The sequence below is a fragment of the Hamadaea tsunoensis DSM 44101 genome (assembly GCF_000428945.1).
In the GTDB taxonomy this organism is placed as follows: domain Bacteria; phylum Actinomycetota; class Actinomycetes; order Mycobacteriales; family Micromonosporaceae; genus Hamadaea; species Hamadaea tsunoensis.
Window position 1 is genome coordinate 173,014 of the sequence record NZ_AUAX01000017.1, and the last position, 57,671, is coordinate 230,684.

Annotated in this window: 42 protein-coding genes (2 of these 42 only partly in view); 27 read left to right on the forward strand and 15 right to left on the reverse strand. The window is 72.1% G+C overall.

Annotated elements, in window-relative coordinates:
• The 3 genes from G401_RS0123945 to G401_RS0123955 form a co-directional block, all read left to right on the forward strand.
• A protein-coding gene (locus G401_RS0123945; RefSeq protein ID WP_169734245.1) for an AfsR/SARP family transcriptional regulator crosses the window boundary here: on the forward strand, nucleotides 1–600 show its end. Its footprint begins 2,223 nt before the window's first position; only the last 600 of its 2,823 coding nucleotides appear in the window; its start codon lies beyond the left edge, outside the window; it ends in the stop codon at nucleotides 598–600.
• 139 nt (nucleotides 601–739) lie between these two features.
• Nucleotides 740–1,870 (forward strand): trypsin-like serine protease, encoded by a 1,131-nt coding sequence (locus G401_RS53245; RefSeq protein ID WP_157546247.1) that lies wholly within the window; start codon nucleotides 740–742, stop codon nucleotides 1,868–1,870.
• Between the two features lie 158 nt (nucleotides 1,871–2,028).
• The gene (locus tag G401_RS0123955) at nucleotides 2,029–2,766 is read left to right on the forward strand and encodes an SDR family NAD(P)-dependent oxidoreductase (RefSeq protein WP_027344484.1); all 738 of its coding nucleotides are present in this window, start codon (nucleotides 2,029–2,031) and stop codon (nucleotides 2,764–2,766) included.
• Nucleotides 2,767–2,842: 76 nt separating this feature from the next.
• Here the strand turns inward: G401_RS0123955 and G401_RS0123960 are convergent, their stop codons facing one another.
• The 5 genes from G401_RS0123960 to G401_RS0123980 form a co-directional block, all read right to left on the reverse strand.
• The gene (locus G401_RS0123960; protein ID WP_084557543.1) at nucleotides 2,843–4,027 is read right to left on the reverse strand and encodes a YncE family protein; all 1,185 of its coding nucleotides are present in this window, start codon (nucleotides 4,025–4,027) and stop codon (nucleotides 2,843–2,845) included.
• The gene (locus G401_RS0123965) at nucleotides 4,024–4,800 is read right to left on the reverse strand and encodes a polysaccharide deacetylase family protein (protein WP_027344486.1); all 777 of its coding nucleotides are present in this window, start codon (nucleotides 4,798–4,800) and stop codon (nucleotides 4,024–4,026) included. Before G401_RS0123965 ends, G401_RS0123960 begins: the two co-directional genes overlap by 4 nt.
• Before the next feature lie 190 nt (nucleotides 4,801–4,990).
• Nucleotides 4,991–5,746: an ABC transporter permease gene (locus G401_RS0123970; RefSeq protein WP_245601819.1), complete on the reverse strand. Its 756-nt coding sequence runs from the start codon at nucleotides 5,744–5,746 to the stop codon at nucleotides 4,991–4,993.
• Nucleotides 5,743–6,417, reverse strand: coding sequence for a DedA family protein (locus G401_RS0123975; protein WP_034592828.1), 675 nt, complete (start codon nucleotides 6,415–6,417; stop codon nucleotides 5,743–5,745). Before G401_RS0123975 ends, G401_RS0123970 begins: the two co-directional genes overlap by 4 nt.
• A 128-nt stretch (nucleotides 6,418–6,545) precedes the next feature.
• A complete protein-coding gene (locus G401_RS0123980; RefSeq protein ID WP_027344489.1) occupies nucleotides 6,546–7,124 on the reverse strand; it encodes a hypothetical protein in 579 nt (192 codons plus the stop codon).
• Nucleotides 7,125–7,230: 106 nt separating this feature from the next.
• On the opposite strand from G401_RS0123980, the gene G401_RS0123985 reads away from it, so the two are divergent.
• Both G401_RS0123985 and G401_RS0123990 read left to right on the forward strand, forming a co-directional pair.
• Entirely contained in the window at nucleotides 7,231–8,631 is a 1,401-nt protein-coding gene (locus G401_RS0123985; RefSeq protein WP_027344490.1) for a sensor histidine kinase, read from the forward strand.
• A 23-nt stretch (nucleotides 8,632–8,654) separates the two neighbouring features.
• Nucleotides 8,655–9,335, forward strand: a complete 681-nt coding sequence (locus G401_RS0123990) for a response regulator transcription factor (RefSeq protein WP_027344491.1) — start codon at nucleotides 8,655–8,657, stop codon at nucleotides 9,333–9,335.
• Between the two features lie 35 nt (nucleotides 9,336–9,370).
• On the opposite strand, the gene G401_RS0123995 is transcribed toward G401_RS0123990, so the two are convergent.
• A complete protein-coding gene (locus G401_RS0123995; protein WP_169734246.1) occupies nucleotides 9,371–10,465 on the reverse strand; it encodes an MGDG synthase family glycosyltransferase in 1,095 nt (364 codons plus the stop codon).
• A gap of 90 nt (nucleotides 10,466–10,555) precedes the next feature.
• Complete coding sequence (locus tag G401_RS53250; protein ID WP_157546250.1) at nucleotides 10,556–11,143, reverse strand: phosphatase PAP2 family protein; 588 nt, start codon at nucleotides 11,141–11,143, stop codon at nucleotides 10,556–10,558.
• 75 nt (nucleotides 11,144–11,218) lie between these two features.
• Between G401_RS53250 and G401_RS0124005 the strand changes: the two genes are divergently transcribed.
• Complete coding sequence (locus G401_RS0124005) at nucleotides 11,219–12,646, forward strand: sensor histidine kinase (protein WP_084557545.1); 1,428 nt, start codon at nucleotides 11,219–11,221, stop codon at nucleotides 12,644–12,646.
• On the forward strand, nucleotides 12,646–13,323 hold the full coding sequence (locus tag G401_RS0124010; protein ID WP_027344494.1) for a response regulator transcription factor: 678 nt from the start codon (nucleotides 12,646–12,648) through the stop codon (nucleotides 13,321–13,323). The genes G401_RS0124005 and G401_RS0124010 overlap by 1 nt, the downstream gene beginning before the upstream one ends.
• 47 nt (nucleotides 13,324–13,370) lie before the next feature.
• On the opposite strand, the gene G401_RS0124015 is transcribed toward G401_RS0124010, so the two are convergent.
• Nucleotides 13,371–13,748, reverse strand: coding sequence for a hypothetical protein (locus G401_RS0124015; protein ID WP_027344495.1), 378 nt, complete (start codon nucleotides 13,746–13,748; stop codon nucleotides 13,371–13,373).
• A gap of 187 nt (nucleotides 13,749–13,935) precedes the next feature.
• Between G401_RS0124015 and G401_RS0124020 the strand changes: the two genes are divergently transcribed.
• Nucleotides 13,936–16,848: an AfsR/SARP family transcriptional regulator gene (locus tag G401_RS0124020; RefSeq protein WP_027344496.1), complete on the forward strand. Its 2,913-nt coding sequence runs from the start codon at nucleotides 13,936–13,938 to the stop codon at nucleotides 16,846–16,848.
• Here G401_RS0124020 and G401_RS0124025 read toward each other — a convergent pair.
• Together G401_RS0124025 and G401_RS0124030 are read right to left on the reverse strand one after the other, a co-directional pair.
• Nucleotides 16,818–17,495, reverse strand: coding sequence for a response regulator (locus G401_RS0124025; RefSeq protein ID WP_034592829.1), 678 nt, complete (start codon nucleotides 17,493–17,495; stop codon nucleotides 16,818–16,820). The genes G401_RS0124020 and G401_RS0124025 overlap by 31 nt on opposite strands.
• Nucleotides 17,492–19,081, reverse strand: a complete 1,590-nt coding sequence (locus tag G401_RS0124030) for a sensor histidine kinase (protein WP_027344498.1) — start codon at nucleotides 19,079–19,081, stop codon at nucleotides 17,492–17,494. The genes G401_RS0124025 and G401_RS0124030 overlap by 4 nt, the downstream gene beginning before the upstream one ends.
• 121 nt (nucleotides 19,082–19,202) lie before the next feature.
• Here G401_RS0124030 and G401_RS0124035 point away from each other — a divergent pair, with 121 nt between their 5' ends.
• The 8 genes from G401_RS0124035 to G401_RS47970 all read left to right on the forward strand — a co-directional run bounded on the left by G401_RS0124035 (nucleotide 19,203) and on the right by G401_RS47970 (nucleotide 26,617).
• On the forward strand, nucleotides 19,203–20,012 hold the full coding sequence (locus G401_RS0124035; protein ID WP_034592830.1) for an ABC transporter ATP-binding protein: 810 nt from the start codon (nucleotides 19,203–19,205) through the stop codon (nucleotides 20,010–20,012).
• On the forward strand, nucleotides 20,005–20,838 hold the full coding sequence (locus G401_RS0124040) for an ABC transporter permease (protein WP_245601820.1): 834 nt from the start codon (nucleotides 20,005–20,007) through the stop codon (nucleotides 20,836–20,838). The genes G401_RS0124035 and G401_RS0124040 overlap by 8 nt, the downstream gene beginning before the upstream one ends.
• 52 nt (nucleotides 20,839–20,890) lie before the next feature.
• Nucleotides 20,891–21,925 carry an ABC transporter substrate-binding protein gene (locus tag G401_RS0124045; protein WP_027344501.1) on the forward strand — a complete coding sequence of 345 codons (1,035 nt, stop codon included), beginning with the start codon at nucleotides 20,891–20,893 and terminating at the stop codon, nucleotides 21,923–21,925.
• A gap of 187 nt (nucleotides 21,926–22,112) precedes the next feature.
• Entirely contained in the window at nucleotides 22,113–23,039 is a 927-nt protein-coding gene (locus G401_RS0124050; RefSeq protein ID WP_027344502.1) for an ABC transporter ATP-binding protein, read from the forward strand.
• Nucleotides 23,036–23,881, forward strand: coding sequence for an ABC-2 transporter permease (locus tag G401_RS0124055; protein WP_027344503.1), 846 nt, complete (start codon nucleotides 23,036–23,038; stop codon nucleotides 23,879–23,881). Before G401_RS0124050 ends, G401_RS0124055 begins: the two co-directional genes overlap by 4 nt.
• A gap of 66 nt (nucleotides 23,882–23,947) precedes the next feature.
• On the forward strand, nucleotides 23,948–25,222 hold the full coding sequence (locus G401_RS47965) for a sensor histidine kinase (RefSeq protein ID WP_051367069.1): 1,275 nt from the start codon (nucleotides 23,948–23,950) through the stop codon (nucleotides 25,220–25,222).
• The gene (locus G401_RS0124065) at nucleotides 25,219–25,875 is read left to right on the forward strand and encodes a response regulator (protein WP_027344504.1); all 657 of its coding nucleotides are present in this window, start codon (nucleotides 25,219–25,221) and stop codon (nucleotides 25,873–25,875) included. The genes G401_RS47965 and G401_RS0124065 overlap by 4 nt, the downstream gene beginning before the upstream one ends.
• Nucleotides 25,876–25,951: 76 nt before the next feature.
• The gene (locus tag G401_RS47970; protein WP_051367070.1) at nucleotides 25,952–26,617 is read left to right on the forward strand and encodes an ATP-binding cassette domain-containing protein; all 666 of its coding nucleotides are present in this window, start codon (nucleotides 25,952–25,954) and stop codon (nucleotides 26,615–26,617) included.
• On the opposite strand, the gene G401_RS47975 is transcribed toward G401_RS47970, so the two are convergent.
• Together G401_RS47975 and G401_RS58390 are read right to left on the reverse strand one after the other, a co-directional pair.
• Nucleotides 26,607–27,401 carry a polysaccharide deacetylase family protein gene (locus G401_RS47975; RefSeq protein WP_245601821.1) on the reverse strand — a complete coding sequence of 265 codons (795 nt, stop codon included), beginning with the start codon at nucleotides 27,399–27,401 and terminating at the stop codon, nucleotides 26,607–26,609. The genes G401_RS47970 and G401_RS47975 overlap by 11 nt on opposite strands.
• A 57-nt stretch (nucleotides 27,402–27,458) precedes the next feature.
• Nucleotides 27,459–27,581 carry a hypothetical protein gene (locus G401_RS58390; protein WP_281174208.1) on the reverse strand — a complete coding sequence of 41 codons (123 nt, stop codon included), beginning with the start codon at nucleotides 27,579–27,581 and terminating at the stop codon, nucleotides 27,459–27,461.
• Between the two features lie 554 nt (nucleotides 27,582–28,135).
• Here G401_RS58390 and G401_RS0124085 point away from each other — a divergent pair.
• The 9 genes from G401_RS0124085 to G401_RS0124125 all read left to right on the forward strand — a co-directional run bounded on the left by G401_RS0124085 (nucleotide 28,136) and on the right by G401_RS0124125 (nucleotide 53,260).
• A complete protein-coding gene (locus G401_RS0124085; protein WP_051367071.1) occupies nucleotides 28,136–29,389 on the forward strand; it encodes a COG4705 family protein in 1,254 nt (417 codons plus the stop codon).
• A 179-nt stretch (nucleotides 29,390–29,568) separates the two neighbouring features.
• Complete coding sequence (locus G401_RS47980) at nucleotides 29,569–30,381, forward strand: COG4705 family protein (RefSeq protein ID WP_051367072.1); 813 nt, start codon at nucleotides 29,569–29,571, stop codon at nucleotides 30,379–30,381.
• A gap of 90 nt (nucleotides 30,382–30,471) precedes the next feature.
• Nucleotides 30,472–31,305: a hypothetical protein gene (locus tag G401_RS0124095; RefSeq protein WP_051367073.1), complete on the forward strand. Its 834-nt coding sequence runs from the start codon at nucleotides 30,472–30,474 to the stop codon at nucleotides 31,303–31,305.
• Between the two features lie 212 nt (nucleotides 31,306–31,517).
• Nucleotides 31,518–34,838, forward strand: coding sequence for a family 78 glycoside hydrolase catalytic domain (locus tag G401_RS47985; protein WP_051367074.1), 3,321 nt, complete (start codon nucleotides 31,518–31,520; stop codon nucleotides 34,836–34,838).
• A gap of 117 nt (nucleotides 34,839–34,955) precedes the next feature.
• Complete coding sequence (locus G401_RS0124105) at nucleotides 34,956–38,666, forward strand: family 78 glycoside hydrolase catalytic domain (RefSeq protein ID WP_051367075.1); 3,711 nt, start codon at nucleotides 34,956–34,958, stop codon at nucleotides 38,664–38,666.
• 75 nt (nucleotides 38,667–38,741) lie between these two features.
• Nucleotides 38,742–39,641, forward strand: coding sequence for an alpha/beta hydrolase (locus G401_RS0124110; RefSeq protein ID WP_211240825.1), 900 nt, complete (start codon nucleotides 38,742–38,744; stop codon nucleotides 39,639–39,641).
• A gap of 197 nt (nucleotides 39,642–39,838) precedes the next feature.
• Nucleotides 39,839–41,248: a hypothetical protein gene (locus tag G401_RS0124115; protein WP_157546253.1), complete on the forward strand. Its 1,410-nt coding sequence runs from the start codon at nucleotides 39,839–39,841 to the stop codon at nucleotides 41,246–41,248.
• Nucleotides 41,249–41,408: 160 nt separating this feature from the next.
• The gene (locus tag G401_RS58395; RefSeq protein WP_157546256.1) at nucleotides 41,409–52,673 is read left to right on the forward strand and encodes a DUF7927 domain-containing protein; all 11,265 of its coding nucleotides are present in this window, start codon (nucleotides 41,409–41,411) and stop codon (nucleotides 52,671–52,673) included.
• Nucleotides 52,674–52,678: 5 nt separating this feature from the next.
• Nucleotides 52,679–53,260, forward strand: a complete 582-nt coding sequence (locus G401_RS0124125) for a DUF11 domain-containing protein (protein ID WP_027344510.1) — start codon at nucleotides 52,679–52,681, stop codon at nucleotides 53,258–53,260.
• A gap of 16 nt (nucleotides 53,261–53,276) precedes the next feature.
• Here G401_RS0124125 and G401_RS0124130 read toward each other — a convergent pair whose 3' ends face one another.
• Both G401_RS0124130 and G401_RS47995 read right to left on the reverse strand, forming a co-directional pair.
• Nucleotides 53,277–53,924 carry a response regulator gene (locus G401_RS0124130; RefSeq protein ID WP_027344511.1) on the reverse strand — a complete coding sequence of 216 codons (648 nt, stop codon included), beginning with the start codon at nucleotides 53,922–53,924 and terminating at the stop codon, nucleotides 53,277–53,279.
• Nucleotides 53,921–55,102, reverse strand: coding sequence for a sensor histidine kinase (locus tag G401_RS47995; protein WP_051367077.1), 1,182 nt, complete (start codon nucleotides 55,100–55,102; stop codon nucleotides 53,921–53,923). Before G401_RS47995 ends, G401_RS0124130 begins: the two co-directional genes overlap by 4 nt.
• Before the next feature lie 112 nt (nucleotides 55,103–55,214).
• Here G401_RS47995 and G401_RS48000 point away from each other — a divergent pair, with 112 nt between their 5' ends.
• Both G401_RS48000 and G401_RS0124145 read left to right on the forward strand, forming a co-directional pair.
• On the forward strand, nucleotides 55,215–55,916 hold the full coding sequence (locus tag G401_RS48000) for an ABC transporter ATP-binding protein (RefSeq protein ID WP_034592831.1): 702 nt from the start codon (nucleotides 55,215–55,217) through the stop codon (nucleotides 55,914–55,916).
• The gene (locus G401_RS0124145) at nucleotides 55,913–56,665 is read left to right on the forward strand and encodes an ABC transporter permease (protein WP_027344512.1); all 753 of its coding nucleotides are present in this window, start codon (nucleotides 55,913–55,915) and stop codon (nucleotides 56,663–56,665) included. Before G401_RS48000 ends, G401_RS0124145 begins: the two co-directional genes overlap by 4 nt.
• A gap of 107 nt (nucleotides 56,666–56,772) precedes the next feature.
• On the opposite strand, the gene G401_RS0124150 is transcribed toward G401_RS0124145, so the two are convergent.
• A protein-coding gene (locus tag G401_RS0124150) for a sigma-70 family RNA polymerase sigma factor (protein ID WP_084557549.1) crosses the window boundary here: on the reverse strand, nucleotides 56,773–57,671 show its 3' portion. The gene runs 130 nt beyond the window's last position; only the last 899 of its 1,029 coding nucleotides appear in the window; the start codon falls outside the window, past its right edge; its stop codon occupies nucleotides 56,773–56,775.

The following is a 57,671-nucleotide window of genomic DNA, read 5'->3' on the forward strand; positions in this document are numbered from 1 at the left end:
CCCGAACTCGGCAACCCGCTCGCGGCCGTCGCCTGCCTGCTGCGGGCGTACCAGATCCACCGCGACCACGGCCGGACGGCGTCGGCGGGCATCGCCCTGCACAACATGGCGCACGCGTACGAGCACCTCGACCGGCCCCGGCAGGCGCAGCGGTGGTACCGGCGCAGCCTCGCGTACCGGCTGGCGGCCGGCGACCGGCACGGCGAAGCGCGTACGCGGGTGGAGATCGCCCGGCTCGCGGCGACCGCGTCCGACCTCGACCGGGCCGCCGACGAACTGCACCGCGCGCGGACGATGGCGGCGCAGACCGGCAACCTCGAAGTCGAGATCCAGTCCGTCGTCTTCCTCGCCGAACTGTCCCGGCGGCGCAACCGGCCGGCCGAGGCGTACGACCTGCTGCGGGAGGCCCTGCTGCGGGCCGAGCGGCTGGACCAGGCGTTCGAGCTCACCGTCGTCCACGAGCAACTGGCCGTGGTCTGCGCGCAGTCCGGCCGGCTGGCCCGCGCGGCCGAACACTGGCAGGCCGCGCAGCGCACCCGCGACGCCGGCCACGACCTGCGGATCTACCCGATGCGAGGCTTCCTGCCCACGTATCGATAGCGCTCGTGCAATTCCCGTGCAATCGGCCGTACGCCAGGCTGCGCGTACCGATCACCGCAGCGGTGGGGCGGGGCCGTGAAGCCATCGGGGGTGGCCCGGTTCCGCCGCTGCGGAAGATCCTTGCCGGGCAGGAGGAGCCTTGCGGTCCATCAGACGAACACTCATCACCCTCGCCGCGATGCTCGCCCTCGTCGCGGTCCTGCCGGGTACGCCCGCACAGGCCATTCTCGGCGGCCACGACGCGACGCAGACCTACGCGGCGATGACGTCCCTGCAATACCGAGACGGTCCTGGCGACACCTGGCAGCACAGCTGCGGAGCGACGCTGGTGAAGCCGCGTTGGGTGCTCACCGCCGCCCATTGCGTTCAGGGCAAACTCGCCAACGTCCTCCGCGTCGTCGTCGGGTCCACCAGCGCGTACAACGGCGAGATCAGATACGTCTCGGCCATCGTCGTGCATCCCTCACATCCATCGAGCGGTCCGTACGACTTCGCGATGCTGCAACTGGCCGGCGCGTCGACGAAGACCCCGATGCCCATCAGCACGGCCGCCTTCGGGCCGGGCTCACCGGTACGCCTTCTGGGCTGGGGCAAGACCTGCAACGTCGAGGAACTGCGGTGCGAACCGCCGATCCTGCAGGAGCTCGACACCTGGACGGTCGCGGACGCCGATTGCTCGGTCGCCGTCCGGTACAACCCCACGGTCGAGTGGTGTACCCAGCATTCGTTGACGACCGGTGCGAACGGCGGCGATTCGGGCGGCCCGCTGCTGGTCCAGAGCGGCGACTCCTGGCAGCTCGCCGGCGTCACCAGCCGGGACACCGCGACCGGCGTCGTGTATGGCAAGGTCGACTCGGTGCAGTCGTGGATCGACAGCACCGCATCGGGGTTCACGCTGCCGACATGTCACGACTTCATGCCGATCGGACTCACCACCGGGGCCGACGGCCTCTACGTGCCGGTGGCCAACAAGGTGAACGATCCGCAGGTCGCCTGCACCCTCCGTCAGACGACGTCGTCGACCAAGAACTGGGCCGTCGTCGGGCTGCAACGCAACCTCAACAACTGCTACGCGAGCCTGCTGGGTTTCGCCCGGCTGGACGAGGACGGCCTGTTCGGCTCCCTGACCGACGGCGCGCTCCGGAAGCTACAGACCTACCTGCGCGGTTACGGCTACCCGACAACCGTCGACGGAATCTACGACGGTGACGAGTACGCGTACATGACGTTCTTCAGCGGCAGCGGATGCGACCCGCTCTATTTCGGCTGAACCGAACGGGAACCTCGGAGCCCCACGGGCATCGTCAGGCCGGCCCCTGGCGGTGCCCGTGGCGTGCTGGTCGAGGATTGGGTCTCCTCCGGCTGTCGATGTCGCGCGTACGCCCGCGTCGTCCTATCGGAAGCGTCAGCGAACCGAGGAGCGAAATCATGAGTCTGACGGGGAAGACGGCCCTGGTCACCGGGGGTAGTCGGGGTATCGGTGCGGCGACGGCCCGCCGGCTGGCCGACAGCGGTGCGAACGTGGTCCTGACCTACGTGAACGGCAAGGAGAAGGCCGAGGGGGTCGTCCGCGACATCGAGGAGAAGGGCGGGCGGGCGGTCGCGCTGCGCGCGGACGCCGGCGATCCGGCGGCCGTGACGGCGGCGGTCGACGAGGCCGCCGCGGCCTTCGACGGGCTGGACATCCTGGTCAACAACGCCGGGATCCTCGTCGCCGGCGCGTTCGCCGAGACCGCGGTGGACGACCTCGACCGGCTGTACGCGGTCAACATCCGCGGGGTGTTCGTCGCCACCCAGGCTGCGGTCCGGCATCTGCCCGAGGGAGGACGCGTCATCACGGTGGGCAGCGCCCTGGCCGAGCGGGTGCCGTCGGCCGGACTGACCGCCTACACGACGGCGAAGGCGGCGCTCGCCGGGCTCACCCGGGGACTGGCGCGTGACCTGGCCCCGCAGGGGATCAACGCGGTGCTCGTGCACGCCGGTCTGATCGACACCGACATGAACCCGGCGGACGGGCCGGGTGCGCAGTTCTTCGCGAGCATCCCGGCGCTGGGCCGCTACGGTACGCCGGAGGAGATCGCGGAGACGGTCGTGTTCCTCGCGGGGCCGGGCGGCCGCTACATCACCGGTACGGCGATCACGGTCGACGGCGGGTTCGCGGCCTGAGTCACGGGGCCGCCTGAATCCCGGGGCGGCCCGGTTCGTGGGGACGGTCGCGACCACGGCCGTCCCCACGATCCTGTCAGCGCAGGATTCCCGTGTGTCCCAGCGAATAGCGGCCCGGCTGCGGCCAGATGCAGAGGCCGTGCGGATTCGCGCCGACCGGGATCTTCGCCAGCAGCCGTCCATCCACAGTGGAGATGGCGTACACGACGTCGTCGTAGCGGCCCGACAGCCAGAGCACCTTGCCGTCGCTGGACAGGCCGCCCATGTCCGGGCTGCCGCCGCCGGGGATGCGCCACTTGGCCACCAGCCGCTGGGTCGCGAAGTCGAGCAGGGAGATCGACCCCTCGCCCCGGTTGGTGATGTACAGGTGACGGGAGTCGCGGCTGACGTACAGCCCGTGCGCGCCGGTGCCGGTCGGCAGGAAACGCGGCCGGGTGAACGCGTCGCCGTCGAGGATCCACACCCCGTTGCTGTGCATGTCGGCGATGTACCAGGTACGCCCGTCCGGCGAGATCTTGACGTCCTGCGGCATCGGATGGGTGGCGGGCAGGTGCTGCTGCCCGAGCAGTCTCATCGCGGCGGTGTCGACCTTCAGCAGGTCGCCGGAGAATTCGCAGCTGGCGATGAAGTAGCGGCCGTCGGGGGAGAAGTCGGCATGGTTGACGCCGTCGCAGGACACCGGCAGCGTACGCACGACCCGCAGGGTGTGCGCGTCGCGGAAGACGATCTGGTGCGCGGCCTCCGACATCACCATCGCGTACCTGCCGTCGGGCGTGAAGTAGAGGTTGTACGGGTCGCCGACGGGGATCGGCTTGCCGAACCGGCCGGTCGCCGGGTCGATCGGGGTGAGCGCATTGCCCTGGTCACTGTTGACATACAGCGTACGCAGATCCCAGGACGGCACGACGTGCTCGGGACTGTGCGGCACCCGGACGGTGGCCAGCACCTTGTACGTCGCCGGATCGATGACGGTCACCGAGTCGCCGCCCTGGTCAGGCACGTAGACGCGGACCGGATCGTGCGCGACCGCCGGCGACAGCTGGCCGGGCCGGTCCGCCGCGTACAGGTCGTGCGGGTCGAGCAGCGCCGGCATGCCCGGCAGCGCGGCGCCGGGGGCGGTGACGGCATCGGGCGCCGGGGACATGTGGGACAGGGGCATCGGCATCCCGCTCATCGGATCCGACGCGGCCGGCGGGGTCGCGGCCGACGGGCTGCCGCAGGCCGACAGCAGTACCAGCGCCGCCAGGCCGAGCCGCCTCATGCCAGCAGCTCCGTCACCGTCACGGCGCGCAGTCCGCGTACCCGCAATCCGGTGAGGACCTCGGGCAGGGCGTGAATGGTTCCGTCATGGCCGCAGTGCATGCTCACGATCGATCCTTTCTGGACGGACTTCAGCGTGGTGCGTACGACGGCGGCGGGCCCGGGATCGGTGTAGTCCAGGGAGTCCACGTCGTAGCTCAAGCAGGTGCCGTACCCCGCCCGCGCGGCCTGAACCCGGATGAGCGCCGTCGAGTGTCGGGTCTGCGACGGGCGGAACCAGCGGCCGGGCGAGCCGGTCAGGTCGCGCAGCACCGTGGCGCAGTCGTTGATCTCCGCGTAGGTGGCGGCGGCATCGCGGTGGGCGATGTCGATGTGATGTTGCGTGTGGTTGCCGAGTTCGTGGCCGTGGGCGGTGATCCGCGCCGCGAGGTCGGGTGCCTGGGCCAGCCAGGCGCCGACGGCGAGGACGGTGCCCCGGGCGCCGCCCGTCTCCAGCGCGGCCAGCAGCGCCACGACCTGCGCGGTGGTGCCCTGGCCGTGGAAGGTGAGGGCGACCGCCGGCCGGTCGCGAGGTCCGTGGACGATCTCGATCGCGGGCCGGTCGGGCGTTGCCGGCGCCGACGCCGGCGGTGAGCCGTCACCGGATGCCGGCAGGCCGCCGGATGCGGGGGTGGGGATGTTGCCGGGTGGGGGTGCGGTGGTGGAGCAGCCGGCCGCGGCGGCGGCGGTGAGACCGGCCGCGGTGAGCAGGTGCCGGCGGTTGACGGGTGACACGGCGAGACCTCCGTCCGGAACGGCGTCGTTCGCCGGTAGCGTCGTCGCCGTCACCTGAGTCGCGGCTGAACCGCATGAGTCGCCCACCAGTCTGTGCAACGGTAGCGTGCGGCCCACCGTGACGATGAGGTTCGAAGGCCCTGGCCGGCCGCGGTCGCGGCCGGGGACGACGCGGTTCGGGCCGCCCTGGTCAGCCTCGTTCGTGTCGCGGCTGGATGACGCCCTGGGCGAACAGCTCGAGCACGATCCAGGCCGCGATTCCCTCGGCCGCCAGCAGCCCGATCAGGACGAGCAGCTGGGTCGCGCCGGCCTGCAGGGGGCTGCCGCCGCCGAGCAGTACGCCGACGAACGCGCCGGGCAGCGTGACCAGGCCGACGGTCCGGGTCTGGTCGAGTGCCGGATGCAGCGCCCGCCCGGCCGGGATGCGGCACAGCTCGCGTACGGCCATGGATTCGACGAAGCCCAGCGAGAGCAGCGCTTCGAACTCCCCGCGCCGGCCGACCAGCGTGTCCATCACGTGCCGGCCGGACAGCGACGTCGCGGTCATCGCGCCGCCGACGAGGATCCCGGCGATCGGCACGACCGCGATCGGTTTCGCCGGCACCGTTCCGGTCGCCACGATCAGGGCGAGGACCGGGCCGGCTCCGGCGACGATCGCCGTACCGGCCCACCACGCGCGTCGCTGCCGGCCGATCCGCCGGGCGCTGGTGGCGGTGGCGACCAGGACCATCAGGGCGATGAACCCGGCGGTCGCGCCCCAGCGGGTCAGCACCCAGGCGAGGATCGCCGACACGAGGGCCAGCTGTGCGACCGCCCGCAGGGTCGCGGTGACGACCGCCCGCCAGACGTGCAGGCCGGCGAGGGCGGTGACCGCCGCGGCCGCGAGGGTGAGGAGGACCAGCACGACGCCGAAGGTCACGCCGAAATGGACGCCGGTCGTGCTCACCGCTGGATCGTATCCACCTGCTCCGCGGCCGCCGCACGCGCGCGGGCCCGGCGCCGGCCCCGCACGATCTCGATCGCGACCGGGATGAACGACACCGCGACGATCGCCACCAGGATGATTTCGATGTTGTCGGCGACGACGGGCAGCCGCCCGAGGAAGTAGCCCGCGACCGTGACCGCGGTTCCCCAGGCCACGCCGCCGATGATGTTGTAGGTCACGAACGTGCGGTAGCGCATCCCGGCGGTGCCGGCCACGATCGGGGCGAACGTACGCACCAGCGGCACGAACCGGGCGAGAACGATCGACCGGGCTCCGTGCCGGTCGAAGAAGTCGCGGGCCTGCCGCACGTAGTCCTGCTTGAACAGCCGGGCGTCCGGTCTGCGGAACAACGCCGGCCCGACCTTGCGCCCGAACAGGTAGCCCACCTGGTCGCCGAGGACCGCCGCGACGCAGATCACCAGGATCACCACCCACAGCGGGTAGTGCAGGTAGCGGTCGGAGGCAACGAGGAGACCGGCGGTGAACAGCAGCGAGTCGCCCGGCAGGAAGAAGCCGATCGCCAGGCCGGATTCGGCGAAGACCATGGCCGCGATGCCGATCAGGCCGAACGCCGAGATCAGCTGCGTCGGGTCGAGCACCCCCGACGAGGTCGAGGCCAGCTGGCTCACCATGTGCGTTCCTCCCACGGGCTCTCTTACGGGCCGTAGGCTACGCAGCCGCGGCTGAGAATCCGATGAACCGCGGGCGCCGTGACCTGGCCCACCCGATCCGCGGGCGGCGGCGGTTCCAGGGCAGCGGCTCACGTGAAGGACAGCGAGTCGGTGACGACGCGCCACGCGTCGGCGTTGTCGGCACCGTGCGGGCTCGCCAGCGTGACGGAGATCAGGAGCCCCTGGTGGAAGTACCGGTAGCACGCGACGTCGTCGTTGATGATCTTTCCGGTGACGGGATCGGCCGGCGCGTCGCCGCGATAGGTCGTCACGACCACCGGGCCGGCCGGCCGCGCCACCGTCGACACCGTTCCGTCCGCGTACCCGGGAGTGTGCGTCCGGAGGTCGGCCAGGTCCGCGCGGGCGCCGTCCTCGGTCGGAGCGGCGGCCGTACGCGTCTCCTGCAGCCGGATCGTGTTGAGCCGGTCGGTCAGCACCGTCGAACCGTCGGGCCGGGTGGTCGCGGTCCAGCCCGCGGGCACCTTGATCGTGAATCCGGGCTGACCGGAGTAGACGACGAAGGCCTGGTTGTCGGGAATGTCGCCGATCCGGGTCGTCTCCGCCGCCGGGGGCGCGGACACCGACGGCGGTCCGCCGCATCCGGCCAGACCCACCGCCAGCGCGACCGCCGCCACGGCGACCGCCCGCCGAAGACGCATCGTGGTCATGCGGGCGACGCTAGACAACCCGGCCTGAGGGCCGCCTGAACCCGTGGCGCCGCCGCCCGCGGTGCGCTTCAGCGGACACTAAGGCGCCGGTCCGTACCCTTCAGAGGTGACCGCTACCTGGAGGAAGGCGGCGGGTGTCGTCCGCGCCCGCCTCAACAGCGTCCGGGTACGCACTTCGCTGGCCGCCGCGATCGTCGTCCTCGCCGCGGTCGGCCTGGCCGGCGTCGGGCTGGTCATCCTGGCCCGGCACACCCTCACCGGCAACATCGACGACGCGGCCAGCCAGCGCGCGGGGCAGGTCGTCGCGGCGATCAGGTCCGGCGATCCCGCCCTGCTCGACCAGACCCTGCGCCCCGCCGCCGGTGACCAGACCCTCGTCCAGATCGTCAACCCCGACGGCAAGGTCGTCGCCGCCTCCCCGGTCCTGTCCGGCCGCGTACCGATCCTCGCCGGGCGTCCGGCCGCCGGCGCGACCAGGTGGGGCACGGCGTACCTGCAGCCGGACAGCGACGACCCCTTCCGCATCGTCGCCACCACCGTTCCCACCGACGACGGCAGCCGTACCGTCCTGGTCGCCCAGTCGCTGCGGCCGGTCAACGAGGCGATCGAGCTGATCTCCCGGGCCACCGTCCTGGGCATGCCGATCCTCGCCCTCATCGTCGGCGGCGTCACGTTCCTGTTCGTCGGGCGTACCCTGCGCCCGGTCGAGGACATCCGCCGCCGGGTCGCCACCATCACCGCCCGCGACCTGCAGGCCCGCGTCCCCGTCCCGAGCACCCGCGACGAGATCGCCGCCCTCGCCGAGACGATGAACGACATGCTCGACCGGCTGTACACCTCCGCCGACGCCCAGCGCCGGTTCGTCGCCGACGCCAGCCACGAACTGCGCAGCCCGCTCGCCGCGCTGCAGGTCGGCCTGGAACTCCTCACGCCCGCCACGGCCACCGGCGAGGACGTCGCCCGGCTGCGTACCGAGACCGACCGCATCTCCCGCCTCGTCGCCGACCTGCTGCTGCTCGCCCGGGCCGACGAGCACGGCCTGCACCCGCGCCTGAACGACCTGGACCTCGACGACCTCGCGTACCGCTGCCGGCTGCGCCTCATCGGCACCCGCCCCGACGTGATCGTCGACGGCCGGTTCCAGCCCGTCCGGATCACCGGCGACGAGCACGAGCTCGAACGGGCCATCGCCAATCTCTGCGACAACGCCGGCCGGCACGCCAAAACCAAGATCACTCTCACCGTACGCGCGGCCGGCACCACCGCTCAGGTGCTCGTCGACGACGACGGTCCCGGCGTACCGGCGGCGGAACGGGAACGGATCTTCGAACGGTTCGTACGCCTGGACGCCGGCCGTGCCCGCGACGACGGCGGCACCGGGCTCGGCCTGGCCATCACCCGGGAGATCGCCCACCGCCACGGCGGAACGGTCACCGTCACCGGCTCACCGCTCGGCGGGGCGCGATTCGAGCTGCGCCTGCCCGTCGACCACACCACGATGGCATGAGGACACGACGGCATGAGGACACGATGCGCGTACTGATCGTCGAGGACGAAGCGAACCTGGCGAGCGTCGTCAAGGCGGGACTGACCGCGGAGGGCTACGCGGTCGACATCATGGCCAACGGCGTCGACGGGCTGTGGGCGGCGACCGAGCACTCCTACGACGCGATCATCCTCGACATCATGCTGCCGGGCCTCAACGGCTACGAGGTCTGCCGCACCCTGCGCGGGCGGCGGATCTGGACGCCGATCATCATGCTCACCGCGAAGGACGGCGAATACGATCTCGCCGACGCCCTCGACCTCGGCGCCGACGACTACCTCACCAAGCCGTTCTCGTTCGTGGTCCTGCTGGCCCGCCTGCGCGCGGTGACCCGGCGCGGGCATAACGAACGCCCGACGGTCCTCGCCGTCGACGACCTCGTCCTCGATCCCGCCACCCGCACCGTCACCCGGGCCGGCGACCAGATCACCCTCACCACCCGCGAGTTCGCCCTGCTGGAATTCCTCATGCGCAACAAGGGCGACGTCATGTCCAAACGCGCCATCATCGAGAACGTCTGGGACATGAGTTTCGACGGCGACGACAACATCGTCGAGGTCTACGTCATGTACCTGCGCAAGAAGATCGACCAGCCCTACGGCCGGGCGACGATCGAGACCGTACGCGGCGCGGGCTACCGCGTCGCCACCGACGGCGCGGGCTGACGGGGCGGACTGACGGGGCGGGCTGACGGGCCGGGTCAGGCCGGGGAGAGGCTGAGCCCGGCGAGGCCGCGGACCTGTTCGACGATGTCGTGGTTCCCCGGTCGCGGCGACGGCACCGCCGGATGGCGCAGGAACACGGCGAGCTCCTGCACCGTACGGGCCCAGGGCGCCCAACCGGCCTGGTGCAGGGCCTCCGCGCTCATCCGTCCGTGCCCCGCCAGGCTGCGGTACGTGATCACGGGCACGCCGGTGGCCAGCGCCTCCAGGCTCGTCATCCCGCCGCCGGACTGCACCACGACGTCCGCGGCCCGCAGCAGCCGGGGCATGTCGTCGACCCAGTCCAGGGCGATGTGCCCGGCCCCCTGCAACCGCCGCCGCGCCGCCCCGTTCTGCCCGCACGCCACGACCGGTACGGCCAGCCCGGTCGCGGCGATGTCGTCGGCGGTCCGGGCGAACTGGCCCACTCCCCAGGAGCCGGTGACCACCAGCGCGAGCCGCTCGTCGAGGGGCAGGCCGAAATGCCGGCGGGCCGCGAGGCGCTGCGCCGGGGTCGGCGGCGAGAAGCGCGCGTCGACCAGCGGCCCCGTGACCGCCACGTCCTCGGCGCCCAGGCCGGCGGCCTGCTGCCCGGCGACGCGGTGGATCGCGAAGTGCCGGTCGATGCCCGTGGCGATCCACAGTGGATGCACGGACATGTCCGTCAGGAACGTCACGGCCGGTACGCGCAGATCCCCCGACCGGCGCAGTTGACCCAGCAGCTGGCTGGCCAGGGGGTACGTGGAGATGACGGCGACCGTCGACGGCGTCACCAGGTCCAGCAGCCGACCGGCGGCACCGAGCACGGAACGGCGGGCCAGCCGCAGCCCGGCCGGCCGGGAGCACGCCGCCAGCAGCCAGTCCCAGGTGACCGGCAGCCGATCGATCTGCAGCCGGTACGCCCTTCGCATCACCGCACCGGACCGCACCAGGTCCACCAGGTCCACGATGGGCGCCTCGAAACCGTCGGCCGCCAACCGGTACGCGATCTGCTGTGCCGCCCGGTCGTGCCCGGCGCCGAAGCTGCCCGACACGATCAGCACCCGCGGCGGGCCGGTGACGGGGTTCCCGGTGAACGACTTGTCCTGCCTCACGTGCGCCTCCATGGCTCGACAGCGAGGCAACCTAGAGACCGGACGCTGAACACCCGCTGAAGATCGCCGCCCGGGTGCCGTCGCGGTCGATCAGGGGGCGGTCGGGGCCGTCGGAGCCGACGGCGCGAGCCGGCGGCGGCGAACGACGCGGTCGCCGAGGGCCACGATGCCCACCGCGAGCACGGCGATCACGAGCCCGGCCAGGATGTCGCCCGGATAGTGCACGCCCACCCACACCCGGGCGAAACCGATCGCCAGCGCCCCGGCACCCAGCAGGATCGACCACCCCCGGTGCAGGAACGCCGCGATCGCGACGGCGATCGTGAAGGCGGCCGTCGCGTGATCGCTGGGCAGCGAGACACCCGGTTCATGGGCGATCAGCTGATGGACGTGATGGGTCTGAAAGGGCCGGACCTGGTCGTTGAGGCGCGACAGCACCATGGCGACGGCGAAGGCCACCGCCAGACTCGCCCCGACCAGCACCAGCGCCCGGATCCGCCGCCGCACCAGGGCCTGGGCGCCGAGGACGAAGGCGCCCGCGAACACGACGTAGATCAACGTCGTGGCGAGGAACTCCATCACGTCGTCGAGGCCGTCGCTGCGCCCGGCCCATCCGTTGATCAGGGAGAACAGGTGGTAGTTCATGGTCGTGACCAGCTCCTTCGTTCGGAGTGGCACGTTAGTGACGGATACCTGAAAATCTGATGAACAGCCTTCAGCGTCTCCACAGCCGCACCCGCGTAACCTGCGCGGATGCTCTCGGTCATGGCCCGGATCCTGCGCATCACCCGCGCCCGGCTCGGCGGCGTACGCGTCCGGTCCGCGCTCGCCGCGGCCGCCGTCGTCTTCGGGGCGGTGACGATCGCCGGCCTCGGCCTGATCTACAGCGCCCAGTCCGGCCTCGCCGGCAACGCCGACGCCGCCGCCCGCCAGCGCAGCGGGCAGGTGATCACCGCGCTCAATTCGGCCGACCCCGGCGTCCTCGACGAGACGCTGCAGCCGGTCGCCGGAGAGCAGGCCCTCGTCCAGATCGTCGACGCGCGCGGCGTCGTCCTCGCCGGAACACCGGGCATGCTCCACCGCCCGGCGATGTCCGGCCTGCGCCCGTCGCCGGGGCGCAGCGCCTCGGAGCAGCGCCACCTGCGTCCCGGCACCGAGGAACCGTTCCGCATCGTCGCCGCCACCGTCACGACCGCCGCCGGCGACCGTACCGTGCTGGTCGCGCAGTCGCTGCGGCCGGTCAGCGAAGCCGTCGAGGTCCTCACCCAGTCCGCCGTCGTCGCCGTGCCGCTGCTCGCCGCCGTCGTCGGCGCCGCCACGTTCCTGTTCGTCGGGCGGTCGCTGCGCCCGGTCGAGGACATCCGCCGCCGGGTCGCCACCATCACCGCCCGCGATCTGGACGCCCGCGTCCCCATACCCGGCACCCAGGACGAGGTCGCCGCCCTCGCCACGACCATGAACGGGATGTTGGACCGGCTCCAGGCGGCCGCGGAGACCCAGCGCCGCTTCGTCGCCGACGCCAGCCACGAACTGCGCAGCCCGCTGGCCGGCCTCCAGCTCGGACTGGAGGTCCTCACCCCGGCGACGATCACCGCGGAACACCTCGCGGGCCTGCACGCCGAAGCGCGACGTGTCGCCCGCCTCGTCGACGACCTGCTGCTGCTCGCCCGCGCCGACGAGAACGGCCTGCGACCACGGCTCGACGACGTCGACCTCGACGACCTCGGATACCAGCACGCCCAGCGGCTGCGCCGGCAACATCCCCACCTGACCGTCGTCCTGCGGTTGCGGCCCGCGCGCGTACACGCCGACGCGCACCAGCTCGATCGCGTGATCACCAACCTGTGCGACAACGCCGCCCGCCACGCGCGCAGCACGGTCGTCCTCACGACCAGCACCACCGACGCCACCGCCACCGTCATCGTCGACGACGACGGCCCCGGCATCGGTCCGGCCGACCGGGCCCGGATCTTCGGCCGGTTCGTACGCCTCGACGACAGCCGTACCCGTCACGACGGCGGCACGGGGCTGGGCCTGTCGATCTGCCGCGAGATCCTCCACGGCCACGACGGGGCCCTGCGGGTCGGCGAATCGCCGTCGGCCGGCGCCCGATTCGAGGTCACCCTGCCGCTGTCGCGCCGTGCTCTCGTCACGACCTCGGCCATGACCGGAGACGCCTGATGCGCATCCTGATCGTCGAGGACGAGGTCATGCTCGCCGAAGCCGTACGCGTCGGGCTGACCACCGAGGGGTTCGCCGTCGACGTGATGCACGACGGGGTGGAGGGGCTGTGGGCCGCGACCGAGAACCGCTATGACGTGATCATCCTCGACATCATGCTGCCCGGCCTGTCCGGCTACGAGATCTGCCGGACGCTGCGGCAGCGCGACGTGTGGGCGCCGATCCTCATGCTCACCGCGAAGGACGGCGAATACGACCAGGCCGACGCGCTCGACCTCGGCGCCGACGACTACCTGGTCAAACCGTTCTCGTTCGTCGTCCTCCACGCCCGCATCCGGGCGCTGTCCCGCCGGGCGGTCGGGCAGCGTCCGACGGTCCTGAGCGCCGGCGATCTCCTCCTCGACCCGGCCACCCACGTCCTCACCCGGGCCGGCGACGTCATCCCCGTCACGCCGCGCGAGTTCGCGCTGCTGGAGTTCCTGTTGCGGCACAAGGGAACCGTGATGTCCAAACGGGAGATCATCGACAACGTCTGGGACATGCACTTCGACGGCGACGACAACATCGTCGAGGTCTACGTGATGTACCTGCGCCGCAAGATCGATCAACCGTACGGCCGGGCCACGATCCAGACGGTTCGCCGGGCGGGCTACTTCATCGATCCCGACGGCGCGTGAGGACCTGGGCGGGACGGTGCGGTCCTGCCCAGGGGAGCCGGCGAAGGTCAGCAGGAGGTCCGGAACTGGCTCGTCTCAAGAACTTCATTGTCGCCGTTGTAGAGCACGGAGAAGTAGCTCTGCGTTCCGGTACCCGTGCAGTGGTACATGGCGGCCGTTCCCCACCCGTTGCTGAAGTAGTTGGAGGCCTGCAGCCACTGGTCGCCGCTCCAGTGCGTCCGGTAGAGCACCACCCGGTAGTAGGAGCTGGCGGGGCAGCCGGTGCCGACGTTGGCGGCGAAGCTGATGTCGGTGCTGGTGCTCTTCCACGGGGTGCTCACGTTGTAGGTACACGAGGCGGCGGTGGCGGGCTCGGCCGAGACGGCCACCGCCACCGGTACCGAGATCAGTGCCAGTGCGGCCGCCGCGATGTGACGAATTCTCATGGCGAATCCTTTCGTTCTCCGGTTGCGGACCATGCTGCCGGGGAGGGCTTTGCCGCGGCTTTGCTCGCACTTGGTCGACATGCGTCTATGGTGAAGTCGGCGGCGACCGGCCAAGCCGGACGCCGTCGCTCATGGGGTGCGATAGGCTCGCGATTCTTCTTCTCTGCGACCTCGGGGGAGCCCCAGAGTGGAGCTGCGTGTCCTGGGCGCGGTCGAAATGGTGGTGGGCGGCGCGCTGGTGCCGCTGCGCAACACCAGCGTCCGCACGGTGCTGTCCGGGCTTCTCATGGAGCCGGACACGCTCATCACCGTCCACGACCTCATTGATCTTGTCTGGGGTGCGGCCGCTCCGGCCAGCGCAGTCAACCAGATCCAGGTCGCCGTCTCCCGGCTGCGGGGAATGTTCGGTCAGGCCGGCCTGGACGGGCCAGCCGTGCTGGAGACGCGCCCATCCGGATACCTGCTGCGCCTTTCCGGCTTCGGCGGCGCGCTCAGGTTCGATCTGGCCGAGTTCCGCAGCCATGTCGTCGCTGCGGACAAGGCCGCCGCCGCTGAGGATTGGGCGCCGGCGAACGCCCGCCTCCACCAGGCTCTGCGGTTGTGGCGAGGACCAGCCTTCCAGGATGTCGGCTCGCCGAGGGCGGGTGCGTACGCCCAACGCCTGGAACGAGAACGGCAGGGCACGCTCGAACGCCTGCGAGCCACCGAGCTGCTCCTGGGCCGCTATATGGATGCCGCGACCGGCCTGTCCGATCTCGATGGATTCCAGCACGAACGGATGTGGTATCTCAGAATCCTGGCGTACGCGCTCGCGGGCCGGCCCCAGCAGGCACTGGCCGACTACCTGGACGCTCGCCGGCACCTCGTCGAGAATCTCGGCCTGGAGCCCGGCCCCGAGCTGCAGAACCTGCATCAGCTGGTTCTGGCCGGCCGGCCGGCCGAAGCGTTGACGGTCGTGCGCTCGTGGCTCGCGCCGGTACCGGCCGAACCGGTGATTCCCCGGCAGCTGCCGCCTGATCTGGCCCGTCTTGTCGGGCGCCGGGCCGAACTGGCCGAGTTGGACCGGGTCCTCGTCAGCTCACCGAGGCGGCCGACGGTCGTCGGAATCTCCGGCATCGGCGGCATGGGCAAGTCGACCCTGGCCGTACGCGCGGCGCACCTGGCAGCGGAGCGGTTCCCCGACGGGTGCATGTTCGCCGATCTGCGAGCCGGCCAGGCCGGTCCACCCGATACGCGCAACGTCCTCGGTCAGCTACTGCGAGGGCTGGGAGTCCCCGGAAAGGCCGTCCCCCAGCAAATGCAGGAGCGGCTGGGGCTCTACCGGTCAATACTGGCCGATCGTCGCGTCCTCATCGTCCTGGACAACGCGGGGGCCGAGGAGCAGGTACACCCGCTGATCCCGCCGGCGGGCTCGGCGGTCCTCGTCACCAGCCGCCGGCCGTTGCCGGGCGTGGACGCGCTGCATCCTGTGGACCTGCGGGCGCTGGAGCCGGATGATGCGGTCGAGCTGCTCGCAACCCTGGTCGGGGTGGACCGGGTCGAGTCCGAACCGGTTGCCGCGGCCCGCCTGGCGCACCTGTGTGGCCGGCTTCCGTTGGCCATCCGCGTCGCGGGTACCCGCCTCGCGCGCCGTCGCGACCTGACGATCGAGCGGCTCGCGGACGACCTAGCCGATGAACGCCACCGTCTCGACGAGCTGAGCGCCGGCGACCGGAGCGTGCGGGCCAGCCTGGCCATGAGCTGGGCCGATCTGCCGGTGGAAGCCGCGCGTCTGTTGGTGCGCCTGAGCATGCTGCCGCTGGCGGAGTTCCCGGCCTGGGCCGCCGAGCTACTGGGCGACGGGAACCCGCGGGACACCCGGTGGCTCATCGACTGCCTGGTGGCGGCCAACCTGCTCACGGTGTCGCCCCGCTATCGGATCCACGATCTGGTGCGGCTCTTCGCCCGTGAGCAGCCGCACCCACCGCACGGCTGCGACGTCGCGTTGCGGCAGGTCTACGCCACGCTGCTCGCCACGGTCCAGGACGCCGACGCCGGGCTGCCGGCTCAGCGCTATCCCACGCCATCGGCCGTCGACTCCTCGCGTACGCCGCATCCCGACCCGATCGCCTGGCTGGAAGCCGAACGGGACTTCATCCTGGCCGCGGCGGCCGACGCGTACCGCCGGGGATGGCACGATGAAGCGTGGCGGCTGCTGGTGTCGATGACCAACTTCACCGGCCTGCGGGGCTGCCCGGACCACTGGGTCGAACTCCTCCATCTCATGGGGACAGATCTGTCCAGGTGGGAGCCGCGAGCACGGGCCGCGATCCTCCTGGCTCGATCGGGGCTGCCGGAGAACAGCGAGATCCGCGACTGCATCCAGGCGGCGCGTCAGGCAAGGCGGATCTATCGAGAGCTCGGCGACCTGGTACGCGCCGCCAGCAGCGCCCTGCAACTGGCCACCTGGCTGCGCATCGGCCGCCGGGAGCGGGCGGCCCGGGCGGCCTATCGGTGGGCGATCGCCGCCCTTTCCGGTCGCGGCTTCCCTGGACAACTGGGGTGGGCGCATCTCGGCCTCGGCAACCTGGAGCTCCAGGCTGGTGCTCCGGACGCGGCACTGGCCGAATACGAGCATTCGCTGGCCCTGATGCGTACGGCGGGTGATCGCATGGGCGAGGCCAACGCCCTCGGCTGCCTCGGCCACGTCCTGCGTCATCTCGGGCGGTACGCGACGGCAGAGCACCACCTGCGGCAGTCCCTCGACGCGCACCTCGCGATCGGCGACCAGACCGGCCAGGGCATGGTGCAATGCGTACTCTCGGAGGTCTGCCTGGACCGGGACGACCCGGACGCGGCACTCGCCTGGAACGACGCGGCGTTGCGGATCTTCGACGCTATCAGCAGCCGGCCTGGCTGGGGCCGGACCCTGACGGTCCGCAGCGCGGTGATGCAGCGGCAGTGCCGGACCGGCGAGGCGATCGAGGCGATGGAACGGGCCAACCAGCAGTGGGAGTGCCTCGGGGCAGAGGCGAACCTGGCCGACGGCCGGCGCCGTCTCGATGAGCTGCGCGCGGTGCGCGACGTCGATCAGGCTGCGCGGCTTCCCCGCCAGCGGTAGAGATGCTCGGGGCGGCCCGTCGAGCCGTACCGCAGGCTGAGGTCGATCTTGCCGCCGTGGGCGAGGTCGGCGAGGTACCGCTGGGCGGTCGCCCGGGACACCCCGGTCGCGTCGGCGATCTCGATGGCCGTCATGGGGACCGGCGAGGAGCGTACGACGTCGAGGATCCGCTGCGCCGTCACGCTGGAGCGGCCCTTGGGCAGCCCGGCCGCGGGCGTGTCCGCGTCGTGCAGCACCGCGACCGCCCGGTCGATGTCCTCCTGCGCCAGGTCGCGGTCGCCGGACAGGTGCGCCTTGAATCTCGCGTACGCCGAGAGCCGCTCGCCGAGCTGGGCGGCGGTGAACGGCTTGACCAGGTAGTTGAGGGCGCCCGCCCCGAGCGCGGTACGCACGGTCGCGGCGTCGTTGGCGGCGGTGAGCATGATGACGTCGGCGGGCAGGTCGGGCAGGGCCGTGGTGCCGGGCCGGTCGGGCAGGTACTGGTCGAGCAGGACGAGGTCGGGCTTGAGCCGGTCGCAGGCGCTGGCCGCGTCGGCGGCGCGGTGGGCGACGCCGACGGTCTGGAAGCCGGGGATCCGGTCGACGAAGGCGGCGTGCAGCGCCGCGACGCGGAAGTCGTCGTCGACGACGAGGACGCGGATGCTCATCGGCTCTCCTCCCAGGCCAGCGCGGTGGCCGAGGCGAGCACGCCGGGCAGTTCGGCGGCGAACAGCGCGCCGCGACCGGGTTCCGGCGGGCCGAGACGCACGTCGCCGCCGTGATGCCGAGCGGTACGCCGGGCCAGGGCCAGTCCGAGACCGCGGCCGGGTTCGTCCTTCGTGGACGCTCCGGGGGCGAACGGATCGTCGAGGGTGACCCCGTCGCCGCTGTCGGTGACGTACAGGTGCAGGTCGGTCTCGTCGGCGAGCAGGCCGACCTGGACCCAGCCGGGTTGCAGCCCGCCGGCGGCGGCCGCCCGGACGGCGTTGTCGACGAGATTGCCGAGCACGGTGACGACGTCGAGCGGCGCGGTGAGCTGCCCGGGCATCCAGGTGTCCTCGCCGACGCGCAGGGTGACGCCCGCTTCGGAGGCGACCGCTGCCTTCGCGGCGAGCAGGCCGTCGATGTACGGGTCGCCGACCTCGCCGGGCGGCGCGCCCAGGACCGTCGTGGCGGTCAGTTCCCGCAGGTACGCCTGCGCCCGGTCGACCGCGCCCAGGTGCAGCAGCCCGTCGAGGGTGTGCAGCCGGTTGGTGTGCTCGTGGGCCTGGGCGCGCAGGGCGTCGGTGAGCGCCCGGGTGGCCTCCAGCTCGCGCGCCAGCTCGTCGAGGTTGGTGTGGTCCCGCAGGGTCAGCACGGTGCCGAGGTCCTGCCCGCCCCGCTCGACCGTACGCCGGGTCACCATGATCACCCGGTCGCCGAGCAGCCGCAGTTCGCCGGTGACGGGGGAGCGGTCACCGAGGAGGTCGACGACTTCCGGCGTGGCCGGTGATCCGATCGTCGGCGGATCGTGGAGCAGCGCGGCCGCCTGCTCCGTGCACACCGAGACGCGGCCCGCCGAGTCGACCGCGAGCACCCCGTCGCGTACGCCCTCCAGGACGGCGACCTGTTCGCGGACGAGGTCGGCCAGGTCGGTCGGTTCGAGGCCCAGGGTGCGCCGCTTGAGCCGGATCGACAGCAGCGCCGCCCCGCCGATCCCGACCGCCAGCGCCACCGCCGTGAACACCGCGGCGAACGGCAGCAGCTCGTCGAGCCGGTCGGTGATCCGGTCGGCGTGGATGCCGACGCTGACCTCCCCGACGATCGTCCCGTCCCCGGCGGTCAGCGGCACCTTGCCCCGGGCGGACAGGCCCAGCGTGCCGCGTTCGATGTTGACGATCTCGCGGCCGGACAGCGGCCCGGACGGGTCGGTGCTGACCCGCTTGCCGATCTGCGTCAGATCCGTGTGCGAGAACCGGATCCCGTCGCGGTCGGCGATCACCACGAACAGCGCGTTGGTCGACCGGCGTACGCGTTCGGCGTAGCGCTGGACCTCGCCGTCCACGGTCGGCGCTCCGGTGCGTACCTGCTCGGCCAGGCCCGGCTCCTGGGCGACGGAGCGGGCGACGGCCAGCGCCCGCTGCTCGTACTGCTGCTCCAGTTCGTGGCGCAGCAGCAGGGCCGCCAGCGTGAAGCCGGCCGCCGCGACGACGGCCACGACGACGATCTGCAGCAGCATCGTCTGCGTGACCAGGCGGAGGGGGCGTCGGCGCACGCACTCAAGGTACCTGCGGAAACGCCATGAGCAGAATGCGCAAAAAGCGATCTACGTAACTTGGCCGCGCAATGGACGCAACCGCGCGGAAATATCCCGGACCCGCCTACGGTCTCGCGCTATGACCCAGAGCACACCCGCCATCCGGCTGGATCGGGCGACGAAAGTCTTCCCGTCCGCCGACGGTGGTTCCTTCACCGCGATGCGGGAGGTCACGCTGGACGTGGCGCCCGGCGAGTTCGTGACGGTCGTCGGCCCGACCGGCTGCGGCAAGTCCACGACCCTCTCGCTGATCTCCGGCCTCGAACCCGCCAGCGGCGGCCACGTCTCCGTCGCCGGTACGCCCGTCACGTCGATCCCGGCCACGGTCGGCTACATGTTCCAGCAGGACGCGACGCTGCCGTGGCGTACGGTCGTCGACAACGTGGCGCTCGGCCTGCGCTTCCGCGGTGTCGGCAAGGCCGAGGCCCGGTCCCGCGCGAACGACTGGGTGCAGCGCGTCGGCCTCGGCGGGTTCGAGAAGTACTACCCCCATCAGCTGTCGGGCGGCATGCGCAAGCGCGTCGCGATGGCCCAGACCCTCATCACCGAGCCCGACATCCTGCTCATGGACGAGCCGTTCGGGGCGCTCGACGTCCAGACCCGCGAGCTCATGCAGGGCGAACTCCTGCGCCTGTGGGCCGGCAGCCGCGCCGCGGTCGTCTTCGTCACCCACGACCTGACCGAGGCGATCGCGCTCGCCGACCGCGTGGTCGTCATGACCGCCGCCCCCGCCACCGTCAAGACGATCGTCCCGGTGACCCTGCCCCGGCCGCGCGACGTCGACGAGATCCGCCTCGACCCGGCCTTCCTCGCCCTCTACCGGCAGGTCTGGGACTCGCTGCGCGAAGAGGTCGAGATCGCGCGTACGAAGGGAGCCTCCCGTGGCTGAGACCATGGCCGCCGAAGGAACCGTCCGCCCCACCGCCCTCGCCGTCGCCGCGCCGACGGGGCGCCGCCGCTGGCCCGTGTACGCCGGCCGGGCCGCCCTCGTCGCGCTCTGGCTCGGTTCGTGGGAACTGGCCGGCACCTACTGGATCGACCCGTTCTTCTACTCCAAGCCCAGCCAGATCGCGGTCAAGCTGGCCGACTGGTTCACCGAGGGCACCTCCTACGGCAGCATCTGGCTGCAGATCTCGTACACGCTGCAGGAGGCCGTCTACGGGTTCGCGCTCGGCGCGGTGGTCGGCGTGCTGCTCGGCGTGCTGCTGGGCCGGTCGCGGTTCCTGTCGGAGGTGCTGGCCCCGTTCATCAAGGCCGCCAACGCGATCCCGCGCATCGTGCTCGCGTCGCTGTTCGTCATCTGGTTCGGCTTCGGCATGAGCTCGAAGGTCGCGACCGCGTTCGTGCTGGTGTTCTTCGGCGTCTTCTTCAACGCCTTCCAGGGCGCCCGCGAAGTCCCCAAGGTGATCGACGCCAACGCCCGCATCCTCGGCGCCTCGCGGCTGCAGATGATGCTCACCGTCGTGCTGCCCAGCGCGACCTCCTGGATCCTCGCCAGCCTGCACACCGCGTTCGGGTTCGCGCTCATCGGCGCGATCGTCGGCGAGTACACCGGCGCGGACAAGGGACTCGGCATGCTCATCGCCCACTCGCAGGGCACCTTCGACTCGGCCGGCATCTACGCCGCGATGATCATCATGACCGTGCTCGCCCTGCTCGCCGAGGCGGTTCTCACCGTCGTCGAGCGCCGGCTGACCCGCTGGCAACCTCGCTGACCCTCGCATCCCTGAAATCCACCATGAAGTATCCACAATGGAGTGTGTAACGATGCGCAAGACCCTTGCCCTGCTGGCGGTACCGGTACTGGCGGTCGGCCTCGCGGCCTGCCGCGGCCAGAGCCCCTCGGCCTCGGCCGGCGGCGACACCGACAAGATCTCCATCATGGTCGGCGGCCTCGACAAGGTCATCTACCTGCCGGCCAAGCTCACCGAGCAGCTCGGCTACTTCAAGGACGCGGGCCTGCAGGTCGACCTCAAGAGCGAACCGTCGGGCGCCGACGCTGAAACGATCATGCTGGCCGGTCAGGTCGACGGGGTCGTCGGCTTCTACGACCACACCGTCGACCTGCAGGCCAAGGGCAAGTGCGTCGAGAGCGTCGTGCAGTTCGCCAGCGTCCCTGGCGAGGCGATCGTCGTCGCCACCACCAAGGCGGCCACGCTGACCGGCGCCAAGGACTTCGCCGGCAAGAAGCTCGGCGTCACCAGCCCCGGCTCGTCGACCGACATGCTCACCCAGGCTCTGGCCGTGCGCAACGGCGTACAGAAGTCGCAGTACACGACGGTCAAGGCCGGCGCGGGCGCCACCTTCATCGCCGCGATCGACAACGGCGGCATCGACGCGGGCATAACCACCGACCCGACCATCGCCAAGCTCACCAGCACCGGCAAGGCCAAGGTGCTCATCGACCTGCGCACGGTCGAGGGCACCCAGGCGGCGCTCGGCGGCCTCTACCCGGCCGCGTCGGTCTACATGCCCTGCGAGTACGTCTCGACGCACAAGGCCGCCATCCAGAAGATGGTCACCGCGTTCGTCAAGACGCTGAAGTTCATCAACACCCACAGCGCCGCCGAGATCGCCGCCAAGATGCCGGCCGACTACGCCGGATCCGACCCCAAGCTGTACGAGCAGTCGATCAACGACTCGAAGGGCATGTTCACCGCCGACGGCGTGATGCCCGACGGCGGCCCGCAGACGGTCTTCGACGTCCTCAAGCCGTCCAACGAAGCGGTCAAGGCCAAGGCCGACCAGATCGACCTGGGCAAGACGTTCACCACGGAGTTCGCCAAGGCCGCCGGCGCCTGACCGACCGTGCCGCGGGGCGTCGTCACGGCGCCCCGCGGCCGGCCCGGCGAAGGGACGTCAGGGAGCCCTGTAGTACCACGGTGCCAGGCGGACCAGCCGAAATCCTCCCGCGGTACCGCTGTTGACAAGATCAATACTCGTAGCGTGGAAGTCGTTCGACACGACAGCCTGCCAGCGAGGGACCACCATGATCGAGGCACGACAGCTCACCAAGCGCTACGGCGAGAAGACCGCGGTCGACGGGCTCGACTTCACCGTCCGCCCCGGCTCGGTCACCGGCTTCCTCGGGCCCAACGGGGCCGGGAAGTCCACCACCATGCGGATGATCGTCGGCCTCGACGCGCCGACCAGCGGCACCGTGACCGTCCGCGGCCGCCGTTACGCCCAGCACTCGTCGCCGCTGCAGGAGGTCGGCGCCCTGCTGGAGGCCAAATCGATCCACCCCGGCCGCACTGCGTTCGACCACCTGACGGCCCTGGCGTACACCCACGGCATCCCGAAGCGCCGCGTCCACGAGGTGATCGAGCAGACCGGCCTGCAATCGGTCGCCCGCAAGCGTTCCGGGGCGTTCTCCCTCGGCATGGGGCAGCGCCTCGGGATCGCCGCCGCGCTGCTCGGCGACCCGGCCACGGTCATGCTCGACGAGCCGGTCAACGGCCTGGACCCCGAGGGCGTCCTGTGGATCCGCAACCTGCTGACCCAGCTCGCGGGCGAGGGCCGCACGGTGTTCGTCTCCTCGCACCTGATGAGCGAGATGGCGCTGGTCGCCGAGCACCTCATTATCGTCGGGCGCGGCCGGCTGCTGGCCGACACGACCGTCGAAGCCCTCGTACGCGACGCCGGCGGTGACACCGTCGCGGTCGCCACCGCCGACCCGGCCCGGCTGCGGGACCTGCTCAGCGCGCCCGGCGTACAGATCACCGGCGAGCCCGGCAGCGAACGCCTCGCCGTCACCGGCCGGTCCGCCCGCGAGATCGGCGCGGTCGCGGCCGAGCACGGCATCGCGCTGTACGAGCTCACCCAGCACCGCGTGTCGCTGGAGGAGGCGTTCATGAACCTCACCCGCGAATCCGTGGAGTACCACGCCACCCGACCCGCGAGGAGCGCGGCATGACCACCGTCACCGACACCCGCCCGGCGGCGGCCACGCCGACCGTCCCGCGTCCCGTCTACAAGGTCACCGGGCGGGGGACGCTGCGCTCGGAATGGTCGAAGTTCTGGTCGGTCCGCTCGACATGGATCACCGTCGCCCTCGCGCTGATCGCGCTGGTCGGCTTCGGCACCATCGCCGCGTTCCGGTACAAGTCGATGATGAGCGGCGGCGCCCGGCACGTCGACCGGGACTTCCTTGACGCCACCTCCGTCAGCCTGACCCTCTTCGGCGTCAACTTCGGGCAGCTCGCGCTCGGCGTACTGGGGGTGCTGTTCGCCGCGGGCGAGTACACCACCGGCAGCATCCGCTCGACGCTGACCGCGGTCCCGAAGCGGCTGCCCGTCCTGTGGTCCAAGGTCGCCGTCTACGGCGTCGTCGCGTTCGTGATCGGCACCGTCGGATCGTTCGCGGGGTTCCTGGTCACCAACGCCATCGTCTCGGGCACCGCCGCCCACCTGTCGCTCACCGGCGACGTGGCCCGGTCGCTGTTCGGCGCCGGCCTCTACCTCGGCCTGATCGGGGTGCTGGCCGCCGCGCTGGGGGCGATCCTGCGATCGGTCGCCGGCGGCATCTCCGCGTTCATCGCAGTGATCATGCTCATCCCCGGCCTGCTGTCGCTGCTGCCGACCTCCTGGCAGGGTCACGTCGGGCCGTACCTGCCGAGCAGCGCCGGCGAGGCGATCTACACTCTGCACCAGCAATCCGACCTGCTCACGCCGGGTAAGGGAGCGCTCGTACTGCTCGGCTGGACCGTCCTGGCCGTCGCCGGGGCCGCCTGGCGCCTGGTCGGCCGCGACGCCTGAGCCCCCAACCGATCGGGGCGCGGCCGCCTCCGCGCCCCGATCCCCGTCCACGTGAGGAGGCCGGCGGTGAGCATCGAGGACGAGTTCGCCGGGCACCCGGCCGTCTCCCGCGTGGTGCGGATCGGCCAGCGGCTGCGCCGCCTCGACACCGATCATCCGTGGCTGCTCGACGCCGGGGTGGTCGTCTTCGTCGTCCTCGCGTTCTGCCTGCCGCAGCTGTTCGGCCACGAACGTCGCGGTGAACACGAGCCCGTGTTCTGGAGCGCCCCGGCCCCGCTGCAGATCGCGCTCCAGGCCGGACTGGTGCTGCCGCTGCTGTGGCGGCGGCGGTACCCGACCGTCACGTTCTACGTCATCGCCGCGACGTTCATCGTGCAGTGGTCGCTCGGCATCGCCCTGCGGGCGGACATCGCACTGCTCATCGCCGGCTACAACATGGTCCTGCACGCCCGGCCGAACCGGCTCACCTGGGCCGGGCTGACCGCCATCGGCGCCATGACCCTCGTGGCCGTCCGCGTGTCCGGAACCGTCGCCCTCGGCGACGCGATGTTCCTGGCGCTCAGCACGCTCACCGCCGCGGCCGCGCTCGGCATCGCCGTCCGGCTGCGCCGCGCCCAGCTGCAGACCTTGCGCGAACGCGCCGCCCAGCTCGAACTCGAACGCGACCAGCGCAGCCGCCTCGCCGCCGTCACCGAACGCAACCGGATCGCCCGCGAGATGCACGACGTCCTCGGTCACAACCTCTCGGTCATCATCTCCCTGGCCGACGGCGGCGCGGCCGCGTCCACCGTCCGGCCGCAGCGCGGCACGCAGGCGCTCGACCTGATCGGCGACGTCGGCCGCCGGGCCCTCGGCGACCTGCGGCGCGTGCTCGGCATCCTGCGCGACGACGACGACGCGGCGGAACGCGCGCCGCAACCCGGCATCGCCGCGATCGCCACGCTGTGCGACCAGACCCGCGCGGCCGGCCCTCAGATCCACTACCGCACCGAGGGCGTTCTGGAGTCGCTCGATCCCGGCGTGCAGCTGGCGGCGTACCGCATCGTTCAGGAGGCCCTCACCAACAGCCTGCGGTACGCCGGTCCGCGTACCCGCATCGATCTCGCCCTGAGGGTGGACGAGCGCACGCTGACCATCGACGTCCACGACACCGGCGTACCCGACCGCCCGCAGCCGGGGCCGGGCGAGCCACACGCCGGCCAGGGCCTGATCGGCATGCGCGAACGCGCCGCCGTCTACCGCGGAACCGTCGACGCGCGACCCGATCCGCGCGGCGGCTGGACCGTCGCCGCCGTCCTGCACCTTCCCGACCACGAGAAGACCGGCACGCAGCCATCATGATCACTGTTCTCATCGCCGACGACCAGCCGCTGCAGCGGTTCGGGTTCCGCATGCTGCTGGAGACCAACCCCGACACCGAGGTCGTCGGCGAGGCCGGCAACGGCGCCGAAGCCCTCCGCCAGGCCGAACTCCTGCGCCCGGACGTCATCCTCATGGACATCCGGATGCCCGGCGTCGACGGCATCGAAGCGACCCGCCGCCTCACCGCGGCCACCGGCCGATCGCGCGTACTGATCCTCACCACGTTCGACCTCGACGAGTACGTGTACGCCGCGCTGCGGGCCGGGGCCAGCGGTTTCCTGCTCAAGGACGCCCGCCCCGACGAACTGCTGGCCGGGATCCGGGCGGTCGCCGGCGGCGACGCGATCATCGCCCCGGCGCTGACCCGCCGGCTGCTGGACGCGTTCGCGCCGCATCTGACCGGCCCCGCCGCCCGGCCCGACGCCCGGCTGGGGGCGCTCACCGAACGCGAACGGGAGATCCTGATCGCGATCGGGCAGGGGTGGAGCAACGGCGAGATCGCCGACCGGCTCGTCCTGTCGGAGTCGACCGTGAAGACCCACGTCGGGCGGGTCCTCGCCAAGATCGGCGCCCGCGACCGGGTGCAGGCGGTGATCTTCGCCTACGACCACGGGCTAACCAAGCCGAAGTAGCCCCGGGGCCGCGCGTACAGCCGGCGTCCAGACGACTTCAGCCGCGGCTCAGCCACCGGGGCATAACTTCCCGACCATGATCGGACCGAGGCCGCCGGCGGACAACCTCCCGCTGTTCGCCGCGGCGCGGGCCGGTTGCCGGTCGTCGTCGCGGGCACTGTCCGATGTGACGTGCCGCATCAACGAAGGCGACCGCATCGCCGTGCTCGGCTCCGACCGCACCGGGAAAGGTCTCCTGCTCAAGCTCATCGCGGGCGAGATCGCCCCGGAATCGGGCACGGCCACCTGGCCGCGTACGCAGCAGCAGCGGCGTACGCGGCCACCCGTCGCCCTGCTGTCGGGCCGGCCGGAACTGTCCGACGCGCTCAGCGTCGTGCAGAACGTTCAGCTGCCGCTGCGCGCCGGGCTCCCCGGGCCGGTGCTGAGTGTGGACAAGGCGATGTGGGCGCTGGCGACCGTGGGCCTCGCGGACGTCGCCGAGCAACGGGTCGCGTCGCTGCGCCCGGCGACGGCGTGGCGGGTCATGATCGCGCGGGCGCTGGCCGGCCATCCGTGGCTCATCCTGGCCGACGACATCACCGGACGGCTCGGCGAGGCCGCCGCCTCCGATGTGGTCGACGCGCTGGTCGCCGCGGCCATCGCCGCTCCGGCAGCGCTGGTCGTGGCCACGTCCGACGTGATCGTGGCCGCGCGGATGACCCGCCAGTGGCGGCTGGGCGACGGCGTGCTGATCACCCGTTGACCGGCAGCGGCTCCGCCGTCCGGTGCTCGGCCAGCGGGCCCAGGACGTAACCCGCGCGGTCGGCGTACCGGATCACGTGGGGCAGCGCGGCGATCATGGCGTCGGTCGCGCCGGGGAACCCGTGCTCGTCCGAATCGTGCAGCAGCACGGTACCACCGCCGGTGAGGGTGGCCCGGACCGTCGCCAGCACCGACTCCGGCGTCGTCGCACAGGTCCAATCACGACCCCAGGTGCTCCACAGCATCGGGGCCAGCCCCAGCCGCCGGGCCGTGACCAGGGCCGACGTCGTCGCCACCCCGTACGGCGGCCGGTACCAGCGCGGCGCCACCCCGGTGACCCGCTCCACCAGGTCCCGGGCCCGGCCCAGGTCGTCCCGGACCGCCCCCACCCCGCGGTACAGCAGCAACCGGTGCCGGTAGCCGTGCACCGCCACCTCGTGACCCTCGCCGACCATCCGCCGCCCGAGGTCCGGCACCCGCGCCAGCGCCTCGCCGAGCACGAAGAACGTCGCCCGCAGCCCGTGCGCCCGCAAGATCTCCAAAACCATGGGTGTCGTACGCGGATCAGGGCCGTCGTCGAACGTCAGCGCGACGTGCCCGGGCCGGCCGAGGCCGGAAAGCTCCGGCAGCCACCGGCGGCGCAGCGGGGCGATGGCGGCCAGCGCGGGCGCGGACTGCATCACCGCCAGGGCCGCCGCGACACCGCCCACCGCCAGGAGCGCCGTACCGAGCCGGCGCCGGGCCGCGTGGGTCTCGGCTGGAGCGGGCCGCAGGGAGTCGATCACCAGGCCGACCTTAGGCGCGGACGGCTGAAGTACCGCTGAACGTCACCGGGCGGCGGCTCAGAAATCCTCCTCGCCGCGCCGGCGGCCGCGTCGCCAGGAGATCACGAGGGCCAGGCCCAGCAGGACGTTGAACGCCAGCACCGCCCCGGCGACGATGATCAGGACCTGAGCCAGGGACATGCCGTCCATGCTCGCCGGTGCCGGCTGAGGAGAGGCTGAAGCAGGCGGCGGGGACGGCTCGTGAGGTAGGTGGCTCGTGACGAAGCGATCCCCAGATCAACTACCGCTGTGACGGCAAACGATCACCGGCGCAGGCGTGCTCGGCTTGATCGCGGCACGAGGCTTGATCAAGTACCCGAATGCTGTCAAAAGTCGCCCGATTTTGCAGCTTCCCGGCTCTTGATCAAGCGATGGGGATCCACTACTACGGATTCCGGGCACTCGATCATCGCCAACCACTCCGTGGCCGAACCGGTTCCCGGCCGGCGGTGAATACGCCCCCGCGTCAATGTCGCGTCTGGACAATCGCCGCAAAGCTCAAGTCCACTCCAACGATCTTGCGCGAGTGTCACGAATTCCATCCGATATGCCCGGAAGGCCCGGACATTCGCGCAAGATCGTCGCGGGAAGCAGGCGCCGGGGTGCGGGGGTGCGGGAAGCGGGCGCAGGTCAAGTGCGCCGCGCGGGGGCGGGTTCAGGTGGCTCTAAGGCGGTCCTTCCTAGCCTGCGCCACCATGACGACAACTCTGGCGGCCGGGCGTACGCCTCCGTCCACACGCATGATGTTGAACAAGGTCCCCGAACTCACGATGTGGTTCTGGATCATCAAGATCCTCTGTACCACCGTGGGGGAGAGCTTCGCGGACTGGATCAACATGACGCTCGGGGTGGGGCTGGAGAACACGTCGCTGATCTTCACCGCCGTTCTTGTCGTGGTCCTGGCCTGGCAGGTCCGGCTGGGCCGCTACCAGCCGTTCCCGTACTGGCTGACGGTGGTGGTCATCAGCATCACCGGCACCCTGTACACCGACATCCTCACCGACGACCTGCAGGTGCCCCTCGCCGTCAGCACCAGCGTCTTCGCCGTCGTCCTCGCCGTCGTGTTCGGCATCTGGTACGCGCGTGAGCGCACGCTGTCGATCCACAGCATCGTCACCCGGCCGCGGGAGGCGTTCTACTGGCTGGCGGTCCTCGTCACGTTCGCGCTCGGCACCGCCGTCGGCGACTGGACCCTGGAACTCACCGGCTGGGGACCGGGCGTGTCCGTCCTGCTGCCCGCCGGCCTGATCGCCGCGGTGGTCCTCGGCTGGCGGCTCGGGGCGAGCCCGGTGCTGTCGTTCTGGCTGGCCTACATCCTCACCCGCCCGCTCGGCGCGAACCTCGGCGACTGGCTGGCCTCCGGCACCGACGAGCACGGCCTCGGTCTCGGCACCGCGATCACGAGCGTCGTGTTCCTCGCCGCCATCCTCGCCACCGTGATCTACCTGACCGTGTCCCGCCGCGACGTCATCGAGGGAAATCAGCAGCCGCAGCATCCGAAGACCAGCACCTCGCGTACGCGGGAACGGATCATGCTGGGCTACCTCGGCGTCGTCGCGGTGGCCACGGCGGTGCTGCTGACCTGGGCCTCGGCGCAGCCGCACGCGACCGTGACCAGCGAGGAAGGGCCTGGCCCGGCGGTGGCCGACATGACGCCGCAGCAGGCGACCCAGCACTTCCCGGCGGCGGACCTCGCGAGCCTGCGCGCGATCACCCAGGACTCGCTGGACAAGCTCAAGGCGGGCGACCAGGCCGGTGCCACGGCGCGGATCAAGGACCTCGAAAGCACCTGGGACGACGATCAGTCCAGGCTCGAAGCGCTCGACGGGACGGCGTGGACCTTCCTGGACGGGCGGATCGACACGGTGCTGACCTCGATGCGGGCGTCGCATCCCGACAAGGCGGCCGAGGAGCGGGCGCTGACCGCGCTGCTCGCCTCGCTCGCCTGACCGCCAGGCACCTCGCCGCCGGAGGCACCTCCGGCAGCCGTGCGGGCACCGAACCCGGTGCCCGCACGGCGCCACGCCGAAGACCGCTCGTCTTCAGCGTGGTCTCAGCGACCCCCGCGTAGCTTCCCGCCGGGCGGCTCGGGCCGCCGACGTCCATTCGCCGGCGACAAGGGAAGCACATGACTGCCGCACGTACCGCCGCCGCCAAGGTTCCGCAGGTGGCCGCCCTGTTCTGGGTCACCAAGGTGCTCACCACGGGCATGGGGGAGACGACCTCCGACTTCCTGGCCCACCGTCTCGATCCGATGATCGCGGTCGGGCTGGCCGGCCTCGTCCTCGTCGCCGCGCTCGCGCTGCAACTGGCGGTACGCCGCTACATCGCCGGGGTCTACTGGTTCGCCGTCGTCATGGTGAGCGTGTTCGGCACGATGGCCGCCGACGTCCTGCACGTCGGGCTGGGCATCCCCTACGTGGTGTCGACGGCCTTCTTCCTGGCCGTCCTGGCGGCCATCTTCGCGCTCTGGTACGCCGTCGAGAAGACCCTCTCGATCCACAGCATCCGTACGCGCCGCCGGGAGCTGTTCTACTGGGCCACGGTCCTGACGACGTTCGCCCTCGGTACGGCCGCCGGGGACATGACGGCCAGCACCCTGCACTGGGGCTACCTCGCCTCCGGGGTCGTGTTCGCGGTGGTGATCGCCGTCCCCGCGATCGCGCACGGCGTCACGGGCCGGGCTCCGATCCTGTCGTTCTGGCTGGCGTACATCGTGACGCGGCCGCTCGGCGCCTCGCTCGCCGACTGGATGGGCGTACCGGCGTCGCGCAGCGGTCTGGGCTGGGGGACCGGTCCGGTCAGTCTCGTCCTGGCGTTGCTGATCGGCGGGCTGGTCGCGTACCTGGCGGTGTCGAAGGCGGACGTCGAGCCGCAGCCCGCGACCGTGGAGCAGGTCGCCGCGGTGCCGAAGGTCGCGGCGGCCACCGGCGGCCGATGAGCCCGCCGGGCCGAGGTATGCCCAGCACTACCTCGACTGGGCGGCCTACGACCCGTGACCCGTCCGCCGGTACGCGGGACGATGCGAACCATGCCGACCGCACCCGTTCCCGCCCGACCCGTCTCAGTCCGAGCGTTCGCCGCCCTGGTCACCGGCGTGGTGGTCCTGATCGCGATGTTCGTCGCCGTCCCGGGACCCCTCGCCGCCGGCCGGTGGAGCGGCGGCCTGGCCGACCAGGACACTCTTCGTGACACCCTGCGTACGGCGTTCGTCGAGTACTGGGCGTCGGGCCGGCGGCCGCTCACGCCCGCTCTGCAGGCGGTGGTCGACTACTGGTTCCGGTTCCACGTGGTCAAGGCCGGGATCGCCCTGCTCGCGCTGGGCGTTCTGATCGTGCTCGGCCGTCGGCTGGGACGGGCGTTCGCCACGGCGGGCCGGCGGCCGGGCGCCCGCGTCGGGCTCGGTGCGGCGGGCGTCGGTGTCGCGCTGCTCGGGCTGCTCGCTCTGGTGTCGGTCGTGGCGAACGTCCAGGGTGCGGCGGCCCCGTTCGCGTCGCTGCTGCCGATGCTGATGTCCGGCCCCCACGACGGCGCGACGGCGTCGACGCTGAACGAGGTACGCGCCCGGTTGGCGGCCGGTACGCCGCACCCGCTCCCGCTCGCCGCGATGATCGACGACTTCGCCTGGTACCACGCCGCCCTGGCCGTCGTCGTCGTGATCGTGGCGGCCGCGGTCCTCGTGATCGGCATCGTCCTGTGGCGTCGGCGGCCCGCCGCCGACCGCCCGGCCCGCCGCCTCCTCGTGGCCTGCGGTGCCGCCGCGATCCTGTCGTCGCTGGCTTTCACCGTCGTCGGGGTGGCCAACACGCTCACCGCCGTCGACCCCGCTCCGGCGCTGGCGGCGTTCTTCGCCGGCGGCTGGTGACCGGCGAGCCGGTGACCAGCGCATCGACCGGAATCCCTTCGACGAATGCCTATGACATTCGGCCGCGCGCTCTTGACGTCGCGGCAACTTCCGCGCAACATAGGTCCAACTACATATATTGAAACGTTTTAATCACGCACGGCATTCAGCGCGCACAGCGAAGACCCGTCCCGCCCGTCGTCCCGAACCTTCTCCCCGAGGGGATCACTGGCATGCCCGGAAACGCTGTCACCGGCCGTTCGCGCGCCGCGGGAACCTGGCGCGCCGGCCTCCGCGGCCTCGCGCCGCTCCTGCTGGTCGTCGCGTCGACGGCGCTCCCCGCCGCCGGTGCGGCCGCCGCCGTCGCCGAAGTGTCGGTGGCGGGACTGCGGGTCGACTACGCGACCGACCCGCTGGGCATCGACGACACCCGTCCCAGTCTCAGCTGGAAGCTCACCTCCTCGGTGAACGGCGAGCGGCAGACGGCGTACCGGGTGCTCGTGGCGAGCAGCGAGAGCCGGCTGAACGCGGGCGTCGGCAACCTCTGGGACACCGGCAAGGTGACGTCGGGCGACTCGGTCGCGATCGCGTACGCGGGTGCGGCGCTTCAGGCGACCGCGGCGTACTTCTGGAAGGTGCAGGCCTGGGACGCGAACGGCACGGTGTCGGACTGGAGCCCGACGGCGCGCTGGGAGACGGGGCCGCTCGCCGGAGCCGACTGGGCCGGGGCACAGTGGATCAGCCCGACCGCCGCGAGCAGCGCGCCCCGGCTGCGCAAGGCGTTCACGGTCGACGGATCCAAAGTGGTCGATCAGGCGCGCGCCTATGTCGTCGGCCTCGGCTTCCACGAACTGCACCTCAACGGCGCGAAGATCGGTGACCGGGTCCTGGCCCAGGCCAGTACGCCCTACGACCGGCGGGTCCTCTACAGCACCTACGACGTGACGGCGGCGCTGCGGTCCGGTACGAACGTCGTCGGCCTGTGGCTCGGCACCGGCTACGGCGCGTCGTTCAGCCAGTACGGCTTCCGGTGGCTCGGCCCGAAACAGGCCCTCATGCTGCTGGACGTCCGGTACGCCGACGGCACCCGGCAGACCGTCACGACCGACGGCACCTGGAAATGGGCGGCCGGCCCGATCACGGCCGCCGACATCTACAACGGCGAGACCTACGACGCGCGCCAGGAGCAGGGCGGCTGGGACCAGCCCGGGGCCGCCGACACCGGGTGGCAGGGTACGCAGACCGTCGCCGCGCCGGCCGGAACGCTGTCGGCGCAGGCGATGCCCCCGCTGCGGGTGACGGCCACCCTCAGTCCGGTGAAACTGACTCAGCCCAAGCCCGGCGTCTACGTCTACGACTTCGGCCAGAACATCGCCGGGTGGGAACGGCTGCGCGTACAGGGGGCGGCGGGGGCGGCCGTACGGATGCGCACGGCCGAGGAGGTCAACGCCGACGGCACGCTCGACACGACCACCAACCGCAACGCCGCCGCGACCGACACCTACATCCTGGCCGGCACCGGCGCCACCGAGACCTACGAGCCCCGGTTCACCTACCACGGGTTCCGCTACGTCGAGGTCACCGGCGACCCGCAGACCCCGTCGCTCGCGAGCCTCGACGCCCGGGTCGTGCACACCGACGCCCCGTCCACCGCCACCTTCACGTCCTCCGACGCGCTGCTCAACCAGATCTGGCGCGCCAACCGGTGGACCATCCAGAACAACTCCATGAGTACGCCGACCGACACCCCCGTACGCGACGAGCGCACCCCGCCCGGCATGGACGTGCAGGCGTACCAGGATGCGTCCACAGTGGAGTTCGGGATGGCCGGTTTCTACGCGAGCTACCTGCGCGACCTGCCGCCCGGCACCGCCCTGCCCAGCGACGGCGGCAACGCCCAGCAGCCGGACATGGGCGGCGCCGGCGTGACCCTCGCCTGGACGCTCTACCAGCAGTACGGCGACCGGGCCACGCTCGCGGCGACCTATCCGGCCATGAAGAGGTTCGTCGACACGAACGCCGCCAACGTGCCCGGCTACATCTGGAGCACGGGCTTCGGCGACTGGTGCCCGCCCGACCTGAGCGCCAACGCCAACGGCGGCCTCGGCAACTCCAGTGCCGGCGCCTGCACCAGCGAGGTGCCGGTCGTCAACACCGCGCTGTCGTACCTGCAGGCGGTCGACGTCGCCCAGGCCGCCGCGGCGCTCGGCCAGACCGCCGACGCCACCCACTTCACCCAGCTGGCCGACAACATCAAGCAGGCGTTCAACGCGCGGTTCCTCAACGCCGACGGGGCGGGCTACGCCGACGGCCGGCAGACGACGAGCGTCCTGCCGCTGGCCTTCGGGATGGTGCCGCCCGCCGACGTCGACGCGGTCGGCACCCGGCTGGTCGACACGATCCTCACCAGGAACGGCGGCCACCTGGACACCGGCATCTTCGGCACCCGGTACCTGATGGACGCGCTGGCCGCGGTCGGGCGTACCGACGTCGCGATGACGGTGCTCGACCAGACCTCGTACCCGGGTTTCGGCTACGAGATCGGCAAGGGCGCCACCACCGCCTGGGAGGAGTGGACGTACTACTCGTCGATGGAGACCCACGACCACGCCATGTTCGCCGGGATCAACTCCTCGCTCTACACCCGCCTGGCCGGCATCCAACCGGCCGGCCCCGGCTACAGCGCGGTGACCGTCGCGCCGCGGATACCCGCCGGCCTCGCGCACGTCGCCGCGTCCGTCGACACCGTCCGCGGGACCGTCGCGTCCTCGTGGACCGTGACCGGCCAGCAGGTCGCGCTGGACGTGACCGTCCCCGTCGGCGCCACGGCCACGGTGCGCGTACCGAACTTCGGGCAGGGGCAGGCCGGGGTCAGCCCCGCCGGCGCGGTCCAGGTCGCGGCCACCGGCACCGAGACGCAGTTCTCGGTGGGCTCGGGCACCTGGCATTTCACCGGCACCGTCGCACCCACCCCCAGCACCGTCCTGCCCGGCGACTGGACCCTGTGCGCTCAGGAGACCGGCACCTGCTCCACCGCCGGCACCGTCGCCTTCGGCGCGCAGGGCAGATTCGCGTACGCGACCACGGCCGCCCCGGTCGCGTGCGGCAACACCGTCTTCGGCGATCCCGTGTTCGGCGTCGCCAAGGCCTGCTACGTCACCGCCGCCCCGCCGACGGGTGCCGGGTGGCAGCGCTGTGCCGGCGAAACGGGATCGTGCTCGTTCGCCGGGACGGCCACTGTCGCATATGGAGCGGGCGGCAAGTTCGCGTACGCGACCGTCGGCAACGGGACGTCCTGCACCAACGCGGTGTTCGGCGATCCGGTTCCCGGTACGGGGAAAGCCTGCTACCTGCACGCGCCACCGCCGGCCGTCGCGACGTGGACGCCGTGCGCGGCCGAGACGAAGACGTGCGCGGTCTCCGGGTCGCACCTGCTCGCGTACGGGGCCGGCGGCCGGTACTTCTACGGCACGTTCGGCTCGGACACGGTCTGCGGCAACGCGGTTTTCGGCGATCCCGCGCCCGGCCAGGCCAAGACCTGCTACCTCCAGTAGCCCGCCGCGGCCGCGGGTGCTCCCGTCCGCGGCCGCCTGAGTGAAACGTTCCACATCACCGCTCCGGCAGGCCCGCCGCAGCGGTTGCCCCGAGTCCTGTCGTCCTCAGGAGTTGTCATGCCACATCTGGCGAAACGGCACGGTCGATGGTCCGCCGCCGCGGTGAGCGTCGCGGTCGCGGCCTCGGTCACCGTCGCGGCCTGGATCCTGCCCGCCCGTGCCGCGACCCCGGTCAGCGTCTCCGGCGCCCACTGGGTCTGGTATCCCGAAGGTTCCCCCGCGAGCAGCGCACCCGCCGCCGACCGGTACTTCCGCAAGGTGTTCACCGCGCCGTCCGGCACGGTCACCGACGCCCAGCTCGTCATCACCGGCGATGACAGCGTCGACGTCTGGCTCAACGGCACGCCGCTGGCCGGCTCGCCCCGGCAGACGGACTCCTGGAAACAGGCCCTTTTCGTCGACCTCCAGCCGGCCCTGCGGGTAGGTGCCGCCAACACGCTCGCGGTGGTGGCCCGCAACACCAGCGCCGGACCGGCCGGGCTCATCGGCCGGGTGCACGTCACCGGATCGAGCACTGTGGACTTCACGACCGACGGATCGTGGAAGGCGTCGCAGACCCCGGCCGCCGGCTGGGAACAGGCGGGCTTCAACGACGGCGGCTGGCCGGCCGCCGCCGACCTCGGCGCGTACGGGATGGCGCCCTGGAACTCCAGCGTGCTCGGACCGGACACCGCCGCGGCCTCGCCGCTGTCGGTGACGAGCGCGACCGTGGAACGGCGCGCCAACCCGATCGGCGTCGACGCGGCCAAGCCCCGGCTGGGCTGGAAGCTCGGCGCCTCGTCCGCACAGCAACGCCAGGGCGCGTACCAGGTCATCGTGGCGAGCACCGCGGCGCTGGCGGGCGCCGGCTCCGGGGACGTCTGGGACAGCGGCCGGGTGGCGGGCATGGCCGCCGTCGACGTGGCCTACGGCGGCCCGGCGCTGGCCTCGATGCGCAAGTACTTCTGGCGCGTACGCGTCTGGGACGTCCAGGGCCGCACCGGACCGTGGAGCGCCACCCAGACGTTCGAGACGGGTCTGCTGAACCCGGCGGCCGAATGGCAGGCGGGGTTCATCGGCCAGCCCGGCGCCGTGGCGGGGCTCGGCGGCTCGTCCTGGATCTGGTACCCCGAAGGCGATCCGGCGTCCGGGCTGCCGCCGATGACGCGCTACTTCCGCCGGACCTTCAGCCTGGGCTCGGCCCCGGCGGGTGGCACGCTCGTCGTGACCGGTGACGACACGGCCGACGTGTGGGTCAACGGTACGCAGGTCAGCACCTCGCTGCGGGTCACCGATTCGTGGAAGCAGGCGGCGGTCGTCGACCTGACCGGCCGGCTGACCGCGGGCACCAACGTGATCGCGGTGTCCAGCCAGAACACCACCCAGTCGCCGGCCGGGATGATCGCGCAGCTGACGATCCCCGGCGGCCCGACGATCAACACCGACGCCTCCTGGAAGGCGGCCCAGACCGCCCCGGCCGGTTGGGAGCAGACCGGCTTCAACGACAGTGGCTGGGCCGCGGCCCTCGCCGTGGCGGCCTACGGCAGCGGCCCGTGGGCCTCGAACGTCGTGGTACGCAGGGGAGCGCCGCTGCTGCGCAAGAGCTTCACCGTCGGCAAGACCGTCGCGACGGCCCGCCTGCTCACCACCGCCCTCGGCCTGCACGAGACGCGGCTCAACGGGGCGAAGGTCGGCGCCGACGTGCTCGCGCCGGGCTGGACCGACTACAACAAACGCCTGCAGTACAAGGTGTACGACGTGACCGGGCAGATCGTGCAGGGCACCAACGTCCTCGGGGCCTGGCTCGGCGACGGCTGGTACTCCGGCAGCATCGGCATGGCCGGCTCGCAGCGGTACGGGACGCAGCCCTGGTACTCGGCGAAACTGCTGTTGACCTACACCGACGGCACGACCGCGACCGTCGCCACCGACGGCACCTGGAAGTACGCGCAGAGCCCCATCACCGCCGACGACCTCTACCTCGGCGAGCAGTACGACGCCCGCCGCGCCGTCGCGGGCTGGGACACCGCCGCGTACAGCGACGCGTCCTGGCCGGCGGTCGCGGTCCGCTCGGGCACGCAACCCACGCTGGTGTCCCAGGTGGACCCCGGAGTCACCGTGCAGAGCCAGCTCACACCGGTATCGGTGACCCAGCCGCAGCCCGGAGTATGGATCTTCGACCTCGGCCAGAACCACACCGGATGGGACCAGCTGCGCGTCACCGGTCCGGCCGGAACCACGGTGACCCTGCGCCACGGCGAGGTGCTCAACCCGGACGGCACCCTGTACACGGCGAATCTGCGCGTACCGGGTCTGGCGACGGACCGGTTCACCCTGGCCGGAACCGGTGCCGAGGAAGTGTTCGAACCGCGCTTCACCGTGCACGGCTACCGCTACGTCGAAGTGACCGGCTTCCCCGGTACGCCCACGGCCCACGCCATCACCGGCCAGGCCGCTTGGACCAACGGCGCGGCCATCGGAACGTTCACCACGTCCAACACCCTGCTCAACCAGATGCAGAGCGCGATCATGTGGGGTCAGCGCTCCAACATGCTGTCCATCCCGACGGACTGCCCGAGCCGCGACGAGCGCCTCGGCTGGACCGGTGACATCGCCAGCTTCGCCGCCACGTCCACCTTCAACATCGACGTGTCCGGCTTCCTGGACAAGTTCGCCGACGACCTGACCGACGACCAGCAGAGCAACGGCGCGTTCACCGACACCGCCCCGTACGTCTGCTGCGGCGCCGGCACCGCGGGCTGGGGCGACGCCGGCGTGATCATCCCGTACACCATGTGGCAGCGCTACGGCGACGTGCGGGTGATCAACGACCACTTCAGCGCGATGACCCGCTGGGTCGACTACCTGCGCAGCACCGCGGGCGCGGATCTGATCCGCGACCAGGGGGGTTACGGCGACTGGCTCAACGTCAACGACGACACCGCCCGCAACGTCATCTCGACGGCCTTCTTCGCCCATGCGGCACGCATGGTCTCCCAGATGGCCGCCGCGACCGGGCACACCGCCGAGGCGTCCAGCTACGGAACCCTCGCCGACCAGGTCGCGGCCGCCTTCACGAGCAGGTTCGTCGCCGCGGACGGCACGGTGTCGGGCAACACCCAGACCGGCTACGTGCTGCCACTGGCCTTCGGGCTGCTGCCCGCGAACCTCGTGGCCCCCGCCGTCGGCAAGCTCGCCGCCAAGGTGGCCGCGTCCAACGGCCACCTGAGCGTCGGCTTCCTCGGCGTGGAGAACCTGCTACCGGTGCTCGCCGACAACGGGCGGGCGGACGTCGCGTACCAGATCCTGCTGCAGTCCTCCTACCCCGGCTGGGGTTACATGCTCAGCCGGGGCGCCACCACCGTCTGGGAACGCTGGGACGGCATCCGCACCGACGGAACGTTCCAGGACCCCGGAATGAACTCGTTCAACCACTACGGGCTCGGCTCCGCCGGCGACTTCCTGTACCGCGAGGTCGGCGGACTCGGCCCGGCCGAACCCGGCTACCGCTCACTGCTCGTGGCACCGAAACCCGGTGGCGGTCTCAGCTCGGCGAAGTCGGCGTACGAGACGCCGTACGGTCCGGCGGTGAGCGACTGGAGCACCAGCGGATCGGTGCTCACCCTGCGGGTCACCGTCCCGGTCGGCGCGACCGCTCTGGTCAAGGTGCCGGCGTCGTCCGCGGCGGCGGTCACCGCTCCGGCGCAGGCCGTCCCGTTCGGGTACGGCGGCGGGGCGGCTTCGTACTACCTGCCGTCGGGCAGCTACACCTTCACCGCGACCTCGTAGGCGCGGGGACGGCGGCGGGCCGGGAGTCCTGGCCCGCCGCCGCGTCACCCTCAGCACCGGATCATGATGTCGGTCATGGATCATGTCGCCGACCCCGCACTCGCCGCCTTCGTCGCCGCCGCCCGCGCCACCCCCGCCACCCCCGCGCGCACGGTCGGCGCCGGGCCGGTCCGCCGCGGGCAGCGGGCGCGCGCGGCCGTCCGCCCTCCGGGTCCGGCGCTCGCCGAGGTCTCCGACGAGCCGGTCGCCGGCGTACCCGTCCGGATCTACCGCCCCGCACAGTCCCGGGCCACCATCGTGTACGCGCACGGCGGCATGTGGGTGATCGGCGACCTGGAATCGCACGACCGGGCCTGCCGCCTGCTCGCCGAGGCCACCGGCGCCACCGTGATCGCGGTCGACTACCGCCGGGCGCCGGAGCACCCGTGGCCCGCCGCGGTGGACGATGTCGTGGCCGTCCTCCAGCACGCGATCGCCGCGGGCGGCACCGTCTGCGTCATGGGGGACAGCGCGGGCGGCAACCTCGCCACGCTCGCCTGCCTGCGGCTGCGGGACGCGGGCGAACCACTGCCGTACGCGCAGATCCTGCTCTACCCCAACACCGATCTGACCCTGAGCCGGCCCAGTACGCGTACCAAGGCCACCGGCTGGGCGCTGGACACCGATGACGTCGCCTGGGGCGCGGAGCTGTGGGTTCCCGACCCGGCGATGCGTACCGACCCCCGGGTGAGCCCCCTGTACGCCGACCTGCACGGCCTGCCGCGGGCGGTCGTGGTGACCGTCGAGCACGATCCGCTTCGCGACGAGGGCGACGAGTACGCCGACCGGCTCCGGGCGGCCGGCGTACCGGCGGTGCACCGGTGCGAGGCGGGCCTGGTGCACGGCTTCCTCACGATGGACCTCGTGTCGCCCGCCTGCGCGAAGGCGGCCGAGCGGGTCTTCGCCGACATCACCGCCCTGCTGGCCGACGCCTAGCGCCCCACCTCCCGATCCCCAGCTCCAAGATCCCCAGCTCCAAGATCCCGCTTGGATCAGGGAAATCACCCGAATCTTGGCCCATGATTCGGGTGAAAACCGTGATCCAAGCGGGATCTTGGAAGGGAGCTTGAGGGGAACTGTGCCCGCGATCGTCTAGTTTGTAGTGATATTGGACGTTCGTGGGAAGGACACCCGTGCCTCGTTTCCTGTCGACCCGGCGCCGGATGCGGGCCGCTGCCGCCGCCGGTCTGCTCGGCCTGCTGGCGGCGACCCCCGCCCACGCGTACGCGAACGGTGCGGCGACGGGCCACCCTGGCGGGCTGGATCCGAGTTTCGGCCAGGGCGGGCTCACCGTCACGGGCTTCCCCGGCCGCGCGGTCGGTGCCAGCGCGATCGCGCAGCACGGTCCCGACGGCGGGCTGATCGTCGCCGGTGGCGCCATCACGCCGGGTACGCCTGACTTCCTGCTCGCCCGCTACCGCGCGGACGGGACCCTGGACCCGCGGTTCGGCGCCGGCGGCCGGGTCGTCACGTCGGTGCCGGCCGGGCTGGGCGCCCAGGGCGCCACCGGAGTCGCCGTGGATTCCCGGTGGCGCATCGTCGCGGTGGGCACCGGCGGCATTCCGCGGGGTACGCAGATCGGCTTCGCGGTCGCGCGGTATCTGCCCGACGGCGCGCTCGACACGGGTTTCGGCCGAGGCGGTGTCAAGGTCCTGCCCGTCGGCCCGGCCGGAGACGCGGGGGCGGCCGCGGTGGTGGTCCAGCCGGACGGCGGGATCGTCGTCGCCGGTGGGGCCAACGACATCCGGGGCGACGTGGATTTCGCCGCCGTTCGGCTGCGCGGCGACGGCACGCTCGATCCGGCCTTCGGCAACGGCGGGATCGTGCTGGTGCCGCTGCCCGGCGGGGACGCCGCGGCGTCGGCCGTCGCCCTCCAGCCGGACGGGAAGATCCTGCTGGCGGGCACCTCCGTCGACCCCGCCGCGGGGCAGGAGTTCGCCGTCGTACGCCTGACCGCCGGCGGCGTACCCGATGGTGGTTTCGGGCGGGGCGGGATCGTGCGCGTGCAGAACAGCCCGGGGCAGAGCAAGGGCGGGGCTTCGGCGGTGGCGGTCGACCCGGTGGGGCGCGTGGTCGTCGCGGGCGTGGGGCAGACGGTGGCCGGCCAGGCCGGGTTCGCGCTGGTGCGGTTGCGTCCCGACGGCGCGCTGGACCCGGCGTTCGGCACGGGCGGGAAGGTGCTCACGACGTTCACCGGTGACTCGGGCGCGTCGAGCCTGCTGCTGCGCCGGGACGGCGGGATGGTGGCGGCCGGCAGCGCCGGGTACCCGTCGAAGGTCGCCCTCGCCGGCTACCGCGCGGACGGGAGCCTGGATCCCGCGTTCGGCGCCGGCGGGAAGACGACGACCGCGGCGGGGGTCAACGCGAGCGCGACCGGTGCGGTGTTCCCGGGCGGTACGCGCATCGTCGTGGCGGGGACGACGTTCAACCAGGATGCGTCGGCGGGCAGCTTCCTCGTCGCCGGCTACGAGGGGTTTCCGATCGGGCATCACGGCTACGGGCCGCCGAACCGAGCCTGCCGGCCTCAGTGCACGGCGCCCTGACGAGGACACGGGAACACGCCGGTACGCACAGCGACCGTCCAATCACGCTTTACCTGATTCACCCGATTTATGATCTTCGTACGTATTCGTACGGCCAGTCCGCCGCCCGCGCCAGGGCCGTCGGTGCCGGGTGAGCACACGGGGGCGCGTGGTGGGTCGGATGTGGACGGTGGGCGGGGGTCGCTGGGCGCGGCGGGTGTGCGCCGGTGTGATCGCCGTGGTGCTGCCGGTGGCCGTGGCGCCCGTGGTGCCGGCGACGGCCCAGCCACTGGCGGGAATCTGGGACGGCCGGCGGGCCGAACTGTTCGTCGTCAACGCGGCGGCGCCGACGCTGATGCCGGGCGGCCCGTCGGGAACGGTCAGCGCGACCCTGGTCAACCGCGGCCCCGACCGCGCCCACGACGTGAGTCTCGTCTACACGGTCCCGGCCACGCTGACGTTCGCCGGCGCGAGCATCGCCGGCGGCGCGTGCTCGTACACGGCGCCGAAGGTCACCTGCTCGGTGGCCCAACTGTCGGACAACGAGACCGCGCCGGTCGCGATCTCGCTGCGCGCCGCCGCCGGCACGGCCCCGGGTACCAAGGCGGGCAGCTTCTCCTCGCCGCGCTCGGACGAGTTCAACCCGGCCGGCGGCAACCTGCTCTCCCTCGTACGCCAGGACGACTGGGTCGGCACCAACGAAGGGTCGTCGCTGCCCGGCCGGTGGGAGCCCGACGATCCTTACAACGACCGGCCGCCGTGCGACATCACCGCCGACACCCTGGGCCGGCTCTACCTGTGCCCGCCCCGCGTCTTCGACGACGTGATCTCCGGCCCGACCGCGGCCACCTGCAACGGAAACGTACAGAAGTGCCTCAAGACGTGGGAGTACGTCGGCACGTACTACGCCCAGCAGAGCGGCAGCATCCGCCTCTGTGCGGAGTCGATGGACGACGGCGCGTACGTCAACTGGTCCGACGGGTTCGACCCCGCGACCGGGGACGGCATGGGACCCGGCGTCGCCTGGTCGGCGCGTACGCAGCAGAACCAGGTGGTCAGCCCGTGGAACTCGGGAACCTGGTCGGTGACCGCCGGGCGGGCGTACCGGTTCAGCATCCGGGTGGCCAACCGGGACAACGACTTCACCCGCGGACGCGGCCTCGGCGGGCTGGGCACGTTCGGCCTCTCGACCGTCTACGGCGGCCCGGAGACCTGCTCGTTCGGCAACTTCTGGCCACCCGTGGCGGCCGACGTCACGGTGGCCGCCCCGGCCGCCACGATCGCCCTGACCAAGGCGTTCGGCACCGACCGGGTGACCTGGAGCGACCAGTTCACCGTCCAGATCAAGGACGCCGGCGGATCGGTCGTCAACGCCACGGGCAGCAGCACCAGCGAGGGCTTCGGCTCCACCGTCAACTTCGGCACCGGCACCACCGGGACGACCAAGGTCGTGCCCGGGTCGGCGTACACGCTGACGGAGGTTCCCGCGGCCGGGGCGAACCCGGCCAACTACGGGCAGACGATCGCCTGCACCAACGCGACGCCCGGATCCGGAACGGTGCTGCCCGGCGGGCCCGTCAACCTGGCAAGTCCGCCGGTGATCCGGCCGGGCCCGGACGACGCCATCTCGTGCGTGCTCGCCAACACCGGCGTACCGCCGTCGATCACGTTGCGGGTCAACGCCGTCGGCCCGAACGCCACCTTCCCGTTCACGGTCACCGGCGGCCCGCTGCCGGCGAACCCGAACGTCACGACGGCCGGCCAGTTCGGCGAGACCACGCTGGTCAACACCCGGGCCGGGCAGAGCGTCACGGTCACCCAGAACCCGCCGGCCGGCTGGCAGCAGATCACGAGCCTGTGCAGCAACACGCGTACCGGTGAGGTGCTGCGGCAGCCGTTCACGCTCAACGTCGCCGACCGCATCGTGTGCTCCTACACCGACGTCACCACGGCCCTGGTGAACGCGCCGTGCGTCCTGAACCCGGTGCAGAATCCACGGTTCGCCAGCGGCAACGCCAACTGGAGCACCAGCGGCCAGTGGTACGTCAGCGACGGCCGCATGTCGATCTTCAGCGACAGCGCCGGCCTCGCCACCGACCGCGTGACCCAGACGATCGGCGCGGTCGCCCCCGGCAGCGCGTTACGCGTCTCGCTCGCGGTCGCCGACGGGGTCGGGGGCCAGGGCGGCAACCAGGGCACGATGGAGATCGCGTACGGGGGTGTCGTGTACGCCCGCGTCCTGACCACCGTCGCGAACCAGGGCTTCGGCCGCGACGCCACGATCACGGGGCTCAACGGGGCGACGATCCCGCCGGAGTCGGCGACCGTCACGATGGGCACCGTCGAGGAGATCACGGTCAACCTGCCCGACGGCGTACCCCTGACCGGCGACCTGCAGTTCCGGTACGGCATCACGGGGACGGGGGACACCCTCGGCGTCGCCGACGACGTCGGCGTCACCGGGATCGCGGTGGCGACCGCCGGCATCTGCCTGCGCAAGCAGTCCGCCGGCGGGGTCGGCACCTTCGCGTTCACCAGCACCAACCTGTTCACCAACACGCCGACGCCGGGGACGTTCAGCGTCACCACCTCGGCGGGCAACAACCCGGCGACCGTCAACCCCGCGTTCGGCCGCACCGGTACGCAGCTCGTTGCGACCTCGCCCGGCAGCGACGTCACCATCACCGAGACCGGGGCCGGCGGCTTCAACCCGACCGCCGTCACGTGCACCGACCTGACCACCGGGGCGGCGGTGCCGCAGGTGACCCTCGCCGGGGCCACGATCACCGTGCCCGGATCGGTGCTCGGCCGCCGGCAGATCCTCGGCTGCACCCTCAGCCAGGAGCGCCGCAGCTTCACCGTCCGCAAGTCGGCCAGCCCCGCGAGCAGCGTCCCGGGCGGCACCGTCACCTACACCCTGACCGTGACGAACAACGGCAGCACCGCGTACGCGGGGGCGTCGTTCACCGACAGCCTGTCCGGCGTTCTCGACGACGCCGCCTTCATCGGCGCCACCGCGTCGACCGGGACCGCCACCTTCACCAGCCCCAACCTGACGTGGACGGGCGACCTCGGTCCCGGGGGCAGCGCCACCGTGACCTACACGGTCCAGGTCAACGCCCCCGACACCGGCGACCACCACCTGTCCAACGTCGTCACCACCACCTCGGCCGGCGGCAACTGCGCCGCGAGCCCGCGTCCGGCCGAATGCGCCACCGACACGCCGGTCGCCGACAGCCGCATCCTCAAGACCGTCTCGGCCGGCTCCGCCGTACCGGGCCAGAGCGTCACCTACACCGTCGCCGTCGTCAACAGCGGCCAGACTCCGCTGACCGGGGCGAACTTCACCGACGACCTCACGGCCGTCCTCGACGACGCCATTTTCGCCGGCGCCTCGTCCACCCTCGGCCAGGCGGTCTTCACCAGCCCGAAACTGACCTGGACCGGCGATCTCGCCGTCGGCGCGCAGGCGCAGATCGTCTACACCGTCACGGTCCGCGACCCGGACACCGGCGACCACCGCCTCGACAACCTCGTCACCTCCACGACGCCGGGCAACGTCTGCAACAACGGCCCGATCAATCCCAATTGCAGGACGAGTACGCCGATCGCCGGCCTGCGGATCGTCAAGTCGGCCGACGCCGCCTCGGTGGTGCCGGGCGGTCCCGTCCGGTACACGGTCACGGTGACCAACGTCGGCCAGACCTTGCAGTCGGGCACGCTGTTCGCCGACGACCTGACCGGCGTCATCGACGACGCCACACTGGGCTCGATCACGGTCAGCACCGGGTCGGCCGACTTCGCCAGCCCCCGGCTGCTGTTCCACGCCGTGCTGAGCCCCGGGCAGGCGGCGACGGTCGGCTACACCGCGACCGTCCGGCAGCCGGACACCGGCGACTTCAGCCTCGTCAACGCCGTCACGTCGGGCGTGCCCGGCGCGGGCTGCCCCGCCGCGGCGGACGGGTCGGTCTGCTCGGTCACGGTTCCCGTGGTGAGCCTGCACGTCGTCAAGTCGGCCGACAAGACCGCGACCCAGGTCGGCGGGGCGGTCGTGTACACGATGACGCTCACCAACGCCGGCCGGGCCCCGGTCACCGGCGCCTCGGTCACCGACGACCTGAGCGGCGTCCTCGACGACGCCGCCATCGGGACGCCCACCGCGAGCACCGGTGTCGTCTCCTTCGCGGCACCGACGCTGACCTGGACCGGCGACGTGCCGGTGGGCGGGACGGTCACCGTCACCTACACCGCCACGGTCGCCCGGCCCGACAACGGCGATCACCGCCTGCGCAACACGGTCGCGTCGACGACGCCCGCGGCCGACTGCCCCCGGGCCGGCCAGCAGTCGGCGACCGGCTGCGCCACCGACACCCCGGTGGCCGACCTGCAGATCAGGAAGACCGCCGACGTGGCGTCGACCGAGCCGGGCGGGATCGTCACGTACACGGTGACCGTGGTCAACGCCGGCCAGACCAGCTACCCGTCGCTGACCGGGGTGGACGACGTGACCGGCGTCCTCGACGACGCCGACTTCGTCGGCGCCGTCGCCAGCGGCGGCACCATCGCCTTCACCTCACCGCTGCTCACCTGGTCCAGCGCCCTGCCCATCGGGGGCGAGGGCTCGGCGGTCTACCGGTTCCGGGTCAAGGAGCCCGACACGGGCGACCATCACCTGATCAACTCTCTGTCGTCGACCGCCCCCGGCTCGGTGTGCCCGGGCGGCCCCGCCTGCGCCACCGACACTCCGGTCTCGGACCTCCAGGTGAGCAAGAGCATCGACGTCACACAGGCGGTACCGGGCCAGGTCGTCACCTACACCGTGCGGGTCACCAACACCGGTGTCACGCCGCTGCACGACCTGACCGGCATCGACGACGTCAGCGGTGTGCTGGACGACGCGACGTTCCTGGACGCGAGCGCCTCCGGCGGCTCGGTGAGCTTCGCCCCGCCGCTGCTGACCTGGACCGGCAGCGGCGTACCCCTGCCGGTGGGGGCGTCGGCGGACGTCGTCTACCGGTTCCGGGTCGACGACCCCGACACCGGCGACCACCGCCTGCTCAACTCGCTGTCGTCGACCAACCTCGGCTCCAGCTGCCCCGGCGGCCCGGCCTGCACGACCGACACGCCGATCGCCGATCTGAAGATCGAGAAGAAGGCCGACGAGAGCATCGTCGACCCGGGGGAGGCGCTGCACTACACGGTCTCGGTCACCAACACCGGCCAGGTCCCGCTGATCGGAGCCACGTTCGCCGACGATCTGTCCGATGTGGTCGATGACGCCACCGTCGGCGGTCTGACGTCGACCGTCGGTACGCCGACTCTGAACGGCGCCACCCTCGTCTGGACCGGCGACCTGGCCCCCGGCGGATCCGCCGACGTCGCGTACACCGCCACGGTGCTCGACCCCGACCCCGGCAATCTGGTGCTGCGCAACGCGCTCACCTCGACGACGCCCGGCGCCGGCTGCCCGGCCGTGTTCGCCGGCACGCCCGGCTGCGCCACGTCGACCCCGGTACCCGGTTTTGAGATCGAGAAGACCGCGAGCGCCGCCACGGCCAACCCCGGCGACACGGTCACCTACACCGTGAAGCTGACCAACTTCGGGCAGACCGACCTCACCGGCGCACGCTTCACCGACGACCTGACCGGCGTCCTCGACGACGCGTCGTTCGGCGTACTGACCCAGCCGGGGATCGGCACCGCCACCTTCACCAGCCCCGAGGTCTCCTGGACCGGTACGCTGCCCGCCGGCGCCGTGACGACCGTCGTCTACACGGTGGTCGTCGACGCGGTGGCCGGCGATCACGTCATGCACAACACGATCACCACCGACACGGCCGGCTCGGACTGCGAGGCGGGCTCCGCCGACCCGGACTGCTCGACGATCACGCTGGTGAACGGTCTGTCGATCATGAAGACCAGCGACCGCGCGACCGCCCTGCCGGGCGACGTCGTCACGCATACGGTCACGGTGACCAACACCGGCCCGACAAGGTTGACCGCAGCGCGGTTCACCGACGACCTGACCGGTGTCCTCGACGACGCCGCGTTCACCGGATTCACGCCGCCGACCCTGGGCACGGTCACCTTCACCTCGCCGGCCCTGGACTGGACCGGCGATCTCGATCCCGGCCAGTCCACGGCGATCGTCTACACGGTCACGGTCAGCAGCCCCGGCGGCGGCGACCACGTCATGACCAACCGCGTCAGCTCGCCGACGGCCGGCGCCGACTGCCCGGCGAACTCGGCCAACCCGAACTGCACGACGACGACCCGGATCACCGAGCTGCGGATCGCCAAGTCGCCGAGCGTCTCCTCGGCCGTCCCCGGCCAGACCGTCAGCTACACGGTCACGGTCTCGAACGCCGGTGCGGCGAGCACGGTCGCGCGGTTCGCCGACAATCTGACCGGCGTCCTCGACGATGCCGCGTACGTGTCGGCGTCGGCGACCACCGGCTCCGTCACCTTCACCGCGCCGACGCTGAGCTGGGCGGGCACCCTCGCGACCGGGGCGAGCGCCACCGTCACCTACACCGTCAAGGTCGCCTCGCCCGACACCGGCGACGCGGGCCTGGTCAACACGGTCACGTCCAGCACGCCCGGCGCCATCTGCTCGGCCTGCGCGACCAGCACCCCGATCACCCGGGTATCGATCACCAAGACGCCCGATCAGACGACGCTGCTGCCCGGCGGACTCGTCGCGTACTCGATCGTGATGACCAACACCGGCCAGTCGCCGCTGCCCGCCGCGGACCTGACCGACGACCTGACCGGGGTGCTCGACGACGCCGCCGCGAGCGGCTTCACGGCCAGTACGGGCAGCGTGGCCTTCACCTCGCCGCAGCTGCGCTGGACCGGTGCCCTGGCACCGGGCGACGCCGTGACGATCACCTACACCGCGACCGTGAACGATCCCGACACCGGCGACCGGCACCTCGCCAATCGGGTCACCTCGACGGTTCCCGGCAACAACTGTCCCTGCGCGACGGACACCCCGGTCGGCGGCATCGCCATCCTCAAGACCGCCGACCGTGCCACGGCCGTGACCGGCGACTCCGTGCAGTACCTCATCCGCCTCACCAACGTCGGCCAGTACGCCGTCACCGGCGCGACGATCACCGACGACATCGCCGGCCTCGTCGACGACGGGACCGTGGGCGGGCTGTTCGCCACCTCCGGCACGGTCGGCCGGGTCGGCGACACGGTCACCTGGACCGGTGACCTGGCGGTCGGCACTTTCGCCGTGGTCGCGTACCGAGTGGCGGTGGCCACGCCGGGCACCGGCGACCACCTGCTGGGCAACCGCGTCGTCTCGAGCACGCCCGGCACCAACTGCGCGGCCGGATCCGCCGACCCCGCCTGCGTCAGCGACGTCCCGATCGGCGAGCTGAGCATCGCCAAGTCCGCCACGCCGCCGGTCGCCACGCCGGGCGAACCGGTCACCTACACCGTCAGCGTGCGCAACCTCGGCCAGGTCGCGTACGCGGGGGCATCCTTTGTGGACGATCTGACCGGCGCGCTCGACGACGGCACGTTCGCGGGCGCGTCGGCCACCACCGGTCAGGCGGTCTTCACCTCGCCCACCCTCACCTGGACCGGTGACCTCGGCATCGGCCGGTCCGCGACGGTCACCTACACCCTGACCGTCGCCAATCCCGACTTCGGCGACGGCACCATGCGCAACGCCGTCACCTCGCCGACCGCCGGCGCCGACTGCCCCGGCCGGGCCGCCTGCGCGACCAGCACACCCGTCGCGGGCGTACAGGTGAGCAAGGTCGCCGACCATGCCTCGGCCGTGCCCGGCGACACCGTCACCTACACCGTGACCGTCGCCAACACCGGCCAGGCACCGCTGCCCGCGGCCACGTTCACCGACGACCTGTCGGGGGTGATCGACGACGGCACGTTCACCGGCGCGACGGCGAGCACCGGATCGGCCGCCTTCGCGGCGCCGGCCCTCACCTGGACCGGTGACCTGCCGGTCGGCGGCAGCGTCACGGTCGCGTACACCGTCCTCGTCGGCGCGCCCGACCTGGGCGACCACCTGCTGGTCAACCGGGTCGCCGCGCAGCTGCCGGGCAGCAACTGCACCAGCGGCCGCGCCCAGGCGCTGTCGTGCTCGGTCACGATCCCGGTCGCCGGGCTCAGCCTCACCAAGACCGCCGCGCCCGCGAGCGCGGTCGCGGGCACCGACGAGACCTACACCATCACGCTCACCAACGTCGGCCGCACGACCCAGACCGGCGTGCTGTTCACCGACGACCTCACCGGCGTCCTCGACGACGCCGACTTCGGCGGCGCCGGCGCCACCGGCGGGTCCGCCTCCTTCACCGCGCCCGAGCTCACCTTCGGCGGCACCCTCGCTCCCGGGGCCACCGCCACCGTCGTCTACACCGCCCGCGTACACGCGCCCGACAGCGGCGATCACCACCTGCTCAACCGGCTCACCTCGACCGCGCCCGGAGCCACCTGTACGCCGGGCGTACCGTGCGAGACCGACACCCCCGTCGCCGAGCTGGCGATGACGAAGTCGCTGGACCAGACGGCGGTGGCGCCCGGCGACCCGATCTCCTACACCGTCACGGTCACCAACACCGGCGCGACCCTCCTGAGTGGAGCGACGTTCGCCGACGACCTCGGCGGCGTCCTCGACGACGCGGTGTTCGGCACCGCGAGCGCGTCGACCGGGACCGCCACCCTCACCGGGACCGTGCTGACCTGGACCGGCGATCTGGCCGCGGGCGCACGGGCGGTGGTCGCCTACACGCTGACCGTGCGGCGACCCGACCCGGGCGACCACCGGCTGATCAACGCGCTCACGTCGGCCACGCCCGGCGGGCCGTGCACCGCCGCGACGCCCTGCACGACCGACAATCCGGTCGACGGACTGAGCATCGCGGAGGTACCCGACCGGCCTTCGGCCGCCCCGGGCGACACCGTCACCTGGATGATCACCGTACGCAACACCGGCCAGACCGCGTACGCGACCGCGACCGTCCTCGACGACCTGACCGGCGTACTCGACGACGCGTCCTTCGTCGACTCGCACGCCGACAGCGGCACGGTCACGTTCACGGCCCCGACGCTGACCTGGACCGGCCCGCTGGACATCGGCGCGACGGCGACGATCACCTACCGGGCGGTGGTCAGCGCCACGACCGCACTGGCCGCAGTTCCTGGCACGGTACGCGGCGCGGCCCTCCGCCACGGCGTCGCAGCCGCCCGCCCGGCCCTCGCCCGGATCGGCACGGGCGACCACCTGATGGACACCTCCGTCACCTCGCCGACCGCCGGGGCGAACTGCGTCACGGGCTCGCCCTGCACGACGGCCACGCCGATCAGCGAGCTGGCGATCGCCAAGTCGGCCGCGCCGGCCGCCGCCCCGATCGGCTCCACCGTGGACTACCGGCTCACCGTGACCAACCTCGGGCAGACCGCGTACGCCGGGATCAGCGTGGTCGACTCGCTGACCGGCGTGCTCGACGACGCCACGTTCCTCGACGCGCAGGCCGCCACCGGGACTGTGGTGTTCACCGCGCCGACCCTTACCTGGACCGGTGACGTCCCGGTCGGCGGGAGCGTGACCATCGGCTACCGCGTACGCGTCGACGCCCCGGACACCGGCGACCACCTTCTGGTCAACGGCGTGACCTCGCCCGCCGCGGGCAGCACCTGCGTGGCCGGCGCGCCGTGCACCACCACGACTCCGGTGTCCGACCTGCTCATCGTGAAACGGGCCGCGGCGGCCGTGGTCGCCGCCGGCGGCACCGCGAGCTACACCGTGTCGGTGACCAACCAGGGGCAGACCGTGCTGACCGGGGCGACGTTCACCGACCACCTGGCCGGCGTGCTCGACGACGCGACCTTCGGCGGCGCCTCGGCCACGGCCGGCGCGGTCGCGTTCACCGCGCCGGACCTGACCTGGACGGGCGACCTCGGCATCGGCGCGAGCGCGGTCGTCACCTACACCCTGACCGTGCACAACCCGGTCGACGGCGACGGCACGATGCTCAACTCCGTCGACTCGCCGACGCCCGGCAGCTCCTGCACCACGGTCGCGCCGTGCACGACGAGCACGGCGGTGACCGGCCTGGCGCTCACCAAGTCCGTCGACCGCGGCACCGCGAACCCGGGCGAGACGGTCACCTACCGGCTGACGGTCACCGACAGCGGCCGGACCGCGGTCACCGGCGCGACCGTCACCGACGACCTGGCCGATGTCCTCGACGACGCGGACTTCGGCACCGTGACCGCCGACCGGGGGCTCGCGGTGTTCGCCCGCGGCACCGTCACCTGGACCGGCGACCTGGCCGCCGGCCAGACCGCGACCGTCGTCTACACGGCCGTCGTGCACAGCCCCGACCGGGGCAACCATCGGCTGATCAACCGCTACGCCTCCGGTACGCCGGGGGCCAACTGCGCCGGCGACGCGCCCTGCGACACCACCACCCCGGTACGCGAGCTCAGCATCGCCAAATCCGTCACGTCCCCGGACCGGCTGCGCGGCGTACCGCTGGGCGGGTCGCCGGGGGAGACGCTGCGGTACAAGGTCGTCATCCAGAACGTCGGACCGGTCGACGAGCCGGCGGCCACCGTCACCGACGACCTGTCCGGGCTGCTCGACGACGCGGTCTTCCAGGACGTCACCGCGACCGCCGGCACGGCCGCGTACGCCGCCCCGATCGTGACCTGGGCCGGCGCGCTCGCCCCCGGCGCGTCCGCGACCGTGGTCTACGACATCCGGGTCGACGATCCCGACACCGGCGACAACGTCCTCACCAACCGGGTCAGCGGCAGCGCGCCGCTGTCGAACTGCCCGGGTGAGGCGCTCGCCTGCCGGACGGTGACACCGGTCGGCCAGTGGGACGTCGTCAAGTCCGCGTCGGCGCCGATCGTCCACGAGGGAGCGACGGTCACCTACACGATCGTCGTGACCAACACCGGCCTGGCCGACGTCAGCGGGGCCGCGCTCACCGACGACCTGACCGGGGTGCTCGACGACGGCGTCCTCGGCACGCCGTCGACGACCTCCGGCACGCTCATCTACACCGCCCCGCAGCTGCGCTGGATCGGCGCGCTGCCGGTCGGCGGGTCGGCGACGATCACGTATCCGGTCACCGCCCGCCGCCCCGACCCCGGCGACAAGGTCATGGGCAACGCCGTGGCACTCGGCGCGCCCGGGGGCAGCTGCACGAGCTGCACCGCCGTGGTCGCCGTCGAACCGCCGCTGCAGAACCCGTCGCCGTCGGCGTCACCCTCGCCGTCGCGCCCCGCCGCGGGCAGTCCCGGTGCCGTCCCACCCGCCGCGCAGCCCGGCGTACCGGTCACCGGCGCCCCGGTGGCGAGCATGCTGCGGTACGCCGTCATCGCCCTGCTGCTCGGCTCGTTGGCACTGTGGCTGGGGCGCCGCCGATCGGCTCGGAACACGCAGCCCGGAACGGAGTGAATCTCATGTGGACGGTTCTGATGTCGGCCCTGGTGCCGGCCGCGGTGCTGACGGCACCGGTGCACCCGTCGACCCCGCCGAAGACGTCGGCCGCCCTCGTCGTGGCGGTCAGCGACGGGGTGGGGGAGGCCAAGGTCGGCGACCGGCTGGCGTACACGGTCTCGGTGCGCAACGACGGGACGGCGCCCGGCAACCGGCTCGCGGTCACCTTCACCCCGCCGGCCGGCATGACCCTGACCGCGGCGGGCGCCCAAGGGAGCGTCGCGGCGGGCGGGGCGCGCTGGACGGTGACGGTGCCCGCCGCCAGGACCGTCACCCTGACCGCCTCGGCCCGGGTCGACACGCTGCCCGACGGCGCCAAGGGGCTCGCCGCGATCGCCTGCCTGACCGAGGCCGGCCAGCGGCTGTGCGCCACCGACATCGACCAGATCCCGGGCCGCGACGACATCCACGCGACCGCCGAGGCCGCCCCCGCCGCGAAGACCGCGACCGGCTGGGTACGCCTCGCGACCCTCGCCGGGATCGCCGCCGTGGCCCTGGTCGTGGCCGGTGCCACGGTGCTGCGGAGACGCCGCCGGACCCGGTGACGGTCGTGCGCGGCGGTCAGGTCAGGCCGGCGTCCCGGGCCAGCAGCGCCACCTGCACCCGGTTGGCGCAGCCGAGCTTGGCGAGGATCCGGCTGACGTAGGTCTTGATGGTGGGCTCGCTCATGTGCAGGCTCCGCCCGATGTCCGCATTGGACAGACCCTGCGCGACCAGCCGCAGCACGTCGGTCTCGCGGGCGCTGAGCGCGGCCAGCTGATCCGCGGCCCGCGTACGCCGATGGCCGGCGACCGGATCTACCAGTCCCAGCACCATCTTCGTCACTGCCGGGGACAGATACGCGTCACCGTCGTGGGCGGCGCGTACCGCCCGGATCAACTCGTCGGGGGTGCAGTTCTTCAGCACGAACCCGAGCGCCCCGTCCGCCAGCGCCCGCACGACGTTCGGTTCGGCGCCGAACGAGGTCAGCATCAGCACCTTCACATCCGACCCGGTACGCCGCAGCGCCGCGAGCGTACCGAGGCCGTCCTGTCCCGGCATCCTGATGTCGAGCACGGCGACGTCGACGCGAAGGGACCGGACCTGCTCGACCACGCCGACGCCGCTGCCCGCCTCGGCCACGACCTCGATGTCGCCGGCCGACTCGAGCACGGTGCGGATGCCCGCGCGGATCAGCGGCTCGTCGTCGGCGACCAGCACCCGGATCATCCCGACACCCCGGCCACCGTGCCGATCGAGAGCAGTCCGAACATCAGCAGGGCGACCGTCAGCCCGACCGCCAGGAGGCGTCCGCGCCGGGCCGGCCGGCCGGTGCCCGGTCCGACCGGCAGGGGAAGCATGGCGACCAGCCGGAACTCGCCGTCGAGCAGCCGGTGGTCGAGGAACCCGCCGGCCATGGTGACGCGTTCGGACAGCCCCAGCAGGCCATGCCCGGCCGTCACCGGACCCGGTCCGGCCGGCGGAGTCCCGTTGGCCACGGTCACCAGCAGGGCATCGAGCTCCCAGGCCAGCTCCACGCGTACCGGCCGGCCGGGGGCGTGCTTGGCGGCGTTGGTCAGCCCCTCCTCGACCACCCGGTACGCGGCCTCCTCGCACCCCGCCGCCATCGACCGCGCGGGACCGCGCTCGCGCAGCTCGATCGGCAGGCCGCAGGCGCGTACCAGGGAAGGGATCGCGGTGATGCCCCGCGCGGGGGAGCCCGGCGACCCGGTGTCGGCGCGCAGGGTTCCGATGAGGTCGTAGAGCTCGTCCATCGCGGCCCGCGCGGACCCGGCCAACTGCTCGACGGCCGCGCGCTGCCTCGGCGGGAGACCGGCCACCTCCAGCGCCGCCGCCTGCACGGAGACCAGGCTGAGCCGGTGGCCCAGCGAGTCGTGCACGTCGCGCGCGATCCGCAGCCGTTCCCGCAGCCGCTCCTGCTCGGCGAGGACCGCCTGACCCTGCTCCAGCCGGCGGTTGTGCTCGGCCAGCGACACCACCAGCCGCCGGTGCTCCGCGACGTACCGGCCGGCGACCACGGGCAGCACCACGAACCCGAGGAACGTGAACACCAGCAACGGGATCGACCGCGGTTCCCCGGACCGGGCCACCACCTGGCCGGCGGCCGCGCCGACACCGGCCCCGGCCACGGCCACCATCTGCGTACGCGAGAGCTTCGACCGGCCGGCGTACCAGCCGGCCCACGGCAGCAGCAGGTAACCGGGTCCGGCGACCGACGTCAGGGCCAGCGCGCAGACGAACGCCACACTCGCCCAGCGGATCCGCACCAGGATGACGACCAGGACCGCGAGCCCGTACAGCGCGAGCACGGGCCACGCCGGCCGGGCACCGGAACGCAGCGCGATCTCGCCGAGGAGCACACCGGCCGGCAGGAGGTATCGGGCCATTCCCAGCACGCTACCGCCGGCGGTGCCGCGGGCGCCCGACGACTTTGGTATCCGCGTCCGGCGACTTTCGGCGGCAGCGCGGCCGACCGGCCGGCTCCTAGCGTGAACCACCGTGATCGACATCCGCCACCTCACGAAACGCTACGGCCGCACGACCGCCGTCGACGACCTGACCTTCACCGTCCGCCCCGGCCACGTCACCGCCTTCCTCGGGCCCAACGGCGCCGGCAAGTCCACCACGATGCGGCTCATGCTCGGGCTCGACCGGCCGACCGCCGGCGAGGTACGCATCGACGGCAAGGCGTACCAGGACGACCGCCGGCCGCTGCACCAGGTCGGCGCGATGCTCGAAGGGCGCTCGACGCATCCGGGCCGCAGCGCGTACCACCATCTGCTGTGGATGGCCCAGAGCAACCGCATCCCGCGCGTACGCGTACAGCAGGTCCTGGAGATGGTGGGCCTCGCGGACGCGGCCCGGCGGCGGACGGGCGGCTACTCGCTGGGCATGACCCAGCGGCTGGGGATCGCGGCGGCGCTGCTCGGCGACCCGCCGGTGCTGCTGCTCGACGAACCGGTCAACGGCCTGGACCCCGAAGGCATCGTGTGGATCCGCCACCTGCTGAAAGACCTCGCCGCGCAGGGCCGTACGGTCTTCGTCTCCAGCCACTTCATGGCCGAGACGGCGCTGACCGCGCAGCACCTGGTCGTCATCGGCCGCGGCCGCCTGCTCGCCGACACCACCGTCGACGACCTCGTCGGCGACTCGGGCTCGCTGGAGGACGCGTTCATCCGCCTGATCGGAGCGACCCGGTGACCTCGACGATCCTCGCCGAATGGACCAAGATCCGGACCGTCCGCTCGACGGTCTGGACCCTGCTGCCCGCCCTCGTCCTCACGCCGCTCATCGCGTACTACGCGGGCAGCGGCTTCGCGTCCTCCTACGGCAGCGACCGGTTCGACCCGCTGTTCCCGACCTTCTACAGCCTCACCCTGGGGCAGCTCGCGATCGCGGTGTTCGGCGTCCTGGCCGTCGGCGCGGAACACTCGACCGGGTCGATCCGCTCCGGCCTCACCGCCGTGCCGCGCCGCGGGCGCTTCTATCTGGCCAAGGTCTGCGCGGTGACCGCGACCATCCTCGGGTTCGCGGTGCTGACCGTCCCGGCGACCTTCTTCGCCGCCCAGGCGGGACTCGGCCCGAAACGCGTCGGGCTGGGCGACCCCGGCGTCGCGCAGGCGATGATCGGCGCGGTGCTCTACCTGATCCTGATCAGCCTGCTCGCCCTGGGCCTCACCGCGATGCTGCGCAGCTCGATCGGCGCCCTGGTCATCCTGCTGCCGCTGCTGTTCCTCGGCGGCGCGGGCCTGGGCAACATCCCGCAGATCAGGGCCGTCGCCCAGTACCTGCCCGACCAGGCCGGGATGGTCATCCTGCACCTCACGCTGCCCGACGACCCGCAGTTCGGCCGGGACTACGGTCCCTGGACCGGGATCGGCATCATGGCACTGTGGACGGTCGTCGCGCTCCTCGGCGGCCTGCTCATCCTCCGTCGCCGGGACGCCTGACCCTCTTTCGACGATCTTGCGCGAATGTCCGGGCTATTCGGGCATTCGCCGCGAAATTCGGGGCATTCGCGCAAGATCGCCGAGCTGTGGCGGGGACGGCGACGCCGTCAGCGATCGGTCAGCACCGGGGGCAGGCGGAAGGCGTTCAGCACAGCCGGATCCTGGAACACGTAGGTGTGCGCGATCCGTCCCGACCGGACGGTGAAGACCTGGAAAGTGTGCAGCCGCAGCACTCCCTCGTCGTCGGCGCAGTACGCGGCCACCGCCGGTTCGGTGTTCGCGGAGTACCGGACCATGCGCCAGCGCGGGCCGCGCATCTCGAAGACCCGCGCGATGAACCGGCCGTAGTCGGCGGCGCCGCGGTACCACAGAGGCACCGGCGGCATCTCCAGCACCACGTCCGCGCTGACCAGCTCGACCAGCCGGGCCACGTCGGCCGCTTCGAACGCCTCGACGTAGCGGTCGACGGTACGGCGTACGGCGTCCTGCGGCTCGGGCATGTCGTCGGCGACCGGCCCGGCCGCGGACAGCTCGGCCCGGGCCCGCTGCAGAGCGCTGTTGACCGCCGCCGGCGAGGTGTCCAGCAGCCCGGCCGTCTCGTCGGCGCTGAACTCCAGCACGTCGCGCAGGATCAGGACCGCGCGCTGCCGGGCCGGCAGCAACTGCATCGCGGCGACCAGCGCCAGCCGCAACGTCCCCCGGTGCACGACCTGACGCGCCGGGTCGTCCAGCCGCGCGTCGGGGAACGGCTGCAACCAGGGCACCTCGAACGAAGCGACCAGCGGCGCCCGCGGGTCGTCGCTCGGCGCGCCGAGGCCGGAGGGCAGCGGGCGACGCGCCCGGCCCTCCAGGGCCGTCAGGCTGGCGTTGGTCGCGATCTTGTAGAGCCAGGTGCGGACGGACGCGGCGCGCTCGTCGTAGCGGTCCCAGGCCCGCCACGCCCGCAGGAACGTCTCCTGCACCACGTCCTCGGCCTCCGGCATCGAGCCGAGCATCCGGTAGCAGT

Bases quoted from the DNA above. Each gene is read 5' to 3' on its own strand.
- G401_RS0124015 (WP_027344495.1), bottom strand. From the start codon at position 13,748: ATGAGAATTCGTCACATCGCGGCGGCCGCACTGGCACTGATCTCGGTA.
- G401_RS47985 (WP_051367074.1), top strand. From the start codon at position 31,518: ATGCCCGGAAACGCTGTCACCGGCCGTTCGCGCGCCGCGGGAACCTGG.
- G401_RS0124055 (WP_027344503.1), top strand. From the start codon at position 23,036: ATGACCACCGTCACCGACACCCGCCCGGCGGCGGCCACGCCGACCGTC.
- G401_RS0124035 (WP_034592830.1), top strand. From the start codon at position 19,203: ATGACCCAGAGCACACCCGCCATCCGGCTGGATCGGGCGACGAAAGTC.
- G401_RS0123990 (WP_027344491.1), top strand. From the start codon at position 8,655: ATGCGCGTACTGATCGTCGAGGACGAAGCGAACCTGGCGAGCGTCGTC.
- G401_RS0124045 (WP_027344501.1), top strand. From the start codon at position 20,891: ATGCGCAAGACCCTTGCCCTGCTGGCGGTACCGGTACTGGCGGTCGGC.
- G401_RS0124005 (WP_084557545.1), top strand. From the start codon at position 11,219: ATGCTCTCGGTCATGGCCCGGATCCTGCGCATCACCCGCGCCCGGCTC.
- G401_RS0123960 (WP_084557543.1), bottom strand. From the start codon at position 4,027: ATGAGGCGGCTCGGCCTGGCGGCGCTGGTACTGCTGTCGGCCTGCGGC.
- G401_RS0124130 (WP_027344511.1), bottom strand. From the start codon at position 53,924: ATGATCCGGGTGCTGGTCGCCGACGACGAGCCGCTGATCCGCGCGGGC.
- G401_RS0124010 (WP_027344494.1), top strand. From the start codon at position 12,646: ATGCGCATCCTGATCGTCGAGGACGAGGTCATGCTCGCCGAAGCCGTA.
- G401_RS47995 (WP_051367077.1), bottom strand. From the start codon at position 55,102: ATGGCCCGATACCTCCTGCCGGCCGGTGTGCTCCTCGGCGAGATCGCG.
- G401_RS0124105 (WP_051367075.1), top strand. From the start codon at position 34,956: ATGCCACATCTGGCGAAACGGCACGGTCGATGGTCCGCCGCCGCGGTG.
- G401_RS0123980 (WP_027344489.1), bottom strand. From the start codon at position 7,124: ATGACCACGATGCGTCTTCGGCGGGCGGTCGCCGTGGCGGCGGTCGCG.
- G401_RS0124085 (WP_051367071.1), top strand. From the start codon at position 28,136: ATGACGACAACTCTGGCGGCCGGGCGTACGCCTCCGTCCACACGCATG.
- G401_RS0124110 (WP_211240825.1), top strand. From the start codon at position 38,742: ATGGATCATGTCGCCGACCCCGCACTCGCCGCCTTCGTCGCCGCCGCC.
- G401_RS58395 (WP_157546256.1), top strand. From the start codon at position 41,409: ATGTGGACGGTGGGCGGGGGTCGCTGGGCGCGGCGGGTGTGCGCCGGT.
- G401_RS0124025 (WP_034592829.1), bottom strand. From the start codon at position 17,495: ATGAGCATCCGCGTCCTCGTCGTCGACGACGACTTCCGCGTCGCGGCG.
- G401_RS0124050 (WP_027344502.1), top strand. From the start codon at position 22,113: ATGATCGAGGCACGACAGCTCACCAAGCGCTACGGCGAGAAGACCGCG.
- G401_RS0124125 (WP_027344510.1), top strand. From the start codon at position 52,679: ATGTGGACGGTTCTGATGTCGGCCCTGGTGCCGGCCGCGGTGCTGACG.
- G401_RS47980 (WP_051367072.1), top strand. From the start codon at position 29,569: ATGACTGCCGCACGTACCGCCGCCGCCAAGGTTCCGCAGGTGGCCGCC.
- G401_RS58390 (WP_281174208.1), bottom strand. From the start codon at position 27,581: ATGTCCCTGGCTCAGGTCCTGATCATCGTCGCCGGGGCGGTGCTGGCG.
- G401_RS0124065 (WP_027344504.1), top strand. From the start codon at position 25,219: ATGATCACTGTTCTCATCGCCGACGACCAGCCGCTGCAGCGGTTCGGG.
- G401_RS47970 (WP_051367070.1), top strand. From the start codon at position 25,952: ATGATCGGACCGAGGCCGCCGGCGGACAACCTCCCGCTGTTCGCCGCG.
- G401_RS0123955 (WP_027344484.1), top strand. From the start codon at position 2,029: ATGAGTCTGACGGGGAAGACGGCCCTGGTCACCGGGGGTAGTCGGGGT.
- G401_RS0123975 (WP_034592828.1), bottom strand. From the start codon at position 6,417: ATGGTGAGCCAGCTGGCCTCGACCTCGTCGGGGGTGCTCGACCCGACG.
- G401_RS0124095 (WP_051367073.1), top strand. From the start codon at position 30,472: ATGCCGACCGCACCCGTTCCCGCCCGACCCGTCTCAGTCCGAGCGTTC.